This is a genomic window from Sphingomonas zeae, assembly GCF_014197135.1.
Taxonomy (GTDB): Bacteria; Pseudomonadota; Alphaproteobacteria; order Sphingomonadales; family Sphingomonadaceae; genus Sphingomonas; species Sphingomonas zeae.
Genome location: NZ_JACIFA010000001.1, coordinates 170968 through 225908 on the forward strand (window position 1 = coordinate 170968; position 54941 = coordinate 225908).

Consider the following 54941-nt stretch of genomic DNA (forward strand, 5'->3'; position numbering starts at 1 on the left):
CATCCTTTAGCGCGACCTTTCCCAAAGCTCAAAACACGCGAGAAAAGCCCCATGTCGCGCGCCACCCTGATCCTTCTTTGCCTGGCCGCCGGTCTGCTGATCGGTGTGGGGGCGGCCGCCCTGATCCCCTGGGCGACGGCAGGCGCGGTCTTCGCCGCGCGGCCGGTCGGGACCTTGTGGCTCAACGGGTTGCAGATGACGGTCATTCCGCTGGTCGTCACGCTGCTGATCACCGGCGTCGCCTCGACCGCGCAGGCGGCGCAGGCGGGGCGGATCGCGGGCCGGGCGATTATGACCTTCCTGGCGCTCGTCACGCTGACCGCGACCATGGCGGCGCTGGTCACGCCGGGGCTGCTGCACCTGCTGCCCATCCCGCGCGAGGCCGCCGCGGCGCTCAAGGCGGCGCTGGGCCATGCCGAGCCGGTCGCGCCGCCGCCGCCGATCGCCGAGTTCGTCACCGGCATCGTGCCGACCAATATCTTTGCGGCGGCGACCAACAATGCGCTGCTGTCGCTGATCCTGTTCACGCTGGCTTTCGCCTTTGCGATCACCCGGATCGAGGGCGAGGGGCGGGGGCTGTTGCTGCGTTTCTTCACCGCGATCCGCGACGCGATGCTGGTCCTGATCGGATGGGTGTTGTGGCTGGCCCCGCTGGGCGTCTTTGCGCTCGCCTTTGTCGTCGGCGCGACGGCGGGGGGCGGGGCGTTCGGGGCGCTGGCGCATTACATCACGATCATCGCCAGCGTCGGAGTCCTGGTGATGCTGATGGCGTACGGCGTCGCCGGGCTGGCCGCGCGGGTGCCGTTGCCGCGCTTTGCCCGCGCACTGGCCCCGGCGCAGGCGGTCGCCATTTCGACGCAAAGCTCGCTTGCCAGCCTGCCCGCGATGATCGAGGGGACGAAGACATTGCGCATCGCCCCCGCGACCGCCGGGCTGGTCCTGCCGATGGCGGTCGCGATGTTCCGGGCCACCCAGCCTGCGATGAACGTCGCGGTCGCGCTCTACATTGCCGACTGGTTCGGGATCGTGCCCGGCATGGCGTCGATCGCCGCCGCCGTGGTGGTCGCGATCCTGTGTTCGCTGGGCTCCGCCAGCCTGCCGTCGCAGATCACCTTCTTCGCCTCGATCGCGCCGGTCTGCGTCGCGCTGGGGGTGCCCGCTGCGCCCTTGGGGCTGCTGATCGCGGTCGAGACCATCCCCGACATCTTCCGCACGCTGGGCAATGTCAGCATGGACCTTGCCGCCACCGCAACCGTTTCCCGATTGAGCGGCACGATCGACGAGGACACCCCATGAAATATCGCACGCTAGGCCCCGAATTCGAGGTTTCCGCACTGGGCCTGGGCTGTATGCCGATGGCCGGTGTCGGCAAGAATATGTACGGCGAGGCCGACGAGGCGGAGAGCATCGCCACCATCCACCGCGCGATCGAGCTGGGCGTGACCCTGTTCGACACCGCCGAAATCTATGGCCCGCTGGTCAATGAGGAACTGGTCGGCCGCGCCATTCGCGGCAAGCGCGACGCGGTGGTGATCGCGACCAAGTTCGGCTTCCGCTATGACGAGAACGGCATGACCGGGGTGGATTCCACCCCCGCCAACGTCCAGCGCGCGTGCGAAGGCTCGCTCCGGCGGCTGGGCGTCGAGACGATCGACCTGTTCTACCAGCACCGCGTCGACCCCAACGTCCCCATCGAGGAGACGGTCGGCGCGATGGGCCGCCTGGTCGAGCAGGGCAAGGTGCGTCGCCTGGGTCTTTCCGAGGCGAGCGCCGAGACGATCCGCCGTGCCGCCGCTGTTCACCCGATCGCGGCGGTCCAGTCCGAATATTCGCTATGGGAACGCGATGTCGAAGCCGACATCCTGCCGGTCGTGCGCGAGCTGGGCATCGGCTTCGTGCCGTATAGCCCCTTGGGACGCGGCTTCCTGACCGGGCAGATCACCCGGCGCGAGGATTTGCCCGAGGGCGATTATCGCCGCAACGACCCGCGCTATTCGGAGGAGAATTTCGACCGCAACATGAAGGTAGTAGAGGTGGTGAAGTCCATCGCCGCCGCGCATGACGCCAGTGCGGCGCAGGTGGCGCTGGCGTGGTTGCTAGCGCAAGGCGACGACATCGTGCCGATCCCCGGCTCCAAGCGTCGCGTAACGCTGGAGGATTCGATGAAGGCGGCGGAATTGACGCTGTCGCCGGACGAACTGGCGACGCTGGACGCAGCCTCTCCGCGTGGTGCTACGGCGGGGCCGCGCTATGGCGAGAGGGCGATGGCGATGACGCGGCTCTGAGCCGCCTGTCCTCAACCTCCGTTCCGGCTGAGCGAAGTCGAAGCCTACGCTCCGGACTTTCCCGTGCACTTCGATTTCGCTCAGAGCGAACGGAAGTGAGGTGTTTGGCGCGGAGACGCGAAGGGGCGTATCCAGCCGCCAGGCTGGTCTAACACGGCCACGGTGCGGCAAAGCGGAACGCTGAACTGCGCGAGTGCGCCGAAGCGAATCCGAACCTCTCTGCGCCTCCGCGCCTCCGCGCGAACAAAAATCTTCGCGTCTTCGCGGCTTCGCGTGATCGAATCCAATCCGTGCAAAGTCACGCGGATAGGGCTGGGCGTGGGCTTCGACTTCGCTCAGCCTGAACGGCGGTTGGGGTAGGAGAAAGGGGCGGTCAGGCACGCGACCCAACCGCCCCGGCCCATCAATGCGGCTTCTGCTCCAGCCGCGTATCCACACCCGCCGCTGCCGGTTCGGCCAGTTCCTTGTCCCCAGCCAGCGCGCCCTCGGTCTTGAGGAGGTCGAGGTGCATTAGCTTGGCAATGAAGGGCGACACCACCAGCACGACCACGCCGATCCCCATCGAGAACCAGCCGATCCGGCTATAGACGTCGAGCACCTTGTCCGGCCCCGCGCCCTCGCCGCCGGTCGCCTGCGCGATGAGGCCAGCGATGAAGTTGCCTGCCGCCGTCGCCAGGAACCAGGTGCCCATCATCAACCCGGTCATGTTGGGCAGCGACAGCCGCGTCATCGCCGCCAGACCGACGGGCGAGAAGCACAGCTCGGCCATGGTGTGGATCAGATAGACCAGGATCACGAAGATCACCGGCGTCGGCATCCCCGCATAGGCCGCCGCGCCCGCGACGAGCACCATGAAGCCCGCGCCCACGCCGACCAGGCCGATGCCGAACTTGAACGGCGCGCTCGGCTCCCACCCGCGCTTGCCCAGGATCGTCCACAAAGCGGCGAAGAGGGGGGCGAGCAGGATGATGAAGATCGAGTTGACCGACTGGAAGGCGGAGGCCGGAATGGTCCAGCCCAGCAGCGTCCGGTCGACCGAGCGGTCGGTATAGAGGTTCAGCGACGACCCCGCCTGCTCGAACAGCGCCCAGAAAAGCGGGCACAAAGCGATCAGGAACAGCGCGGCGAAGATGCGGTCGCGGTCGACCTTGGGCAGCTGGAACACCGCGCGCCACAGGATGAAGAGGACGGTGGCGGCGGCGAACACGACCAGCAGCGTGCCGACCGCATCCTGATGCTGGATCAACTGCCACACGCCCAGCGTCGCCAGAATCGCGCCCAGATAGATCAGCCATTCGCGCGAGAGGCCTGCGACGACCGGCGCGCGCAGCACCGGCAGCGAGGGCGCTTCGCCCGCGCCGTGCAGTTCGCGCTTCAGCGCGATGAAGGCGATCAGGCCCAGCACCATGCCGACACCTGCCGCGCCGAAACCATAAGCCCAACCCACCGTCTCGCCCAGCACGCCACACACGATCGGACCCAGCGCGCCGCCGGTGTTGATACCCATGTAGAAGATGGAGAAGGCGGGATCGCGTCGCATGTCGTCGCGCGCATAAAGCTGTCCCACCAGCACCGAGATATTGGCTTTCAGAAAGCCCGTGCCGATGACGATCGCGGCGAGCGCGAGATAGAAGCCCTCCAGATAGGCCCCGGTCGCGCCCTTCGGTCCCTCCATGACGGCGATCAGGATATGGCCGAAGGCGATGAATAACCCGCCGACCAGCACCGCGCGTCTGGCCCCCAGATAGCGATCGGCCAGATAGCCGCCGATCACCGGCGTGACATAGACCAGCGAGGTATAGGCGGCGTAGATGCCGAAGGCCGGTTCATCGGTGAACAGGAAATGCTTGGTCAGGTAGAAGACCAGGATGGCGCGCATTCCGTAATAGGAAAAACGCTCCCACATCTCGGTGAAGAACAACAGGAACAGGCCTCGGGGATGCCCCAAAACCGTCTTGCCGCGCGCGGCGGCCTCATACGCAGTCGCCATGCCGGCGTTCACTCCATCGGGATCGCCCCCGGCGCAACCCGGAGGGCGCACGCAGGGGCGTAATGGTTCAGTAACCTAACGCCAAAGCCGCGACTGTAAATATCATGCGCGACGACGTAAGGATCGAAGCCATGACCGACATCGCTTTCAACGACCGCTCGACGCCCCTCACGCTGCTGGCGACCCGCCGTTCGGGCAAGCCGCGCGACCTGATCGCGCCGGGGCCGCGGCCGGAAGAATTGATGCAGATGCTGACGATCGCGGCGCGTACCCCGGACCATGGCAAGCTGGCCCCCTGGCGCTTCGTCATCGTGCCCAGCGAAGCCCGCGCCAAGCTCGCTGAGGTCATCACTTCCGCCTACCGCGCCGAACGGCCACAGGCGGGTGCGACCGAGATCGCCGCGCTGGAGCAGTTCGGACATCAGGCCCCCGATCTGGTCGTCGTCCTGTCCTCCCCCCGTACCGACAGCCATATTCCGCTATGGGAACAGGAATTGTCGGCCGGCGCGGCGTGCATGAACCTGCTCCATGCGGCGCACGCCATGGGCTATGCCGGGGGCTGGCTGACCGGCTGGCCCGCCTTTTCCGACGCAGTGCGCGATGCGTTCGGCGCCGCGCCCGAGCGGATCGTGGGCTTCGTGTTCATCGGAACGCCGGGGCGCCCGCTCGATGAGCGTCCACGTCCCGACATGGCGCGAATCGTTTCGATCTGGAACGGGTAAACCGGGCTTGGGGCGGGACGGATGTGCAAACGTTCTCATCCTTCCCGCTCGACATTCTTTCTCCCATGCTGTATTAACTCGGCATGACAGCTCTTAGCAGCGACGACAGCCCGGTCTATATCCGCCTGCGCGGCACGATCGCGGCTGGCATTCTTAACGGTACCTATCGTACCGGCGACCAGCTTCCGTCGGTGCGCGCGCTCGCCGCCGAACAGGGGGCCAACCCGCTGACCGTCGCCAAGGCCTATCAGAGCTTTCAGGACGACGGCTATGTCGAAGTGCGGCGCGGGGTCGGCATGTTCGTGATGCCCGGCGCGGTCGATCGCCTGCGCGCGGCAGAGCGGCAGAGCTTCCTGGCGGTGCAATGGCCTCGCATCCGCGACCATATCGAGCTGCTGGGCCTCGACGCTGCGGACCTGCTCAACGCCGAGCGCGTCTGACCTTCGGCCGGGTCGCCCAAGCGGCCAGCCCGGTCACGGCGACCCAGGCGGCCACCAGGCCCGTCAGCGCGGCGAGCGGCCGCCAGATCCAGGGCATGGCCTGTCCGGTATGGATTTGACGGATCCCGGACAGCATCGCCGGCACCGCATGAGCGGGCGCGGCCAGCGCCTGGGCGCTGTCGTCGGCGACCTTGATGACGCTCGGTTCGCCGCCCTCGAAATACACTGTCCAGTCTGGCGAGCGCTCGGTCGGCCAGGCGATCGAGCGCAGCGTGCCGTGCGTCCAGCGGCTCGCGCTGGCGACAACCCGGTCGACGGGCAGGGCGGGGCGGTTGACCGGCGGCGCGGCGGGGGCGGTTGTCGCAGCCGGGGAGGGTAGCAGCCACAGGCCGGTCGCGGTCATCGCCAGAACCGGGATTGCTGACCATATTCCGACGCGGCGGTGCATGATCGTCCACCGTGATTCTTGCCGCGCGCGTTTGGCGGGTTTCGTCGATCGCTCGCGGCGGGCTTGCGCCCAGGGGCCGGTGAGACTGGCGAGCATCAGCCCTACGCCGCCCAAGCCGATGATCCACCGGCCGAGGCCCGACAGGAACAGCCCGTCATGCACCCGCCGCGCCGCGCCGATGACGCCGCCGTCCCGCCATGCGCTCGCCAGCACCCGACCGGTCGGCGGGTCGAGAAACAACAGCCGCTGCGCGCGGTCGCTACGTCGGTCGAGCGTCACGACGACCGGCGACGATCCCTGCGCCAGCGTAAGTGCGGCGATCCGCTCACCGGGGCGCAGGCGGCGATAGGCGATGTCGACATAGCGGGAGGCGACCAATCGCTGCTCGCCGCTCACCCGGAAGCGGGCGGGGTCGGCGATCCGCTCGAGGAGCGGCGCGCTGGCGAGGATCGCGCCGGATACGGCCAAGGCGATCGCAATCAGCCCCACCACCAGCCCCAGCCAGCGATGGACCCGTACTCCCGTATCGCGAACGGTAATTCCGGCCACACAAACCCCGAAACAGACGGCGCGCCCTGCTATAGCCGAGGGGCGGCGTCAATCAGGGAGAGCCATGCTGTTCCATCCCCGCCCCTCCGTTCGGGCTGAACGGAGGGGTGGGAAGCGAGGAGGGTTTTTGTTCGCGCGGAGGCGCGGAGGACGCAGAGAGAAGGTTTAAGAGATAGGGGACCGGCCTTGCGGCATTCCCACCTCCGCGCCTTCGCGCGAACCCCATCACCGCCTGAGGAACAACCAGGACCGGATCGCGCTCGCCAGGTTCGGCGGGTCGTCCGCCACGATCCGCAGCGCGTCGATCTCCGCCACCAGCGCCGACAGCGGCAGGCGATGCGCCACCGCCGCCTCTTCCAACGCGGTCCAGAACACGGGCTCCAGGCTGATCGAGGTCTGGTGCCCGGCGATGGTGATCGACCGCTTCACCGGGCCAACGAACCCGTGTGCCGGGGCCGCGATCCGGCTCATTCGGTGTCGAACAGGGCGGCCAGCTGCTCGATGATCGTACCGCCCAGCTGTTCGGCGTCCATGATCGTCACCGCGCGCGCATAATAGCGGGTCACGTCATGGCCGATGCCGATCGCGATCAGCTCGACCGGGCTCTTGCTCTCGATCCAGCCGATGACCTGGCGCAGGTGCCGTTCCAGATAGCTGCCCGAATTGACCGACAGGGTGGAGTCGTCGACCGGCGCGCCGTCGGAAATGACCATCAGGATGCGCCGCTCCTCGGGCCGCGCGATCAACCGGCTGTGCGCCCACATCAGCGCCTCGCCGTCGATATTCTCCTTGAGCAGCCCTTCGCGCATCATCAGGCCCAGATTGTTGCGCGCACGCCGCCACGGCTCGTCGGCCTGTTTGTAGACGATGTGGCGAATGTCGTTCAGCCGCCCCGGCTGCGGCGGACGCCCGGCGGCCAGCCACGTCTCACGGCTCTGCCCCCCCTTCCACGCGCGGGTGGTGAAGCCCAGAATCTCGGTCTTCACCCCGCACCGCTCCAGCGTGCGTGCGAGAATGTCGGCGGAGATGGCGGCGATACCGATCGGCCGTCCCCGCATCGAGCCCGAATTGTCGATCAGCAGGGTGACGACGGTATCGCGGAAATCGGTATCCCGCTCGATCTTGTAGGACAGCGACTGGCCGGGATTGACGACCACACGGGCGAGCCGCGCCGCGTCGAGGATGCCCTCTTCCTGATCGAAGTCCCAGGATCGCGACTGTTGCGCCATCAACCGGCGTTGCAGTCGGTTGGCCAGCTTCGACACCGCCGATTGCAGATGCGCCAGCTGCTGGTCGAGATAGCCGCGAAGCCGCGCCAGTTCGTCCGCGTCGCACAGCTCTCCGGCGGCGATCACCTCGTCATATTGGGTGGTCCAGGGCTTGTAATCGAACTGCGACGCCAGATCGTTGAGCGGGCGATTGGGGCGGGTCGGCTGGCTGCCCTCGTCGCCATCCTCGCCGGGTTCGCCGTCGAGATCGTCGAGCGAATCCTGGCTCTGCTCCTGCGACTCGCCGTCCTCGCTGTCGGAATCGCGCTTTTCCGCGCGCGCCTCGACCTCGCCTTCGCCCTGGCCCTGTTCGTCGTTATCCTCGTCGCTCTCGTCTTGCTGCTGCTCGTCCTCGCCCTCTTCCTCATTGCCGCCTTCATCGGCCTGCTCGGGCTCGGCGGGCGGCTCGGCGAGTTCGAGGTCGGCGAGCATCTTGGCGGTCAGCGACTGGAACGCCTTCTGGTCGTCCATCGCGCCCGCCAGCGCGTCGAGATCGGTCGCCCCCTCCAGCCAGTCGCGGACCAGCGCCAGCGCCGGTGCGGTTTCGGCAGGCGAGGGACGCCCGGTCATCCGCTCGCGCAGCAGCAGTCCCAAGGCGGTCGACAGCGGCACCTCGTCCCGATTGCGCGCCCGCGTCATCGGATCGGAGCGCAACCGCACGTCGAGCGCATGGGCCAGATTGTCGCCGATCCCGGCATAGCCCCGCGCGCCCAGCGCCTCGACCCGCGCCGTCTCGACCGCGTCATAGACCGCGCGCGCCACCGCTTCGACCGGCGCAGCCTTGGCGTGGAGCGCGGTGTCGTGCAGCTTCAGCCGGAGTGCAAAGGCATCGGCGAACCCGCGCGCCTCCGCCACCTGCTCGGGCGGCAGCGCGCGGCCGGGCATGGGTACGCGGATATGCTTGCCCGATTGGGTCGGCGCGTCGGCGGTGAAGGCGAGCTCCACCTCCGGCTCCTGCGCGAGTGCACGCGCCGTGCCGCCGAGGACCGCCTTGAACCGGTCGAGAGGGGTTTCGTTCGCCAACGGAGATCAGGCCCGGCCGACGACGCTTTCGGGCAGGTCCTTGCCGAAGACGCGCTGATAATATTCCGCCACCAGCGCGCGCTCATTCTCGTCGCACTTGTTGAGGAACGACAGGCGGAAGGCGAAGCCCGGATCGCCGAAGATCAGCGTGTTCTGCGCCCAGGTGATGACGGTGCGCGGGCTCATCACGGTCGAGATGTCGCCGTTGACGAAGCCCTTGCGGGTCATGTCGGCGACGCGGACCATGTTCTCGACCAGCTGCTTGCCGTCGGGCTTGTCATATTCGCCGGATTTGGCGAGCACGATCTGCGCCTCGGTCGCGGCGGGCAGATAATTGAGCGTGACCACGATGTTCCAGCGGTCCATCTGGCCCTGGTTGATCTGCTGCGTGCCATGATACAGCCCGCTGGTATCGCCCAGACCCACCGTGTTGGCGGTCGCAAACAGGCGGAACCACTTGTTGGGGCGGATCACCCGGTTCTGGTCGAGCAGGGTCAGCTTGCCTTCGGTTTCCAGCACGCGCTGGATCACGAACATCACATCGGGGCGGCCCGCATCATATTCGTCGAAGACGAGCGCGGTCGGCGTCTGCAGCGCCCAGGGGAGCAGGCCCTCGCGGAACTCGGTAACCTGCTGCCCGTCCTTGAGCACGATCGCGTCGCGGCCGATCAGGTCGATCCGGCTGATATGCGCGTCCAGGTTGATGCGGATGCACGGCCAGTTGAGGCGCGCGGCGACCTGTTCGATATGGCTCGACTTGCCGGTGCCGTGATAGCCCTGCACCATCACACGGCGGTTGTGCGCGAAACCGGCCAGGATCGCCAGCGTCGTGTCGGGATCGAACACATAGGCGGGATCGAGATCGGGAACGCGCTCGTCCGACACCGAAAAGGCCGGAACCTCCATATCGGTATCGATGCCGAACAGGTCGCGCACCGACACCATCTTGTCGGGTGCATCGAGAATCGTCGTATCGCGGCTGTCGGGAAGCGTATTCGGGATATCGGTCATCAGGCCCTCGTCTCGTCGCTCAACGCCTTAAGCCAAGCGCGGCTCCCTACTCAATGGCGCTGATCGCATGAAGTCTGTCTTGTGGCGATTGCAGGTCGATGGCTTCGCGGTCATCCTTCGCGTGTCGAATCGAGTCGAGGCGAAGAGCGAACGGCTTGTCCGTCGGGCAAAGTAGTGGGTGGGGCGATCATGGCGAATTTCATCTGGTACGAATTGCTGGCCGACGACATTGGGGCGGCACAGGATTTCTACGCCCGCGTCATCGGGTGGCAGATCGGCGACAGCGGCATCACGGGAATCGACTATCGCATCTTCGCGACATCCGAGGGCGAGGCGATCGGCGGCCTGATGCAGCGGCCCGAAGGCTCGCCGGGCGGGCCTGTCTGGTTCGGATACCTGCCGGTGGTCGATGTCGACGAATCGCTGGGCGCCATCGTCGAGGATGGCGGAAAGGTGCTGATTCCCGCCTGGACGATGGACGGGGTGGGGCGGATGGCGCTGGTCACCGATCCGCTGGGCGCGCCCTTCTACATCATGGCGCCGCAGGACCCGCAACCGTCGCGCGCGTTCGTCGAACACGGCACTAGCCCGGCCACCGGCCATGTCGTGTGGAACGAACGGATCGCCAGCGATCCCGACCGGGCGCTGGACTTTTTCGCCCGGCATTTCGGCTGGAGCCATCAGGGCGGAATGCCGATGGGGGAGCTGGGCGAATATCGTTTCCTGGCTGATGGACCAGTGATGCTGGGCGCGCTGATGGGCGTGCCGCCCGGCGGTGAGCCAGGCTGGCATTTTTACTTCGCGGTGGACGACATCGACGCGGCGGCTGCACGGGTGCGGGACGCCGGTGGTCGGATCGAGATGGAGCCGATGGAAATTCCCGGCGGGGAGTATTCGCTGTCGGCGCGTGATCCGCAGGGCGCACGATTCGGGCTGGTCGGGCCACGCAAATAATCCTCCCCGGAACGGGGAGGGGGACCGCCGCGTAGCGGTGGTGGAGGGGGCTGGCCGCATAGGACGTCCTCTGTGGAAGCCCCCCTCCGTCAGCGCTTCGCGCCGCCACCTCCCCGTGCCGGGGAGGATCAGGCAAACGCGGGCGCCTGTCGGAGCTGCTGGTACGCCGCGATCACCTTTTGCAGCCGTGCCTCCTGGCTGCGGTCCCCGCCATTGCGGTCGGGATGATAGCGCCGCACCAGCTCGCTATAGCGCCGCCGCAGCGCGCTCCGATCAGCATTCGCCTCGAGCCCCAAGATCTTCAGGCTTTCGCGATCCTGCCCCGATAGCGGCTTTCCGTCCGAGCGTTCGGGCGCGGCTTCACGGCGATAGCGGGCGGCGATGGCATCGAGCGGATCGGAGAAATCGGCCCAGCGCGGCCCCGGATCGGTTCCCCCTTGCGCAAAGGCCCGCGTCTCGCGCTCCCAGCCTGCATAGGGACGCTGCGCCCGGTGAATCTCGTCCGCGCTCATGCCGTCGAAGAAATTGTAGCGGCTGTTGAAAGCGCGCACATGCTCCAGGCAGAACCAGCGAAACTGGCCCGGCCCGTCGCCACTGCGCGCACCTTCGGCGGGAGGCGCACGGAACTCGCCCGCCTCCGCGCAACCGGCGTGATCGCACGCACGGTCGCTATTTTCGACCCGCCCATGAAAGCGCGCGCCGGGTTTGTCCTTTGGGGTATCGCTGCTCGACCGACGCGCCACTGCTATCCGCTTGTCCCGAAAAACGGTCTATATAGGGGCCATGACCGATATCACCACCGCCCCCATTTCCGATCAGATCACCGCCCGCCTGACGGATGCTTTGGCCCCCACCCATCTGGAGGTCATCAACGAAAGCGCGATGCATCGCGGCCATCTGGGCGATGACGGCACCGGCGAAAGCCATTTCCGCGTCATCGTCGAATCGCCCCTGTTCGCCGGAGAATCGCGCGTGGCCCGTCAGCGCCGGGTGAACCACGCGCTGGCCGATCTGTTGTCGGAGCGTATCCATGCGCTGGCGATCAGCGCGAAAGCGCCCGGAGAGTAAGCAAATGCCCTATGACCTGTGGTACTGGCCCGGCCTGCCGGGACGCGGCGAGTTCGTCCGGCTGACGCTGGAGGCCGCAGGTCTGCCCTATCGCGACCGGGGCGTGGAAGCGGGCGCCGAGGCGCTGCTCGCCGATATGGGAAAGGGCGAGCGCCAGCCCTTCGCGCCGCCTTATTTGCGCGCCGAAGGACAGGCGATCGCGCAGGTCGCCAATATCCTCCATTGGCTGACCGAGCGGCATGATCTTGCCCCGGAGGCCGACCGTGTCTGGCTGAACCAATTACAGCTTACGATCAGCGACATGGTGGCCGAGGTGCATAACGTCCATCACCCGGTCGCGATGATGGCCTATTATCACGAGCAGAAAGCCGAAGCGGCCCGCGCCGCCGCGCAGTTCCGTAAGGAGCGTATCCCCAAATTCCTCGATTATTTCGAGCAGGCCTTGGGGAGCCGCGACTGGATGGGGGGCGGGCGCTGGTCGCCCGTCGATACCTCGCTGTTCCAACTCGTCGCGGGGCTTCGCTACATGTTTCCGAAGCGCATGGCGGCGGTCGCGGGCGACTATCCCGCGCTCTTCGGTCTGCACGACCGCGTAAAGACGCTGCCCGGGATTGCGGCCTATCTGGACAGCGATCGGCGACAGGCGTTCAACGAGGACGGAATTTTTCGCCATTACCCGGAGCTCGACGCCGAATGACCCGCTTGCCCCGTCCCGCCGCGCGCATCCTGCTGGTCGATGCGGCCGGGCGGACGTTGATGTTCCGCTTCACGCCGGATGACCGCCCACCCTTCTGGTGCACGCCCGGCGGCGCGGTCGACCCGGGCGAGAGTTATGAGGACGCGGCACGCCGTGAATTGCGGGAGGAAACCGGGCTCGACTGCGACTGCGGACCGCAGGTCGCACGGCGGCAGGTGGAGTTCCGCACCATCGAAGGTGTCGAGGTCGAGGCTGACGAGCGCTATTTCCGGGTCGACATCGATGCGCATGAGGTCACGGCCGCGGGCCACACCGTCCTCGAACAGCGTGTCATGCAGGGTTGGCGCTGGTTTGCCCGCGAGGAACTGGCCGCGCATACCGAACCCTATTTCCCGACCGACCTGATCGCGCTGCTCGACGCCACGGAGCCGACCCCCACGGAGCAAAGCCATGTTTGACGATTTCCTGCTGCGCACCCTGCAACCCTCCAGCCATGACCTGGGCGGGTTCAAGGTCCACCGGACGCTACCCAACAAGGAGCGGACGATGGTCGGCCCCTTCATCTTCTTCGACCAGATGGGGCCGGCGCAGCTGCTGCCCGGTTCGGGGATCGACGTGCGGCCGCATCCGCATATCAACCTGTCGACCGTCACCTATCTGTTCGACGGCGCGATCGGACACCGCGATTCGCTGGGCAGCGATCTGGTCATCGAGCCGGGGGCGGTGAATCTGATGACGGCGGGCCATGGCATCGTCCATTCCGAGCGCTCGCCCGAAGACACGCGGCCGCAGGGGCCGAGGCTGTCGGGCATTCAGACCTGGCTGGCGATGCCCGAGGCGGTGGAGGAAATCGACCCGGCCTTCGAGCATATTCCCGCTGATGCCCTGCCGGAAATCCAGGGGCAGGGCGCCACCGCGCGGGTCATCATGGGCGAGCTTTGGGGCCAGCGCGCGCCGACGACCACCTATGCAGGCACCATCTATGCCGACATCGCGCTGGAGCCGGGCGGGAGCATCCCCATCGATCCTTCCGCCGAGGAGCGCGCCGTCTATTGCGCGCTGGGCGAGGCGAGCCTGGAGGGGATGAAGCTGGAGCCGCAGCGTCTCTACATCCTGAAGCCGGGAATTGCCGCGACCCTGCGCTCGAAGGACGGTGGCCGGGTGATGCTGTGCGGCGGCGATGCGTTCACCACGCCGCGCCATGTCTGGTGGAATTTCGTGTCCTCACGCCGCGAGCGGATCGAGGAAGCCAAGCGAGCCTGGAAGGCGCGCGAGTTTCCGGCGGTGCCGGGGGATGATCTGGAGCGGATCGAGATTCCGGAGATTCCGAAGACGGTGAGTTATCCGTGAGAGGAATGCCTGAGCTTGGGTCTCGGTGAGACCCCTTGCCCTCCCCCAGCCCCTCCCGCCTGCGGGAGGGAGTGAGTAGGGGCGGCTTATCCAACGATCCGTTCAGCCTGAGCAAAGTCGAAGGCCACGGACAGACGTCAGCCACGCAAAAACGGCCGCCAAACAGCGAACCGCTAAAACACCATCAATGTAGGAAAATGGTGCCCAAGGGCGGGATCGAACCACCGACACTGCGATTTTCAGTCGCATGCTCTACCAACTGAGCTACTTGGGCCCACACCGCGATTGCGATTGGAGGCGTGCCTTTAGGGGTGGTTTTCGCCGGTGTCCAGCCCTTCTTCGTCACTTTCTTTGACGGGCAAGCGATAACCGTCGCCCAGCCATTGCAGAAGGTCGCGATCCTTGCACCCGCGCGAACAGAAAGGGGCATGGTCGGCGGCGCTGGGTTTGTCGCAGATCGGGCAGGTGGTCATGAGCGTTCCAGTTGCAGGGGGCGGCCGGTGCGGCGGCTGAGCGCCTCGCGCCAGTCGGGGTTCGCCATCAGGCGATCATGGACAGACGCGGAGACGCGGTAGATGGGCGCGGCACCGGGGGGCTCACGCTCCCATTGGCGCAGCAAGGCGCGGGCGCGGGCGCCCGCCGGGTCGATCCCCAGCCGTTCGGGAATCGACGCTCGCGGCCGTGGGCGCACGATCTGGAGAAAGCCGAAGCCGTTGACCGCCGTCCGCTCGAAGGGGAGGGGAAGGGTGGCGTCCAGCGCCTCCGCCACCGCCTGGCGCGGGCCTTTGCCCTCCAGCGTGGGGAAGTCGATGCCGATCGACCCGCCGATGCCGTGGCGCAGGATCGCTTCCGCGACCGCGCGGGCGGCGGCGATCGACAGCGGCTCGTGCGGGGGCGATCCGTCGACGTCGAACAGCGTCATCGCCGGGGTAGGCGTCATGCGCAGCACGCCCGCGCCGAAACCGATCTCGCCTGTTACCGCTTCATTAAGCAATTCGGACCAGCCCGCCGCTTCCAGATCGTCGGGCTGATGCGGCAGCAACTCCCGGACGGGAATGCCCGTGGCGGCGATTCGCGCGCGCAGATCGGGACCGGGGGCCGGGGTGGTGCCTTCGGGGGCGACCTGCGCCTTGGGCAGCTTGGAGCGACCGCGTTCGGGAATCGCCTCGCGCGTGACGATGACCGTCAGCGCCGAACCTTGCGTCATCCCCTTGGGGACCGGCGCCAGTAGCACGTCGCCACCTCGCGCCAACGTCACCCGGCCCTGCCGACCGGGAAGCAACTCGATCAACCGCCCCTCCGCCACCGTTCCCACGGTCAGCGTATCGGTCAGCTCGATGGCGGCCTGGACGATGCGGCCGTCCTCGACCAGCGCGGCCCGCGCCTCGCCGATCCCGGCCTCATAGAGCCATTCAGACAAGCGGCAGCCCGGCCGCTTTCAGCAGGGCGCGGGTCTCGAACAGGGGCAGGCCGACGACGCCCGAATGGCTGCCTTGCAGGAAGCGCACGAACGCCTCGGCGCGGCCTTGGATGGCATAGCCCCCGGCTTTGCCCAGCCCTTCGCCGCACGCGATATAGGCGTCGATCTCGTCATCGGAGAGCGGCTTGAACGCGACGATCGTGTCGGCCAGCCGGGTGCGGACCTTGCCGGTCGCGTCGATGACGCACACCGCCGACAGCGCATGGTGCCGCCGCCCGGACATCAGGCGCAGCAGCTTGCGCTGGACGTCCTCGGTCTCGGCGGGGGGCAGGATGCGGCGACCGAGCGCGATGGTGGTGTCGCCTGCGACGACGATCTCACCCTCTGCACGGTCCACAGCTTGCGCCTTTTCGACCGCCAGCCGCAGTGCGTACACACGCGGCAGTTCCGCGGAGCGCGGCGTTTCGTCGATATCGGGCGAGGCCACGCGGCCGGGCACGACTCCGAGCCGCGCCAGCAGATCGCGGCGGCGCGGGGAGGAGGATGCAAGGACGAGCGGCATGTTGGGCCGGTCGCTCACTTGAAGCGGTAGGTGATCCGGCCCTTGGTCAGGTCGTACGGCGTCAGCTCGACGAGCACTTCGTCGCCGACCAGCACGCGGATGCGGTTCTTGCGCATCTTGCCCGCCGTGTGCCCCAGGATCTCGTGATCATTCTCGAGCTGGACGCGGAACATCGCGTTGGGGAGGAGTTCCACCACGCGGCCGCGCATCTCGAGCAGTTCTTCCTTGGCCAAAAAATACCTCGGTTCGTCGTGTTATAGGGTATGTCGAAGAGGCGCCGCCATAGCCGCAAAGCCGCCAAAAGGAAAGGCGCGCCGAATGACCTACGGATATGGGGTCGGGATGGGGTTTTGCAATCCTCCCCGGCACGGGGAGGGGGACCGCCGCGAAGCGGTGGTGGAGGGGGAGTGCCGCAAAGGACTCGCTTCGTGGAACCCCCCCTCCACCAGCCTGCGGCTGGTCCCCCTCCCCGTGCCGGGGAGGACCTTTACGCCGGATTATGCTGCGCCAGGAACGCCGCCATCGCCTTCAGGAATTCCAGCCGGTCCTCGGCGCGGGTGAAATGGTGGTCGGCGAGCGGCTGTTCGATGTAATTCACCGACTTGCCCGCGGCCTTCAGCGCGGCGACCATCATCCGGGACTGGTTTACCGGCACGCGCTTGTCCGCCTTGCCATGGACGATCAGCAGCGGGATCGCCATGTCGGCCGCGCCAAAGCGCGGCGAGACGGCGCGATAGTCGGGCGCCTGCTTCTTCAACCAGTCGGAGCGCGTCTTGCCGAACAGGAACTGCGAGTCGTACCGCTTCATTGCGGCAAGATCCGACACGCCCGCATAGGACACCGCGCAGCGATACAGCGCGCTGTTGCGCTGGGCCGCGCGCATCGCAGCATAGCCGCCATAGGAGGCACCGACCATGCAGGCGCGCTTGGGGTCGGCAATGCCTTCCTTGGCCGCCCAGGCGACTGCATCGTCCAGATCGTCCTGCATCTTCAGGCCCCATTCGCCCTCGCCCTTCTTGGCAAAGGCGGTGCCGTACCCGGAGGAGCCGCGATAATTGGGCTGGATCACCACATAGCCCAGCTCGGCCAGATATTGGCTCCACCAGTCCCAGCTCTCGGCATCGCGCGCGAAGGGGCCGCCATGCGGCATGACGATCAGCGGCAGGTTCTTGGTCCCATGTCCACGCGGCAGGGTCAGGACCGCCTCGATCACGGTGCCGTCGCGCGCGGGGTAGCGCACCGTACGCACCGGCGACAGCCGCTGCCCCTTCAACTGGGGATTGGTCCAGGACAGGAACTGCATGTTCCCATAGTCCGTATCCCAGTAATAAAGCGCGCCCGCCGAGGACGGGCTGCCGACCGTCACCAGGAAGCGGGTGCGCGCGGTGTTCCACGACACGATCTCGGCCCGGCGCGGGGCGACCGACTTGTCGAGCGCTTCCTGTATTTCCTTGATGTGCGGGTCGGTCCAGGCGTCGTGATAAGATTGGTCGGTATAGCGGATCGCCGAGATGTCGTTACCCGCCGGATTCCGGATGATACCGTCAATGTCATAGCCGGTGACGGTGCTGAGCTTGCGGCCCAGCTTCAGGTCGGGCAGCGAAACTTCGTACAACGCGTCATATCCGTCGCTGTCGTCGATCGCAAGCGCGGTGCCATCGGCGCGAAAGACGCTGGGGATCAGCACCGACTCGGCTTTGCGGCCATCGGCGCGCGCGATGGTGCGGAAGGATTCGGCGTTGGACTGGCGATAGAGGATGCTCTGCTTGCGGGTCTCGTCGCTGTAGCGCACCCCCATGCGCAGCTGGCCCTGGCCATCGGCATACCAGTCCCACACATCGGTCTGGCCGTTGGCGATCCGCTTGACCCGCCCGGTCGAGACATCCGCCTCGAAGACGGACGGATAGACATCGGCCATCGAATAGATGCCGGTCTGTTTGGCGAACAGGATGCGCGGGGTGCCGTCCTGCGCGGTCCACAGCACCTCGTCGGCGCGGAAGCCCGAATTGTCCCAGTCGATCTTCACCATCTTCTGCATGTCGGCGCGGATGCCGATCAGCCGGGTGACGTAATAATCCTCGCCCTGGATCGTGTCCTGGCTGCCCAGCCCGACGATCAGCCATTCGTCATTGACCCAGCGCCACCAGTTGACGTCGACCTTGTCGCTCAGCGCGGCCAGTGCTGGCTTGCCGTGATCCTTCAGGAGCGGCGCGACCATCAGATATTGCTTGCCGTTCAGCGCCCGCTTGCCCGCGATCCGGGTGCCGTCGGGCGACAGGGCGGGGCGCTCGAACTCGGGTAGCGCGGCAAAGGCCTCGACCGGCTGGGGGCCGACTTTTGCGGCGGCGGGTGCCGGAGTGGGGGGCGTCTTGGCCGCCTCCTGGGTCATGCCTGTCAACGTCATCAGGCCAAGCGCCGCCAACGATGCGCCCAGCATTCTTGCCCCACCCATGTCTTCACTCCCCCCCGTCGGCGACACTCCCCAGTGGCCGACTGATGCAGATTAGCAGCGCGGGAGCAGGAGGAAAGGGGATTCAGCCTTCGGACTGGTGTTCATAACCCCAGCGCGACGGCAGCGCGACTGGCTGACCCCCATCGGTCAGTGTCAGACCCTCACCGGGGGAGAAGGTGCCGACCCGCGTTGCGGCGACCGGCGGCTTCGTGTCGGGGGGCAGCGCGAAGAGCAGTTCGTAATCGTCCCCGGCAGTCGCGGCGGCCAGCCGGGCGGCGTGGTCCGTGCCTCCGAACGCCTGCGCCTCGACCGAAAGCGGGATGGTATCGAGCGTGATCTCCACCGCCAGCGCGCTTGCCCGTGCCATGCGAGCAGCGTCGATCAGCAAGCCGTCGGATACGTCCATCATCGCATGGACCACTGGCCCCAGCATGCGCCCCTCGACCAGTCGGGGCATGGGGCGCCGATAGGCGTCGCGCAGGACGAGGGGGCCGTGACCCTCCCTTGCGATACGCAGGCCGAGTCCCGCATCACCGATCCTGCCCGTGACCCACAGGCCATCGCCCGCCTTCGCCCCGTCACGCGACGGCGCGGCGGCGTCGCGGCCAAAGGCGGTCAGGGTCAGCGTGCGGGGGCCGCGCTTCGACACGGTGTCGCCCCCAATGAGGCGAGCCCCGAAGCGGGTGAGCACCGCCGCCAGCCCGTCAAGAAAGGCACGGTCCCAAGCCGAATCGCCCAGTGGGTAGTTGAGCAACACCCCCTCGACCAGCGCGCCCTTGGCGGCGAGGTCGGACAGGTTGGTGGCGACCAGCTTCCACGCGACATCGCCGGGCGGGTCGTCGGGCAGGAAATGCACGCCTTCGGCCAGCGTGTCGGTGGTGACGACCAGCGGTCCGGCATCGATCACCGCGCTGTCGTCGACCAAGTGCCGCGCGCCGGGATGCAGCGGCATCCGGCGCAACGCGGCGATGAACTCCGCCTCGGTCATCGGTTGATGTCGGGGGGCGGTTGGGGCGTCAGGTCCGCGCGACCTTGGCGATCGCGTCGAGCAGGCCGTTGACGAAGCCCGATTCGCGCTTCTCGTAAAAGGCGTGGGCGACATCGACATATTCGCTGATGACCGCGCCGACCGGCACGTCATGGCGCGCGATCAGCTCATAGGTCCCGGCGCGCAGGATCGCCTTCATCGGCTTGTCGAGCCGGTTCAACGTCCAGCCCTTGGCCAGCTTGTCCTCGATCATCACGTCGATCTCGCCCAGCCGCGCCTGCACGCCCTTTACGATATCGTCGAAGAAATCGATATCGGCCTCGGCATATTCGACATCCTCGATGGTCGCGCCGATGCGGTGATTGTGGAATTCGTGGAGCAGCGCCGCCAGCGGGGTCTGTTCCATGTCATGCTGATAAAGCGCCTGGACGGCGGCAAGGCGCGCGGCGGCGCGCGCCTGGGTACGGGCGTTGGGACGAGTCATTGGCGGGCCTTTACCGGGCTGTCGTCAATTCGTCACGTATTTTGGGAGAGGGGTGGGGCGTGGCCTTCGACTTCGCTCAGGCTGAAAGGCTGTTGGGTAATGGGGCCGATACTCCTTCACTCCGTTCAGTCTGAGCGAAATCGAAGGCCAAGGGCCGAACCCAGGCCGTCCAATAGGCCCCACCCCGGCGCAGGCCGGGGTCCAGTTGCGCGCTGATGGCGTGACTTACTGGCCTCTGCCAAACTGGATCCCGGCCTCCGCCGGGATGGTATATTACGAGGTTTTTTATCCATCCGCTGGCCACGGAAGCAAACGAATCACCGGTTGAGTCGCAACCGCAGCGCCACCGACTTGGCATGCGCGGGCAGCCCCTCGGCATGGGCCAGCGCCACTGTCGCGGGGCCGAGTTCGTTGAGCGCGGTTTCGGTCAGTCCCAGAAAGCTCGTCCGCTTCATGAAGTCGAGTACCGACAGCCCGCTCGCGAAGCGCGCGCGGCGTCCTGTCGGCAGGACGTGGTTCGGCCCCGCGACATAATCGCCGATCGCCTCGGGCGTGTGGCGGCCTAGAAACACAGAACCCGCATGGCGCACGCGATCGAACAGACCCTGCGGATCATCGACCGCGAGTTCGAGATGTTCGGGCGCCAGCCGGTCGACCAGCGGCATCGCCGCCTCCAGCGAATCGACCACGATGATCGCGCCGTTCGCGTCCCATGCGGTGCGCGCGACGCTGGCGGTGGCGAGTTCGGGGATCTGGCGATCGACCGCTTCGGCGACCCGTTCGGCAAAGTCGGCGTCGTCGGTGAACAGGATCGACTGGGTGACGGTGTCATGCTCGGCCTGGCTCAGCAGGTCGGCGGCGATCCAGTCGGGGTCGTTCCGGCCGTCGGCGACCACCACGATCTCGGAGGGGCCGGCGACCATGTCGATGCCGACCATGCCATAGACCTGGCGCTTGGCCTCCGCGACCCAGGCATTGCCGGGGCCGGTGACGACATCGACCCGCTGAATTCTCCCTGCGCCGTACGCCAGCGCGCCGATCGCTTGCGCGCCGCCGACCCGCCACACCTCGTCCACGCCCGCCAGATGCGCGGCAGCGAGGACCAGATGGTTGATCTCGCCCTTGGGAGTCGGCGTGACCATCACCAGCCGCTCGACGCCCGCCACCTTGGCCGGAATCGCATTCATTAACAGCGAGGAGGGATAGGCCGCGCGCCCGCCGGGCACGTAGATCCCGGCCGCATCCACCGCCGTCCAGCGCGCGCCCAGCCGGACCCCCTGCCCATCGAAATAGTCGCTGTCGGTGGGTTTTTGCTTTTCGTGATAGGCGCGGATGCGCGCGGCGGCGAGGTCGAGCGCGGCACGCAGTTCAGGCTCCAGCGCTTCGTATGCGGCGCGGCAGTCGGCCGGTTCGATCCGCCAGCCGGTTTCGCTCAGGTCATGCCCGTCGAACTGCTTGGTGAAGGCCGCCACCGCCGCCTCGCCATCGTCGCGGACCGCGCGCAGGATCACCTGCACGTCGCGTGCGACATCGGCATCGCTCTCGCGCCGCGCATCGACCAGTTCGCCGAAGGCGGCGGCGAAACCCGCGTCTTGCGTGTCGAGGCGGATCATGCGGCTTCCCTTTCGGCCACGGCGCGGCGGAACGCCTCGACCAGCGGCACGACCTGCGCGCGCGTCTTCATCGCGGCGCGGTTGACGACGAGGCGCGAGGTGACCTCCTCGATCACCTCCACTTCGACCAGTCCGTTTTCCTTGAGCGTGCGGCCCGAGGAGACGAGGTCGACGATGCGCGGCGCCAGGCCCAAGGTCGGAGCCAGCTCCATAGCGCCGTTCAGCTTGACGCACTCGGCCTGCACGCCGCGCGCGGCGAAGTGGCGGCTGGTGATATGCGGATATTTGGTCGCGACGCGGACATGGCTCCACCCGCGCGGATCGTCGCTTTCCGCCATGGCGGCGGGCTCGGCGACTGAGATGCGGCAATGGCCGATCTTCAGGTCGACCGGCGCGTACAGCTCGGAATAGCCGAATTCGGACAGCACGTCCGACCCGACGATCCCCAGCTGCGCCGCGCCGTGCGCGACGAAGGTGGCGACGTCGAAGGCGCGGACGCGGATCAGCTCAATGCCGGGGACATCGGTGGCGAAGCGCAGCGCGCGGCTGTCCTTGTCGGTGAAGGCGGCTTCGGGCCGGATGCCGGCGGCGGCGAGCAACGGCAGCGCCTCGGCCAGGATGCGTCCCTTGGGGACGGCGATGATGAGCGGCTGGACCATGAGGATCGGGGGCTTACCGGCGCGCAACCGGGATCGCAATTCTTATCCTCCCCGCATCGGGGAGGGGGACCATCCGCAGGATGGTGGAGGGGGAGTGCCGCAAAGGACGTCCCTTGTGGAAATCCCCCTCCGTCAGGCCTGGCGGCCTGCCACCTCCCCGTGCCGGGGAGGATTTGAGATCACACCTTCGCGGCGTAGATCATCCGGCCAGGGCCGAGATTGGCGAACACGCGGTCCAACTCGTTCTCGCCGACCGCGAAGCAGCCCTGGCTGCGGCCCAGCATCCCGTGGCTGCGGATCATGTCGCGATTGGCGTACCAGGCCGAGTGAATCACGATCGCACGGCCCAGCGCATTGTCGTTGGTGGGGTCGAGCCCAACCAGGCGCTGCGACCGGCCATGTTTGCCGACATAATAATTGTCGGTCAGGAAGGCCCCCTCGCTGCTGGCGTTCGAGTTGAACGCGTTGGAGAAGCGCTGGACATAGCCGCTATGCGACGGGTCCGATCCGCTGCCGTGCGAGACGAGCAGCGACGTGCTTTTACCGCTGATGAGGTCGACCAGGTGAAGGCGCGGTTCCGACGAGCCGACCGCGAAATCGACGATCGCCATCCGGTCGCGCTGCTTCACCTGCGAGCCGTGCTTCTGCAGCGAGGCCATCGCCTGGCGCAGCAACGCCGGGCGAACGACCCGCGACGAGGCCAGGATCGCCTGCGGCACCGCCGGAACGGTCGGACGGCTCGGGATCGGAGGCTGGCGCATCGGGCGAAGGTCGCCCGCCGTCAGCCGCTCCCGAGCGCTCACCGCCCCCGGAACCGCCAATGCCCCGGCCAGCACCAGCGCGTTCTTCAACAGCGCGCGCCGACCCGGCGTCGCGTCCAGATTATCGTGCATTTTGGTCCTTCAACCCCAGAAATCCCGCGACTCCTAGATAGCAAAGGTTGGGCCATTTTTCTGCCCGCCCCAGGATCCGTTGATCGCTTGGTTCCATCGACTCGGCGTAAGTTCCATTCCACCGCAAAAATTTTCGCTTGGCACCAATAGTCGCTTGACGGGTTTAAGAATTTGTGAACTCGCCAAGGAAAAGGGATATGAAGGCTTTCGCTTTTGCCGCCCTGCTGGGTGCAACGACGCTGGGTTTGGCCATGCCGGCGCTTGCCGAGGAGGGGCCGGGCACCGTCGCGGTGGCACAGGCCGCCGCCGCTCTTGCCCCCAACCGGTTCGTTTGGGCCGACCCTCAAATGACTGCGGTCGATCCGGTCGTCCAGCCGGTGACGGTCGTGGTAAGCCTGCCGATGCAGCGTGCCTATGTCTATCGCGGCGACGCGATGATCGCGGCGGCGTCGGTGTCGACCGGCAAGGACGGCAAGGACACGCCCGTCGGCATCTTCCCGATCCTGCAGAAGCGCGAGATGCATCGCAGCAACCTGTACAATGATGCGCCGATGCCGTTCATGCAGCGGCTGACTTGGGACGGCGTTGCGCTCCATGCGGGCAATAATCCGGGATTTCCCGACTCGCATGGCTGCATCCGGCTGCCCGCCGCCTTCGCCAAAAAGCTGTTCTCGGTCACCTCGGTGGGGACCAATGTGATCGTCACCGACCAGATGGTTGGCGATCATTTCGATCCGATGCTGCTGGAAACCGAGTCCTCCCAGGCCAATCAGGCGCAGTTGGCATCATTGGCCCGGTAAGCGTTCAGCCTGCGACCAGTCCCAGTTCGCGCAACTGCGGCCGCAGCGTTGCCTCATCGGTAAAGTGCAGCGCGTGGATCCCCAGCGCGGCCGCTGCGTCGATATTGGCGCGGTTGTCGTCGATGAATACGGCCTGCGCGGGCTCCAGTCCGAATCGGGCGAGCGCGAGCTGGTAGATGGCGGGGTCGGGCTTCACCAGCTTTTCGTCGCCCGACACCACGATGTCGCGAAAGCGATCGAACAACGCCGATTCGCGCGCGCGGAAGGGCGGCCAGAATTCATGGCTGAAATTCGTGATCGCGAACAGCGGCACGCCGCCCGCATCCAGTTCGGCGACAAGTTCGTGCATCCCGGCGATCGGATCGCCGATACTTTCGCTGAAGCGCGGACCCCATGCGGCGATCAGCTCGGCATGGTGCGGATGCAACGCGATCAGCTCCGCCGAAGTGTCGGCGAAGTCGCGTCCCGCATCATGCTGGAAATGCCATTCGGTCGTGACGACATCACGCACAAATGCATCGAGCGCCCGATCGTCTGCGATCAGGCGCCGATACAGGATCCGGGGATCCCAGTCGTACAATACGCGACCGACGTCGAAGATGACGGCGGTCGGCCGATCGATTCGGGTCGCGGGCAGGTCGTCCGCCACGATCGTCTCGATCAACCCCAAGGGTGATTAGCCCTGGCGCGCCTTGAAACGACGGTTGGTCTTGTTGATGACATAGGTGCGGCCGCGACGGCGGATCACGCGGTTGTCCCGGTGACGATCCTTGAGCGACTTCAGGGAATTGCGGATCTTCATGATCGATTCGCTTCTTTTGAACTGGAGGGTGATCTGGAAAGCGTCGCCGCCTAGTGGCAACGGGCGCCCAAGTCAAGGTTGCGGCATGACGGATGGGTCATCAATGCCGTGCCCTCTTCCGCCGCCGGATCATCCCCCATATGTCATGCGTTGCCCATCCGTAACATCCTTGAAGGTGTCGTCGACTCATGAAAGCCCGCTCGCTCCTGATCCTCGCGGCCGCCGCCGGTGCGCTGGCCGCCTGTTCCACCACGGGCGGGCGCCTGCCGCCGACCGAGGTGATCCGCTATCACCTGGGCGAGCCGATTGCGCGCGGGACGGTTCGCGTCGAGCCGCTGTCGAACACCGGCCCGGCCAGCATCGAGTTCAAGACCTATGCCGCCGCGGTCGAGACCGCGCTGCTGCGCAACGGCTACACGCTGCCGCAGGGCGATGCGCAGCCCGATTACGTGGCCACCGTGTCCTTCACCCGTGCGAACCGGCTGGGTCCGCCGCGTCCCTCGCCCTTCTCGATCGGGCTGGGCGGCGGCAGCTTCTCCGGCGGTCGCGGCGGTGGTGTCGGCCTGGGCGGGGGCGTGAGCTTCCCGATCGGCAAGAGCCGCCCGCAGGAGATCATCGGCACCGAGCTGTCGGTCCAGATCAAGCGCCGCATGGACCAGTCGCCCATCTGGGAAGGCAGCGCGCGCAACATCGCACCGGTCGAGGCGCTGGCCAAGATCGATGTCCAGGCTCAGGCGGCCAAGCTTGCCGATGCGCTGTTCACCAAGTTCCCCGGCGAATCGGGCCGCACGATCGAGGTGAAGTAAGGCGATGACGCTGACCATCAATGCCGCGTTCGACGGCGGCAATATCCGCGTCGTGCGTATCGAGGGGGACCGGGTCGATCTGGAGATCGCCCAGGACCGCGACTCGGACTTTTATCAGTGGTTTTATTTCCGCGCCGGCGGGGTGAAGGGGCGGACGCTGACCTTCCGTATCCTGAACGCCGCGGGCTCGGCCTATCCCTTCGGCTGGCCGGGCTATCATGTCCGGGCCTCGACCGACCGGCAGGACTGGCGGATGACGCCGACCGCCTACGCCGACGGCGTCCTCGAATGGCAGTGGACGAGCGAGACCGACCTGGCCTGGTTCGCCTATTTCGAGCCCTATACGATGGAGCGGCACAATGACCTGATCGCGCGGGTCGCCGCGCGGGGCGTTCATCACGAGGAGATCGGCCAGACGCTCGACGGTCAGCCGATCGACTATTTGCGCATCGGCACGGGGGCGAAGCAGGTGTGGCTCTATGCCCGTCAGCATCCGGGCGAGTCGATGGCCGAATGGTGGATGGAGGGCGCGCTCGACTGGTTGACCAGTCCGGCGGCCCAATCACTGCTGGCCGCGGCCACCGTCCATGTCGTGCCCAACATGAACCCCGATGGCACGCGGCGCGGGCATCTGCGCACCAATGCCGCGGGCGTGAACCTGAATCGCGAATGGCATGATCCGACGCCCGAGCGCAGCCCGGAAGTGCTGTGCGTGCGCGGTCGGATGGACCAGACCGGCGTCGATTTCGCGATCGACGTGCATGGCGACGAGGCGATCCCGGCCAATTTCATCGCCGGCTATGAGGGCATTCCGAGCTGGACCGAGGATCACGGCGCCAAATTCTATGAATTCGGCCGCCGCCTCGCTGCGCATACGCCCGATTTCCAGACCCAGATGGGCTATGAAAAGGCGAGCGCGGGCAATGCCAATCTGTCGATGTCGACCAACCAGCTCGCCGAGCGGTTCGGCGCGGTGTCGGTGACGCTGGAAATGCCGTTCAAGGATCATGATCCCAACCCGGACGCTGTGCATGGCTGGTCGGGGGAACGGTCGGCGAAACTGGGCGTGTCATGCCTGGAGGTGCTGTCGGAGATGATCGGGGAGATTTGATTCGCTAAGGGCGGGGGCTTCGGTCCCCGTCCCTGTGCCTTCCCAAGCCCCGGCTACCTGCGCACCCCCACCGCCGCCAGATAACGGTCCAGTTCCGCCAACACCCGTTCCATTCCGGTGCTATCCTCCGCCTCGGCGCGCACGGTCAGTGCGGCCTGCGTGTTCGACGCCCGCAACAGCCACCAGCCATCGGCCGTTCGCACCCGCACCCCGTCGGTATCGTTGACCTCCGCCCCGTCGCGGGTCAGCGCCGCCGCGACCCGGTCGACCATCGCGAACTTGTCCGCCTCTGCCACCGCGATCCGCGTCTCGGGAATGTCGACCATGGCGGGCATGGCACCGCGCAATTCGGTCATCGAGCGGCCTGACAGATAGACCGCGCGGATCAGGCGGATCGCGGCGTAATGCGCATCGTCGAATCCGTACCATTCGCCCGCAAAGAACATATGGCCCGACATCTCGCCGCCCAAGGGCGCTGCGGTTTCGAGCATCTTGGTCTTCATCAGGCTGTGGCCGGTCTTCCACATCACCGGCTGGCCACCCAAGGCTTCGATATGGTCGAACAGCGCCTGGCTGGCCTTCACGTCCGCGACGATCGGCGCGCCGGGATGCTCGGCCAGCGCCGGCCCGGCAAGCAGCATCAGGATCTGATCGCCCCAGATGACGCGGCCCTGTCCGTCGATCGCGCCGATCCGGTCGCCATCGCCGTCAAAAGCGAATCCGAAATCGAGGCGTCTCTCGGCCACAAGCCGTTTGAGCGCCTCTAGATTGGCCTCGACCGTCGGATCGGGGTGATGATGCGGAAAATGACCGTCCACATCGGTGAACAGCGTATGGTGCTCACCCGGCAGGCGCTGGACCAGCTTCTCGATGACCGGGCCGGCCGCGCCGCTGCCGCAGTCCCAGCCGATGCGATAGGCACCCCCGGCATGGCCCGCGACCAGCCGATCGACATAGCTATCCAGAATGTCGACATCCTCGACCTGGCCCGCCCCCTCGGTCCAGTCGCGGGCGGCCGCCATGCGCGCCAGATCCTGCACATCCTCGCCGAAAAAGGGGCGGTGGCGCAGCACCATCTTGAAGCCGTTATCATCGCGGGGGTTGTGGCTGCCCGTTACCTGTACGGCGCCTTCCACCCCTAGGGTCGCTTCGGCGAAATAGACCATCGGCGTAGGGCCGACCCCTAAGCGCACGACATCGACGCCGCTGTCGGTCAGCCCCTCGACCAGCGCGGCCTCCAGCATGGGCGAGCTCAGCCGCCCGTCGCGCCCGACCACGACGCGGCTTCCCCCTGCGCGCCGCACCCGCGTGGCGAAACCGCGCCCGACCGCATAGGCCGCGCCTTCGTCCAGCGTCTCGGGCACCGTGCCGCGGACATCATATTCGCGGCAGGCGCTGGGGTGGATCGCGGCCGCCCGCTCAACCATCACGGCGTGCCAGCAACAAGTCGCGCGCGGCATTGACCCGCCGGGTCAGATCGGCCGATCCGCCGCGATCGGGATGGACCTGCCCGATCAGGCGGCGATGCGCCTGGCGGATCGAATCGGCATCCGCGCCCGGCGGCAGGTCCAGGATCGCCAGCGCGTCCGCCTCGTCACGGGGCAGGCGGGGTGCGAGTTTCGGCTTGGCGGGGCGCGGCAGATAGCGCCACACCAGCCAGATGACCGCCAGCGCGATCAGCCATTTCATGCGGCGGCGTCTGCCTCGTTCACACCGGTCGCCAGGGCTTCGGCCCCCGCTTCGGGAAGCTGCAGCGCCGCCATCATTTCGCGCAGTTCCTGCCGCGCGGCGACATGGCCCAGACCCATAGCGCCGAATTCCTTGGCGTCGATCATGGTCAGGCCGTTGGGGAACATCTCACGATAGATGACACGCTCGCCCAGACCCGGAATGACGCGAAAGCCGACCCGGCGCGACAAATCGACCAAGGCGTCGGACACGCGGCGCATGTTACGCGCCTCGATATGCTGCAGCCTGTTGCGCAGCACGACCCAGTCGATGGTGGTGCCGTCGGCGCGCGCCCGCTGCTTGCGCGCGTCCCAGATCAGCTCCGAATAGAAGCTGGGGCGCGTGACCTGGAACGTTTCGGGATCCACTTGGCCGATCAGGTCGAAGTCGACGAAACTGTCGTTCATCGGCGTCACCAGCGTGTTGGACAGCGCCGCCGCCGTCCGTGCGAAATGATCGTCGCGCCCCGGCGTGTCGACGATCAGGAAGTCGGCATCCTGGGAAAGGCCGAACCAGAGATCCTCGAACCCCTCCTCGGTTTGGCTGGTGTGAGTCGCATGGACCGGCATGGGCAGCTTGTGCCCGGTGCGTTTGATCGTCTCGGCGCGATTGTCGAGATAGCGGCCCACCGTCCGCTGGCGATGATCCAGATCGAGACACGCGACGCGCGCGCCCTTCGCAGCCAGCGCAATGGCCACATGAACCGCCGTCGTCGATTTGCCCGTGCCACCTTTTTCATTGGCAAAGACAATCACGTGCGTTGAAGATAGCCGCTCCGGCAACTCGTCGCTTCCTTATTGATCCCCGTTGCCACCCTACATAGAAGCCCTCGGCGTGGGGAACGAGGGGTAAAATCAGTGCAAGTCATTCGGGATCGCGAAGCCCTGGTCGAGGCGCTCGCCGCTCTGCGTGCCGAGGGCGTGCGCGTGGCGCTGGTGCCGACCATGGGCGCGCTCCATGCCGGGCACATCGCGCTTGTCGAGGCGGCGAAGCGGCCGGGGACGAAGGTGGTCGCGTCGATCTTCGTAAACCCCAAGCAGTTCGGCGCGGGCGAGGATCTGGGCCGTTATCCCCGGCGCGAACAGTCCGACATCCGGATGCTGACCGAAGCGGGATGCGATCTGCTGTGGATGCCCGGCGTCGAGGTCATGTATCCCGAGGGTCATGCGACATCGATCCGGGTGGAGGGCGTCAGCGACGGGCTGGAGGGCGCATCGCGGCCCGGCCATTTCGACGGGGTCGCCACCGTGGTCGCCAAGCTGTTCAACCAGGTCGGCCCCGATGCCGCCTATTTCGGCGAGAAGGATTTCCAGCAACTGGCGGTCATCCGCCGCATGGTCGCCGATCTCGACTTTCCGATCGATGTGGTCGGGGTGCCGACCCAGCGTGACGATGACGGCTTGGCCCTGTCGTCGCGCAACATCTATCTCGACGAGGAACAGCGGGCCAAGGCAGTCGCCCTGCCGCGGGCGCTGGGTGTCGCGGCGCGGGCGATCGGACGCGGCGAGGATGTCGCAACCGTTCTGGCCGATGCACGCGCCACGCTGGCGGCGGCCGGGTTCGAGGTCGATTATGTCGAACTCGTCGATGCCGAGACGCTGTCCCGCGATGCCGATGCGGACCGCCCCCGTCGCCTGGTCGCAGCCGCGCGAATGGGATCGACCCGACTGATCGATAATATCGTTGTCATCGATCCGTCATGAGTTAACGAATTTGTGACCGTTGTGGCCATAGACCGATGATCGGACGAAAAAAGTCCGAACAGAGGGGTGGGATATGGCCAATAGCAGCAAGTCCGCGCAATTCCTGAGGGAAAGTCGGTTCGCCGATCAGGTCGCGAGCGATGACGGCGCGACGATGTATGATCTGGGGGTCGCCTATTCGACCGGGTCGGCGGGCAAACGCCTGGACCTGATCGAGGCGCATAAGTGGTTCAATCTGGCTGCGGTCGCGGGTTTCCTGCCGGCGCAGATCGCGCGGGCCGAAGTGGCCAGCGACATGACCGCGCGCGAGATCGCGGAAGCCCAGCGTCAGGCGCGGGCCTTTCTCTATGGCGATACGCCTCAGATGCGCGCGGCCTGAACGCCCTGACCACCGTGCGCTGACCCACCCGAACGGGGCGGGCCGGGATCAGCACACGGGATCAGCCTGACGTCAGGCGTCGCTCGTCTTCTTGGCCGCGGCTTTCCTTGGCCGGAGCCTTTTTGGCTGGCGCTTTCTTCTCCGCCGTCTTCTTGTCGGCCGCCGCCTTTGCAGGCGCCTTTTTGGCTGCCGCCTTCTTCGCCGGTTTCTTGCGCGCCGGGGCCGCCGCCGCGCGCGCGTCGATCAGTTGCGCGGCTTCCTCCAGCGTCAGCTGATCCTTGTCGACCGTCTTGGGGATGGTCGCATTCGTCTCGCCATCGGTGACGTAGGGGCCGTAGCGCCCTTCCATCAGCTTGATCTCCGCCTCGGTGCGCGGATGCTTGCCCAGCACCTTCAGCGGCTCGCGCGACGCCGTGCCGCGCGCAGCCCGCCCACCGCCCGCCGCCGCTTCGGCCAGCTTGACCACAGCGGCGTTCATGCCGGTTTCGAACACCTCTGCGGTCGAGGTCAGCCGCGCATATTTGCCGCTATGCGCCAGATAGGGGCCATAGCGCCCGATCGACGCGGTGATCGGCTCGCCCGTTTCCGGATGGTTGCCGATGGTGCGCGGCAGGCTGAGCAGCTTGAGCGCCCATTCCAGATCGAGATCGACATCCTTGGGGATCGAGGCGCGCTTGGCGTCCTTGCCCTCGCCCAGTTGGATATAGGGGCCGAAGCGCCCCGACTTGCGCTCGACGGGCAGGCCGGTTTCGGGGTCCTGGCCCAAGGTCTCGGGGCCACTATCCTCGCCAGCCCCTTCGCCGCCTTGGGCGAATCGGCGGGTATATTTGCATTCGGGATAGTTGGAGCAGGCGATGAACGCGCCGAATCGACCGCCGCGAAGGGCGAGCTTGCCCTCGCCGCAATTGGGGCAGAGGCGCGGGTCCGCCCCGTCCGCCCGCTCGGGGAAGAGATAGGGCGCGAGGAACTGATCCAGTTCGGCGGTGATCGCCGAAGGCTGCTGCTCCATGACTTCGGACGTGCGCGGCTTGAAATCGCGCCAGAAGGCGTCGAGCACCGCCTGCCACTGGGCGCGGCCGCCGGACACGTCGTCCAGCTCCTCCTCCAGCTCGGCGGTATAGTCATAGCCGACATATTTCTCGAAAAAGCGTTCCAGGAACGCCGTCACCAGCCGCCCGCTCTCCTCGGCGAAGAAGCGGTTCTTCTCGACGCGAACGTACGCGCGGTCCTTCAGAGTCTTGATGATCGAGGCATAGGTGGACGGACGCCCGATGCCCAGTTCCTCCATCCGCTTGACCAGCGACGCCTCGGAGAAGCGCGGCGGCGGCTGGGTGAAGTGCTGTTCGGCCTTCACCTCCTTCTTGGCGGGCGCATCGCCCTCGCGCAGGCGGGGGAGGCGGCGCGCCTCTTCGTCCTGGCTATCGTCCTGGCCTTCTTCGTAGAGCGCCAGATAGCCGGGGAAGAGCACGACCTGGCCGGTCGCGCGCAACACATGGCGGCCGGTGCCGTCGGCCATGTCGATGGTGGTGCGCTCCATCCGCGCCGAGGCCATTTGCGACGCCAGCGCGCGCTTCCAGATCAGGTCGTACAGGCGGCCATGATCGCCCGAGCCAGCGCGATCGCGGCTGAAGTCGGTCGGGCGGATCGCCTCGTGCGCTTCCTGGGCGTTCTTCGCCTTGGACTGGTACATGCGCGGCTTGTCGGGGACATAAGATCCGTCATAGCGCTCGGCCACCGCCTTGCGCGCCGCCGAAATGGCCGATCCGTCCATCTGGACGCCGTCCGTACGCATATAGGTGATCGCGCCGTCCTCATAGAGCTGCTGCGCGATCCGCATCGTGTGATCGGCCGAGAAGCCCAGCTTGCGCGCGGCCTCCTGTTGCAGGGTCGAGGTGGTGAAGGGCGGCGGCGGGTTGCGCGTCGCGGGCTTGGTCTCGACCGACTGGACCTGGAAACGGCCCGCCTCGACATCCGCCTTGGCCCGCGTGGCGTCGCCTTCATTGCCGATCGACAGGCGGTCGAGCTTCTTGCCGTCCCACTGGACCAGACGCGCGACGAAGGGGGTGCCGTCCTGCTCCATATCGGCGGTGACCGACCAATATTCCTGGGGCTTGAAGGCTTCGATCTCGCGCTCGCGGCTGACGATCAGGCGGAGTGCCACCGACTGGACGCGGCCCGCCGACTTGGCGCCGGGCAGCTTGCGCCACAGCACGGGCGAGAGGGTGAAGCCCACCAGATAGTCGAGCGCGCGGCGCGCGCGGTAGGCGTCGATCAGGTCGGTATCCAGCTCACGTGGATTCTGCATCGCGTGCAGGATGGCGGGCTTGGTGATCGCGTTGAACGTCACCCGCTCCACCTTGTCGGGCAGCGCCTTGCGGTTCTTCAGCACCTCCTGGACATGCCACGAAATCGCCTCGCCCTCGCGATCGGGGTCGGTGGCCAGGATCAATCGGTCGGCCTTCTTGGCCTCGTCGGCGATCGCCTTCAGCTGGCGCGCCTTGTCCGCGTAGTTTTCCCACTCCATTGAGAAGTTCTGGTCCGGATCGACCGAACCGTCCTTGGGCGGCAGGTCGCGGACATGGCCGTAGCTCGCCAGGACGCGGTAGTCCGAACCCAGATATTTCTCGATGGTCTTCGCCTTGGCGGGCGATTCGACGATGACAAGCTGCATGAGTGGTAAAACTACGTCCCTTACGTGTGTACGCGAGGATGGGGAGGGGGCGGAGGGAGGTCAAGCGGGGTTGGTTCGGGCGTGGCGGGGGTCGGGGCGTGGCCTTCGACTTCGCTCCAGCGGAACGGCTAAAGGGATATGTCGCTTTCACCCAAACCCATTCAGCCTGAGCGAAGTCGAAGGCCACGCCCACAGCTCACCCCAGCGCCACCCGGCCGCCCGCGTGGCGCTCCAGCCGTCCGGCGAGTTCCAGTTCCAGCAGGATCGTCTGGACGATGGCGGAGGGACGTCCGCTCTGGCGGATGAGTTCGTCGACCGTCACCGCCACCGGGCCGAGCAGGTCGCTCACCCGTCGCCGGTCGGCGTCGCTGGCGTCCTGCGGTGGCGGGGGCGTATAGCGGCTTTCGGGGGCGCGGACCATGCGGGCGTCGATCGGGCGGATTTGTTCGAGAATGTCGGCCGCCGACTGGATCAGCGTCGCGCCCTCGCGGATCAGCATGTTGCAGCCTTGTGCGCGCGGGTCGGCGGGGTGGCCGGGGACGGCCATGACTTCGCGCCCCGCCTCGCCCGCCAGCCGCGCGGTGATGAGCGAGCCCGAGCGCGGCGCGGCCTCGACCACCACCGTGCCTTGTGCGAGCCCGGCGATGATCCGGTTGCGCGAGGGGAAGTGGCGGGCGAGCGGCTGGGTGCCCGGCGGCTGTTCGGCGATCAGCAGGCCGCGGGTCGCGACATCCTCCTGCAGCCGCGCGTTTTCGGGCGGGAAGGCGATGTCGATGCCGCTGGCGATGACGCCGATCGTGCCGCCGTGGAGCGCGCCGATATGCGCCGCCGTGTCGATGCCGCGCGCCAGCCCCGAGGTGACGGGGACGTTCTGCGCCGCCAGATCCTGCGCCAGCCCGCGCGCGAACCGGCACGATGCGGCAGAAGCATTGCGCGCCCCGACCAGCGCCACGCCGCCGCACTGGGCGAGGCCGATGTCGCCGCGCACGATCAGCGCGGGCGGGGCGGTATCGAGTTCGGCGAGCAGCGCGGGATAGTCTGCGTCGCCCAGCAGGACATGGCGCGCACCCAGCCGCGCCACCGTCTCGATCTCCCGCGCGATCACCGCCGGATCGGCGGCCTTGGGGGCTTCGCCGCCACCACGGCGGGCGAGGTGGGGCAGGGCGTCGAGCGCGACTTCCGCCTCGCCGAATCGCGCCATCAGCTGTCGCCAGGTGACGGGGCCGATGCCATGCGTCCGCAGCAGCCGCAGCTGCGCGAACCGGGCGTCAGTCACGCTTCTTGCCGATGCGCGGCTCGGTGCCCGCCAGCAGCCGCTCGATGTTCGAGCCATGCTTCCAGATGACGATCAGCGCGAGCGCGATCAGCAGCAGGACCAGGTCGAACCGCCCCATCACCGCCGCCGTCAGCGGCGCGCTGACCGCCGCCGCCATGCCCGCCACCGCCGAGATGCGGATGGTCGCCAGCAGCCCCAGCCAGACCACGGCATAGACCAGCCCCAGCGGCCAATGGAGCGCGACCACCACGCCCATCAGCGTGGCCACGCCCTTGCCGCCGCGGAACTTCAGCCAGACGGGATAGCAATGACCGATGAATGCCGCTGCCGCTGCCAGCGCTTCCTCGCCGGGCAGCCAGTGGCGGACGACCAGGACGGCGGCGACGCCCTTCAGCATGTCGAGAATCAAGGTCGCGGCGGCAAGGCCCTTGCGCCCCGTGCGCAACACATTGGTCGCGCCGATATTGCCCGATCCGATACTGCGCAGATCGCCGGCGCCCGCGGCGCGCGTCAGGATGATGCCGAAGGGGATGGACCCCAGCAGATAGCCGATCAGCAAGGCCCAGGTCGGCGGCCCCCAGATGATTTCGGTCGGCAATAGTCTTCCCCTGTGCTCCGCGACAGACATAGAATGTCGCTCCTCGGCTGTCCAATCCGCGCAGCTCTGGTTTCGAACGCGCGCGGCGCTTATGACGCGGCGATGAGCGATGCGCGTCCCATCCTGTTCTTCGATTCCGGCGTGGGCGGGCTGTCGATTGCCGGGCCTGCGCGCGACGCCCTGCCGACCGCGCCCTTCGTCTATGTCGCCGACAGCGCGGGCTTTCCCTATGGCGAGAAGACCGAGGCGGAGATTGCCGGGCGCGTGCCTGCGCTCCTCGGGCGGCTGGCGGAGCGCTACCGGCCGCGACTGATCGTGATCGCGTGCAACACCGCCTCGACCATCGCGCTGCCTGCGGTGCGCGCGGCGCTGGACCTGCCGGTGGTCGGCACGGTGCCGGCGATCAAGCCGGCGGCGGCGATGAGTGAGACGCGGACCATCGGCGTGCTCGGCACCCGCGCGACGGTGCGACAGGCCTATGTTGACGATCTGGCGGCGCGCTTTGCCGGGGATTGCCGGGTGATCCGACATGGCTCGGCGGAGCTGGTCGAACTGGCCGAGGCGAAGCTGCGCGGCGAGGCACTGTCGGCCGAATCCTTCGGAGCGGTGCTGGAGGGGCTGTTCGGGCAGGAGGGGGGAGCGGCGATCGACGTCATCGTCAATGCCTGCACTCATTTTCCGCTGGTGGAGGCGGAACTGAGCGCGGTGGCGCCTCGGCCGATCCGTTTTGTCGATGGCGGGCCGGGCATCGCGCGGCGAATCGCGTTCCTGACGGAAGGGCAGAACTGGCCCGACTCACCCGGGGACGGGGTGGCGGTGTTCACCCGGCTTGGCGCGCGCGAACACGCGCTCACGCCGGGGCTGGCGGCGCGGGGCTTCTCGCGAATCGAGGCCCTCTAACTTCGCTCAGCCCGAATGGCGACGGGATATGGTCCCATAACCGCCCTCATCAGGAACCGATCGGCCCTTGGGACAATTTGTCCACCATGATCGATCACAGTAAGTACAGTTCCCTACTCGATTCATTCACGGCTTCGCCCTACATTCGCTTCCCATGAGCATCGAGGGCACGGACGCGCGCGTGGATTATTCCCGCGTCTTCACCCAGGCGATCGACCGCCTGCACGCCGAGGGACGTTACCGCGTCTTCATCGACATCCTGCGCAACAAGGGCATGTTCCCCAATGCGCGGTGTTTCGCGGGGCATAACGGCCCCAAGCCGATCACCGTCTGGTGCTCCAACGACTATCTGGCGATGGGGCAGCACCCCAAGGTCATCGCCGCGATGGAGGAAGCGCTCCACGATGTCGGCGCGGGTTCGGGCGGCACGCGCAACATCGGCGGCAACACTCATTATCATGTCGACCTGGAAGGCGAACTGGCCGACCTGCACGGCAAGGAGGCGGCGCTGCTCTTCACCAGCGGCTATGTCTCCAACGAGGCGACGCTGGCGACCCTGGCCAAGATCCTGCCGGGTTGTGTCATTTTCTCCGACGAACTTAATCACGCTTCGATGATCGCGGGCATCCGCAATTCGGGCTGCGAGAAGCAGGTCTTCCGCCACAACGACCTGGCGCATCTGGAGGAGCTGCTGGCGGCGGCCGATCCGGCGGTGCCCAAGCTGATCGCGTTCGAGAGTGTCTATTCGATGGAGGGCGATGTCGCGCCGATTGCGGCGATCTGCGACCTGGCCGACAAGTATAACGCGCTGACCTATCTCGACGAAGTCCACGCCGTGGGCATGTACGGCGCGCGCGGCGGCGGCATCTCCGAGCGCGACAACGTCGCCCACCGGCTGACCGTGATCGAGGGCACGCTGGGCAAGGCGTTCGGCGTGATGGGCGGCTATATCACGGCCGATCGGATGATCGTCGACGTGATCCGTTCCTATGCGCCGGGGTTCATCTTCACGACGTCGCTGTCGCCGGTGCTGGTCGCGGGCGTGCTGGCGAGCGTGCGCCACCTGAAGCAGAGCTCGGTCGAGCGCGAGGGGCAACAGGCCGCTGCCGCCAAGCTGAAGGCAATGATGCGCGAGGCGGGCCTGCCCGTCATGCTGGGCGAGACGCATATCGTGCCGGTGATGGTCGGCGATCCGGTCAAGGCCAAGAAGATCAGCGACATCCTGCTCGCCGAGTATGGCGTGTACGTCCAGCCGATCAATTACCCGACGGTACCGCGCGGCACCGAACGGCTGCGCTTCACGCCCGGCCCGGCGCATAACGAGGCGATGATGACGGAACTGGTCGCCGCGCTGGTGGAGATCTGGGAACGGCTGGAGCTGAAGATGGCGGCGTAAAGCCGCGCCGTCTTTTGTGCCTTGGCGAATGTCGGGCCTGGGTGATGCCCAGTATCTCGTTCGCGCGAAGCCGCGATGGCGCGAAGAATAAAGGTTCGCGCAGAGGCGCGGAGGGCGCAGAGAATTATCCGGCATTGAGCGTATCGCTTTGATCGCCGGCCGGTTGAAAAATGTCACGCAGGTTGCGATCAGGCGTGACAGCTCTGCGTCCTCCGCGCCTCCGCGCGAACGAACAATCTTTGCGACTTCGCGGCTTCGCGCGAATCAATCAATCCAGCGTAATCGCTGCCTCGCATCCCGGCACCGACAGGGCTTCGCCGAACCGCACCGTATGGACGCTGCTATAGTCGCCCTCCACCGGATCGGCATAAACATGAACGACGCGGCGCACGCCGTCGATCACCCAATAGGTCGGGATACCCGCCTGGGCGTAGAGCATCCGCTTCAATCCCATGTCGCGGCTTTGCGTTGTCTGCGCGATCTCGACAACGAGCAGCACGTCGTCCGGCGTCAGGAAGCGATTCTCGGCGATCGGCTGGCGCAGCAGCGCGGCATCGCAAGCGACCACCGTCGAGTCGTTCAGAACAACGCCGCTCTCACCCCAGACCAGCGCTAGGCCCATTTTTTGGGCGAGGTAAAATACGACACTGGCCTGCGCGGCGGCATGGCCACCCATTGGCGGGTTCATCCGTTCCAGTTCCCCGTCGATGAGTTCGACCTTCATACCCTCGAACGCGCCGCTTTCGACCATGTGCAGGAATTCGGCGCTGGTGAAGCGGGCGCGGGTGTCGGGGGAAAGGCGGGCCAGTTGGTTCACGGTCGCGATCCTATCATGGCGGCGCAGAGGCGCCTAGCCGCACCTCATTTCCGACAATAGCCCTCGCCCGGCTTCACCGTCAGGCACTGGGTCTTGCCCGCCAGATACTTCAGGCCCGTGGCATCGCCATTCGTCGGGCGCAGCGTTTCGCGCACGCCTCCCCGCTCGAACACGATGGTGTCGCCCACCGCCTCGCCCCGGAATTCGCCCTTGTGATCCAGGTCCCACTGCATTTCCAGGCGATAGCGGCCCGGCGTCGCGGCGTGCCTGATATTAAGGTACATGCCCTCCACGCCGACCCAGCGGCCGACATAATCGGGCGCCTTTTGCTTGGGTACGCCGTTGAACGTCGCGCCATCGCCCGCCGGGCCAGCGGTCGTCGCGGCGCTGGGGCCGCCGACCGAGTCGGCGGCGGTGTTGTTGAGCGCTTCGGGCGTCTCGCGCGAGCACGCGGTCAGGGTAGCAAGGGCGGCGAGGATCAGGATACGCGTCATGCCGCGCAGAACCCCTCAATGCTGGCACACGTTCCGTTACGCCAAGGGGTAGCCATTCGCCCCGCGCGCGCGTAAAGGCGCACGCATTCCATCACCATCCGTCTGGAGCGCCCGTCTCATGCGCATCGCGATCGCATCCGATCATGCCGCCGTCTCGTTGAAGACCGTGCTGGCGGACTGGCTGCGCGAACAGGGCCATGAGGTGCTGGACCTGGGCACGGACGGTTCGGCCAGCGTCGACTATCCCGATTTCGGCCGTGCGATCGGCGACGCGCTGGCCGATGGTCGCGCCGAGCGCGGCGTGGCGCTGTGCGGTTCGGGCATCGGCATCTCGATCGCTGCCAACCGCAACCCCGCCTGCCGCTGCGCGCTCGTGTCCGAGCCGTTGTCGGCCATGCTCGCCCGCCAGCATAACGACGCCAACGCCATCGCCATGGGCGCGCGCGTCATCGGTGAGGAAATGGCCAAGGCCTGCCTCATAGCCTTCCTGTCCACCCCGTTCGAGGGCGGACGTCATCAGCGTCGTGTCGACATGCTGTCCACCGCCGCGCCCGCCCAGAACTGAACGCCCGAGGATTTGCCTTCATGAGCCCGCTTAACGACGTCCAGCCCGCCGGTTTCTTCACCCGTACGCTCGCCGATGCCGACCCCGCCGTCTTTGCCGGTGTCGCGCACGAGCTGGAGCGCGAGCAGACCCAGATCGAGCTGATCGCGTCCGAGAACATCGTCTCCAAGGCGGTGATGGAAGCGCAGGGCTCGGTTTTCACCAACAAGTACGCCGAGGGCTATCCCGGCAAGCGCTATTACCAGGGCTGCGCGCCGTCGGACGAAGTCGAGCAGCTGGCGATCGACCGCGCCAAGCAGATTTTCGGCTGCGACTTCGTCAACGTCCAGCCGCACTCGGGCGCGCAGGCGAACGGTGCGGTAATGCTGGCGCTGGCCAAGCCCGGCGACACGATCATGGGCCTGTCGCTCGACGCTGGTGGCCATCTGACGCACGGTGCCAAGGCGGCGCTGTCGGGCAAGTGGTTCAATGCGGTCCAGTATGGCGTCGATCCCGAGACGCACCTGATCGACTATGATGAGGTCGCCCGGATCGCGCGCGAGAGCCAGCCCAAGATCATCATTGCGGGCGGATCGGCCTATCCGCGCGTCATCGACTTCGCCAAGTTTCGCGCCATCGCGGACGAGGTAGGCGCCTATTTCATGGTCGACATGGCGCATTTCGCCGGGATCGTCGCGGGTGGTTTGCACCCCACCCCGTTCGGCCATGCCCATGTCGTGACGACCACCACGCACAAGACGCTGCGTGGCCCGCGTGGCGGCATGATCATGACCGATGACGCAGCGATCGCGAAGAAGATCAACTCGGCGGTCTTCCCCGGCCTGCAGGGCGGTCCGTTGATGCACGTCATCGCCGCCAAGGCGGTCGCGTTCGGTGAGGCACTGCAGCCCGAATTCAAGACCTATATCGCCGCGGTCGTCGAGAATGCCCGCACGCTGGCGAACACGCTGAAGTCGCGCGGCGCGAACCTGGTCGCGGGCGGTACCGACACGCATCTGGCGCTGGTCGACCTGACCCCGCTGGGCATCACCGGCAAGGATGCCGACGAGGCGTTGGAGCGGGCGGGTATCACCTGCAACAAGAACGGCATCCCCAACGATCCGCTGCCCCCGATGAAGACCAGCGGCATCCGCGTCGGCTCGCCCGCCGGGACCACGCGCGGTTTCGGCACGGCGGAGTTCGAACAGATCGGCCATATGGTCGCCGATGTGCTCGACGGGCTGAAGGCCAAGGGCGAACATGGGGACCCGGAGGTCGAGGCAAACGTTCGGACCCGTGTGCGTGAGCTTTGCGCACGCTTTCCGATCTATCAGGGATAAGGACGTAATCGCATGGCCAAGTTCGACCAGAAGTTTTCCGAGGTGCAGAACGAAATCAAGTCGACGCCCGGCCTCGGCAAGAGCATGGCGAAATGGGGCGCGCTCGGTGCTGTCGTCGCGATCCCGGTGCCGTTCGTTGGCCCGGTCCTGGGCGCGGCGGCGGGTGCCGGTTACGCCTATTTCAAGGCAAAGAAGAAGGCCTGAATGCGCTGCCCCTTTTGTGGCCATGAAGACAGTCAGGTAAAGGACAGCCGCCCCACCGAAGATGGGGCGGCGATCCGCCGTCGTCGCCAATGCGAGGGCTGCGGCGCACGCTTCACCACCTTTGAGCGCATCCAGTTGCGCGAACTGTTCGTGCTGAAGAGCGAGGATCGGCGCGAGCCGTTCGACCGCGAAAAGCTGCTCCGGTCCATCGCCATCGCGACGCGCAAGCGGCCGATCGATCCGGTGCGGGTGGAGAAACTCGTCTCGGGCATCCAGCGCCAGTTGGAAACCAGTGGCGAGGGCGAGGTCTCGTCCAAGCGGATCGGCGAGATGGTGATGGAAGGGCTCAAGGGCCTCGACTCGGTCGCCTATATCCGCTTCGCCAGCGTGTACCGCGAGTTCGGCGAGGCCAAGGATTTCGAGGCGTTTGCCGGGACGGTCGAAGAAGTGGCGCCTCGCGGGGAATGAGATTGCTGGCGGGGATCAGGGACCCCGCCCCAAACGCGAGGGTCAGGAATTCTGTGCGGAGGCCGTTATCGTCATCAGATGACGACCGCTCACCGAAGATGATGGCGAACTGCGTCCTTGCCTCGGACCACTGACGGGGCGGGCGCTGTCACTCCCGAGCGGCGGTTTCGAGCACGAGGTATAGCAGCGTCATTGCGGCGTCGTCACCGGGGAGTAGCCGCGGGTCCGCGCGGCCTGGCGCGGTTTCGAGGTCTAGCGTCATCCGGCCAGCGGCCTGTCGTTCAAGGCCGAATATCGCCACTCCAACTATGAAGGCAGCTATGCCGCCATCAGGCCGTGCTGCGCCTGCCCTTCCTGTTACGCGAGAGCGGGAAGGGCTCCTGCCGGCGTTGGTCAGGACCGGGCGAGCAGGCGCAGGATCTGCGGCCCTTCTACGAGATAGCGGCGCCATAGCCGCCTGGGATTGCTTGCCAGTCGGTGCAGCCACTCCATGTGAAGCGTGCGAACCCATTGCGGCGCGCGGGTCTGGCGGCCGGTCAGGAAGTCGATCGAGGCCCCCACGCACCAGGCGACGCCCGGCTCGGAGCGTAGCGCGCCGACGGCTTGCGCGAACCGTTCCTGCTTGGGCGAACCCAGGCAGATGAGCAATATGTCCCAATGCGCGCCCGCCGCCTCGGCCACGCAACGCTGCCAATTGGGCGAACCCGGCGTCATGATCGGCGGGGAGGGGATCAGGGTCAGCGGCACCTGCGGATAGCGCGCGACCAGCGCCTGCCAGTCCTGTGCGTCCGGGCCAACAACCGCGATGCGCTGTCCCGCGCCGCCCCGTCCCAGCAGATCGGCGACCAGATCCGAACCCGGATAGCAGTCGAGCGCGATCTTCTTGGTCTTCGCCATGACGGTCAGGATCTTGCTGTCGCACAGATGCACGGCGGCACCGTCATATAATGCGCGTATCTCGGCATCGCGCGCCGCCCGGTTAACCAGGTCGACATTGGGGGTGACGACATAGCCAAAGGGGGCGGAACTCATCGCGACGAGGCGCGCGAACAGGTCTTCGCGCGAGCCCTTCTCGAATCGAAAACCCAGAAATTCGGTGGTGGCCGCCATCATTCTCGCCCCTTCATTTCGTCACCGCGCGCGGTGCGCACCCATCCCCGCTGCGGTGCGCGCAGCAGGCGGCGGTAAAAGCCGAGCTTGGCCAGCACGCTGAGCGGCAGCCGCGCCACCTCACCGGGGCTCAGCAGGTCGCGGCCATAACGGAGCCAGGCCATCCCGACCGCCGCGACCAGCAGCACGGTCTGGACGACGCCCAGCACCAGCGGTGCGACCTCACCCGACCCCAGCGCCCAGAGCGCGGCCAGCAGCACCAGCGCGCCTTGCCCTGCGACCAGCAGGCTGAGCGGCGGAATCGCCAGGTCGAGCGCCAGCCCCAGGATCTTCGCATCCCTCCGCATCAGCCCGGTGCCGAACAGGCGCAGCACATAGCGGCGCATGATCGACATATAACCGCCCTCCCAGCGCGCGCGCTGCGTCTCGGCGGCTTCGCGGGTGGCGGGCAGGGGGCTGGTGATCCGTGCCTCGGGACAGAAAAGCGGGGCTGCGCCCTGCAGCGTCAGGTCGACGCCGAGCAGCAGGTCCTCGACGATCTCGCCCGATCCCAGATCGACGCGCGACAGCAAAGCGGTCGGAAAGGCCATGCCGCTGCCGGTCAGCAGACAGGGTATGCCCAGCCGCGAGCCGCCAAGCAGCCGCGCATAATTCTTGACGCGGATGGCAAAGGCGCTGAACCGGCTGGCTCGCGATCCGTTGGCGGCGGCCTCCAGCCGGTAATCGCCCTGCACCGGGCGCCCGCTGCGTGCCGCTCGGTCGGCCAACTGATGAAGCGCGTTCGGCGAGAGCAGGCAGTCGGCATCGACGATGATCGTGACCGGATGCGCCCAGCGCGCGGCATGGGCCAGGCCATGCGCCAACGCATAGCCCTTGCCCCGACGGACGGCGTCCTGGCGTTCGGTCACTTCGGCGCCTTGTGCAGCGGCGATCGCGGCAGTCGCGTCCGAGCAATTGTCGGCAACGACGAGCATCCGGTCCTGCCCGCGCAATTGCGCGGCGATGGCGCGAAGTGTCGGGGTGATGACCGCCGCCTCGTCATGCGCGGGGATCAGGACGGTGAAGGGGGGCGCGTCCGCACCGTCCCGCGGCGCCGGGCGGCGAAGCCCCAGGGCGATCTCGGCCGCGAACAGAAGAACGGCCGGCATCAGCAGCAAAAGCGCGACCAGCAGCAACCCGTTGCCCAATATCGTCATGCATTTGTCCCCCGGCCGATCCCACCCCGGCCGTGGTGCCATCCCGGCACCCGGCTCGCCGAAAAGCGGGGCGCGACGAGCGGAATCGCGTTAGCGCAGGGGTGTTCCTCCGAACAGGCACGACGATCGTGGCGACCGTCCCAAAGTCTGACGCTGCAGTGCGACAAAGCCGTTCAATTGTAGGATGGTGAGCGATAGGGATGCGCTTGGCCGCCCTGGTGCAGGTGCTTGGCCGGGGGGCTCGATGGCAACAGGATCGCAACGACAGGGATGGGGCATGCCTTTTGCGGGCTTCGTGCTCCCGGCGCTGATCCTGCGTCCGGGGCTCGAGACGGCGCTGGGTCTGGTTCATATGAACCTGGGGCCGATTTCGGTCACGCTCGGCTTTCTGTTCAACATCATGATGGTCGCTATTGCGGCGGCGCTGGCGGGCTATGCGTTGCTGGTGGATCGCCGTTATCAGGCGCCGCTCGCCACCGTCGCGATGGTCTGGTCGCCGTTTCTAATCGGCAACTTGATCGCGGCGCTGCACTCTCCGCAACCCGCCTTGGCGATGCAGGTGCTGTTCAATAGCCTTACCTATGCCTCGGTTTCCTATCTGGCCATCAGCTATGCGCCTTCGATTGATCGCGCGACGTTGACCAAGGGTGTTGCCCTGACAGCGGTCCTACCGCTCCTGACCGGTCTTGCGCAGATCGCCACCGGGACTGCCGGGCCTCGACTACAGGCGTCTTTCGCTCACCCCAATATTCTGGCCTTCTTCCTGCTGATCGTCATCACCTTTCTGGTCCATGCTTTGGTCCAGGGGTATGTCCGCAGTCGCCCATGGGTTTTGGCGATCGCCGCCGTTCTGGTGGTGGGAGGGCTGGAACTGCTTCTGACCGGAACGCGGTCCGCCTATATCGCCACTTATATCGCGATCTTTCTGTATCTCTTGTGGCAGAAGCCGGTGTTCATCCTGCCGATGTTCATCCTGCCGTTTGCAGCGCTGATGATACCGGCGGTATCGGATCGGATGCAGGATGTGCTCAACGGCTCTTCCCCGGTATCCTATGACTACATCGTCAGTGCGATGCGTGGCGATGTCGCTGACTCGGGCGAAATCCTGCTCGATTCGGGGACATGGCGAAAATACCTCTGGAAGGCGGCTTGGCCCTGGATTGAGCACCGGCTTCTATTGGGGCATGGGCTTTCGTCCTTCCAATTCTATTCTCGTGATTTCTTCCCTCTGGCGGTGGGTGAAGGAAGTGGTGCCCACAACATTTATGTCCAGATGATGTTCGAGGGCGGCTTGCTTCTTCTGCTCGGATATTTGGTGACCTATGTCGGCGTCATCGCTATGCATTTCCGTAGAATGACGACGGGCGCAGCGGACTCTTATTACGCCATCTTGCTGATGATGGTGTTCGCCGTCGCGTCGTTCTCGGACAATATGCTGTATTACCTTTCGGTTAATATCATGATGTGGGGTGTCGTGTTCGTTCTGCTGGCATCAAAGCGAAGCGAATCCCTAGCCTCTTCTTTGCGGACAGACAGACCCAGACCGTTTGCGTTGGCGGGCGGCTTGAACAGGCGGCCGTGAATTCGGAAGTGTTTGGGGGGACACGGAAGCGACCATGACCACGATCGACATCGGCATTTTCGCGCATAACGAAGAAGCGGGCATCGGGGCGATGCTGCGCGATCTCGCGGGGCAGAGTATCTTGCGCGACGACCGCTTTTCGGTGCGGGTCGTCGTGCTGGCCAATGGTTGCCGCGACAAGACGGCGGCGGCGGCGCGGGACGCGGTCCTGGCCTTTCCCGATCCCGCCATGGTCGAGGTGCTCGACCTGGCCGAGGGGGGCAAGTCGCGGACCTGGAACCGCTTCGTCCATGAATTCGCCCGGCCGGATGCGGATCTGCTCGCCTTTCTGGACGCCGATATCGGTCTGCCGCAACAGGACGTTCTCGCCCGGCTCGCCGCTTTCCTGGACGAGCATCCGGGGGTGGACGCGACGTCGAGCCAGCCGGTCAAGGACATCGACTATCACCCCGTTCCGCTCGGCTTTGTCGAGCGGCTGATCTCCGCGGGCGGGGGCAGCATGGGCAATTTGCGCACCTCGATCTGCGGGCAGCTCTATGTGATGCGGGGGGGCGTCGCACGGTCGCTCCGGGTGCCGATCGGCCTGCCGGTCGAGGACGGCTTCATTCGCCACGCGCTCATTACGAACCGGTTCGCCGACCCCATCCGCTATGACCGGATCGACCAGCCCGAGGGGGCGATCCACCTTTACGAATCGGAACGCAGGCTGGGATCGCTGATCCGGCACCAAATCCGGATCGTGGTCGGGGGGGCGATCAATGCCGCCGTTTTCGGCTATATCATTCCGCTGCGCGCGCGCGATGGAGAGGCGGCGTTGGTCGCGCAACTCGATCAGGCGGCGCGCGATCCGAACTGGCTGTCTGCGCTGCTCCGTCGCGAACTGCCGCGCGCGCGCTTTGGCTGGGTGCCGTGGCCGTTCCTGACCGATCGTACCACCTATTTCCTGAAGAACGGCCCCTATACGCCGCGCAAGACGCTGATGGCGGTGATCGGCTTCGGCTTCGACAGCCTTGCCTTTATGGCCGCGCAAATTCGACTGGCGCGCGGCAAGGGCGCGGGCTTCTGGTGAGCCCGCGCCGTTAAGCGGCGGCTCTCAGTGCAGGAGCCGCTTTTTCTGCTGTGACAGGACATGACGCAACGTCGCCATCTCGTCGGTGTCGACGCTGTGCGTCAGGCGGAACCGGGCAAAGCGGGCCAGCATGACCGGCAGCGATCGGTTGGCCAGCACGTCGCGAAAGGCCAGCTCGCGCCGCACGCCCGGCGTGTCGCCGAAGATACGCAGCAACTGCGCGCGTAAGGAGCGCCATGCCTGGGGCAGCGTTCCCGGCTTTTCCACCGCGCCCAGTTGCGCGCCGTGATTGCAGAAGGGGCGCACCGTCTGCCACGTCTCGTCGTGCCAGGTGGCCAGCAGACGCATCAGATGGTCCGAAATTTGCTCGGAAATCGCCATCTGTGCCTGAAACTTGCTGACGCCGATGCTCATGTCGTGGCGCCGATAGCGGATGAGCGTGTCCGGCAGATTCGCGCACAGCCCCTTCATCGCCAGCTGGGCGAACAGCCAATAATCCTCGGCAAGCGTGCCGACTTCGGGAGACTTCAGGCCCGGTGCGGTCAGAAAGCCATGGTCGTAGCGTGCGCCCAGTGCCTCCAGGACCGACCGGCGCAGCATGACGGTCGGTTGGGCGATGGGATTGTTGAACAGGCATGCGATCGCCAGGCGATCGGCCGCATGGGGCAGGCGACGCGTGCCGAACGACCGCGTCGCCGTCGAGTCGACGACCTCATATTGCCCGCCGACCAGCGCCAGCGATGGGTGTGCCTCCAGGAAGCCCCGCTGCCGTGCCAGCCGTTCGGGCAGCGACATGTCGTCGGCATCATGCAGCGCGATCAACGGCGCGTCCGACTGGTCTAAGCCCAGGTTGCGGACATCCGACAGGCTGAGCGTCGCATCGCATAATGTCTGGACGATGCGCGGATCACGCGCGGCGAAGTCGTCGACGATCTCGGCCGTCCGATCGGTCGAGGCGTGATTGAAAACCAGCAGTCGCCAGTCGCGCTCGCTCTGTGCCTGGATAGAATCGATGGCGTCGGCAATGAACGCGTCGCCATTGCGGACGGGCAGAATGATATCGATCAACGCCAAGATTCGCCCCACTGGAAGTTGCCGGCCGTCGATCCCCTTCGGCGCCGAAACCTGTCTCAATCTGACATTTTTGCGCCATGGCGCAGCGCCGGGGCCAAGGCTAGACCGGATTTCGGTACCGCCGGGGGAACAGCGTGCAAAAGCAGGACGGTTATCGTCGCAAGGTCATGGGTGGCGCGATTACGACATTGATCGCGCAGCTTTTTCGCGTGGGGTCGAGTGTCGGCGCGATTATTGTCGCTTCGCGTATTTTGTCGCCGACCGATTATGGCATCTACGCCATGGCGGCGCCGGTGACCGGATTTGCGATGTTGTTCCAGAATATCGGCTTCGACCATGCCGTCGTCCAGTCGGACGAGGTGTCCGAGGTGCAGCTTTCTTCGCTGTTCTGGCTGAACATCGCCTTGTGCCTGGGGCTGGCCGTGCTGCTGGTGGCGGTAGGCCCGCTGGTCGGCATGTTTTATGGCAGTGCCCAAGCGGGCGTGCTGGTCGCTGTCTCCGGCCTGCTGATTTTGGCGACGGCGCCTAATCCGCTCTACAGCGCGTTGCTCAACCGCCAGATGCGCTTCCATGCCCAAAGTGTCGTGGACATCATCAGCAGCATTACGATGTTCGTCGCGACGGTTATCGCCGCATTGCTGATCCGCTCCTACTGGGCCTTGCTGATCGGCGCGATCGCGGCAACCTTGGTCAATACCGTCTCCTTCATGGTGATCGAGCGGTGGCGCCCGCGCTTTACCTTCCAATGGGGCAGCATTGCGCCGATGGTGGGCTTCGGCGGCGGCGTCTCGGTCTATGGTTTTGCGCTGTTCGTGACGCGCAACATCGACAAGGTGCTGCTGGCGCGCGTTTGGGGACCGGCGACGCTGGGTCTCTATGACCGTGCGTTCAAGCTGATGCTCTCTCCGCTCCAGAATTTCAGCACGCCGTTGTCGCGCACCTTGTTGCCGGTGCTGGCGCGCACCCGCACCGAGCCGGAGCGGTATCGCCGCGCCTATCTGATGTTCATGCAGGGGATCGTCACGGGCGCCGTACCCGCAATCATGGCAGCCTCGGTCGGTTCGGATGCGGCAGTACGCCTGCTGCTGGGCGACGCATGGCAGGCCACCGGCCCGATTTTCGGCTGGTTGTCGGCGACCGCGGCGATGCTGCTGATCAACGAATCCGCGCCTTGGCTATTCATGTCGACCAACCGGTCGCGGTTGATGATGCACTGGGGGCTGTTCGCTTCCGCGACCGTCGTGATCGGCTTCATGATCGGCCTGCCCTGGGGCGCGATCGGCATGGCCAAGGCCTATTTCTTCGGCGAGGCTCTGCGCACGCCGATCCTGTTCTGGCTGGCTGCGCGGGGTACGCCGATTCGCATGTCGGACATCGCGCGCTTACACCTGATCACGGTGGCGGCGGCGGCTGCGACGGCCGGAGTGCAACTGCTGCTGCCAACCGGTCTGCCGCCGGTGCCACACCTGGCCGTTCTGGTGATCGCCGCCTATGCGGTCGCGTTGCCGGTCCAGTTTCTTTCCTCGCCGGGACGCGAGGGCTTGGCGATGCTGTGGACATGGGCTGGCAAGGCGGTGCCTCGCCGGCCGCTGCGACGCGGCCGCGCCTGAAGGATCACGCGCGGGTCAGCCCCCAGCTCGTCGCAAGTAGATGGATCGCCGAACGCCGGGTCGTACGCGGATGGGGGCGGACCGGGTTACGGATCGCCGCGCGGAACGTGCCTTTTCGTACACCCGTGAAATAGGCAAGCGTCTGGGCCAGGTGAAAGGGTTGGAACCGGCGAATGTCCGCTACCCGTTCGGCGGGGGCATAGTCGGACAGGATACGGGCATAGAGCACTTCATGCCCCTCCACGACGGATCGGGGGTTGCGCGAAATTCGGTCCCCTGCGTCGAAATAATATTGGGTCAGCGGCTCGTGACACAGCGCGATGCGCCCGGCCTGTTGGAGTTTCAGCCACATGTCCCAGTCCTGACAGCTGGGCAGCGTGATGTCGAAGCCACCGATATCCACGAAGGTCTGGCGCCGGATCATCGCCGCCGAGCAGCCGCCCAGCGTATTCTCGTAGAGCAGTTCCTCGGGGTTTTCGGCCGTGGGGCCGAACTTACGCGTGCTGCCGCCCAGGCCATCGAGAAACACCGTGTCGCTGAACACCGCGACGACATCGTCGTCGATCAGCGGGATCAGCGACGCGAGCTTGGTTTCGTCCCAGCCATCGTCGGAATCGAGCAGCGCGATCCATTCGCCCGTCGCCGCCGCCGCGCCGACGTTGCGCGCATTGGGTGCCCCCGCCCGCGTGTCGAGCGGAATGACGCGGATGGGTACGGCATCACCTTGGGCGGCCTGCGCCGCGGCGACGGTCGCACCGTTATCATCGGACCCGTCATCGACCACGATGATCTCGATCGGCAAAAACGTCTGGTTATTGGCGCAGGCGATCGCGCGCCCGATCACGGCGGCGCGATTGCGAGCCGGAATAACGACCGATATCGTCGTTGTCATGATACTCGTATCTCCCTCCCCCCTGAACAGTCATCGGTATAGGGTGGACATGCGTTTCAATACGAGGGTTGAAAAGGGACATCGATGATCCATAGTCGTACAGTCGGCCGGGATGATCGCTGCGGCCGCCTGTCCTTTCGTTTCGCCCCATGCCTGGCACTGGCGTTGACGGTTGCGCTGATCGGCGCTCCGTTGCCCGCGCAGCAATACCGTGATCCCGGCGATCAACCTTTTTCGGCCCGAAGCGTCTGGAATACCCCGATCGGGCGCGGAGCGGTTTATGACGCGCCCGATTCACCCGAAAGCCGACTTCTCCATACCGACGATGCGGGCGGGCGGGCGGGATCCTACCCTTGGATCGGCCACGACGCGATCGGTCTGTACACGGCGAAGTCCTCGGATCCGGTGCGGCGCTGGTCCTATGACGTGCGGGCGACGAGTGCGCCGATGTGGCGCGGTGGCCCGCCCATACTCAAGGGCTCGGTCGACCTGCACACGCCCGTTGACATCCGCTTCCTGGGCGGCACCGACAAACATGCTGTCCTGATCGATCCCGAGCATCGCTTTGCCTATGAGGTCTGGCTCGGCGAGGCCAAGGGCGAGGGCTATCACGCTGCCTATCTCGTCCGCACTGACCTGCGCGGATCGGGAATATCGCTGGTCGACGGCCAGTCGCAGGGCATCCGCGCCTTTGGCGGTTCGCTGGCCGGGGGGCTGATCCGTTGCCGCGAGTTGGCGAACGGCGATATTCCTCATGCGCTGGCAGTGCTGTTGTCCAACGATCAACTGCGCAAGGGCTCGACCATGTTCCAGCAGAAGGTCTGGCCAGCCAGCTTCACCGACGAAGGCGGCCGTAACGGCTATGCGGGACGGGTGCCGATGGGCGGGCTGCTCGCCATTCCCGCGGATGTCGACATCGATGCGCTGCCGCTGACCCGCGAGGGCAAGGTGCTGGCGCGCGCCTATCAGCGTTTCGGCGGGTATGTCGTTGATCGGACGTCGAAGACGATGACGCTCGCGACGCTGGAGCAGGGCTGCGACAAGACCGCCATCGATCACCTGTTCGCGGATCGGCGGACGATTCGTGACCGCCTGGTCCGGGTGCTCAACAATAGTCCGCGCCATGTCGGCGGGCCGGGCGAGCGCATCGCCAAGGCACCTCCGCCCCTGGCCCCCGAGCGATCGGGGGAATAGGCCTTACAGCCGTGCGCTCTGCCAGCGCATGCCGTTTTCGGGCGACTGGACGCTGATCCAGCTATAGTCGGTCTGATCGACCCGGCGGACCCAGGGCGTGTCGCTGTCCAGCACCATGTCACCCTCGGCGGTGCGAGCGATCAGGACGGTGTGCAGCTTGGTCTGGCGGCTATAGACCACCGCGAAGCTCAGCCGTTTGCTGTCGAACCCTTGCGCGATCAGCTGATAGCGCTTTTCGATCGCCAGGTCTTCGCAATCCCCCTGCGCACCGTTGCCCAGGCCGCTGCGCGTCCAATGTTCGGCGGTGGCATAGATTTGCATGTCCGGGCGCTGGCGGACACGGCCATTGACCAGCTTGTTGACCGAATCGAGCAGCTTGTCGGCGTTCCGGTCAGGCTCGGTCGGTGCGGGGCCGCGGGCCGGTGCGGTCACGGTCACGTCGGGAGCCACGACGGTCTCGCCGACCAGCAGGGGCATCTGTTGGGTCATCACCGGCCGCACTCGCCAAGGCCGCAGCGCGGTCGCGGGCTCGGGCATGGCGGGGGAAGTGGCGATCCCGCCCGGCGTGTCCGGCATCGTCACGGTCACGAGATTGGCGGGTATTGCAAGGGCGCCGACCGCTCCGGGACGAGGCATCGCCGGATCATCCAAGGAAATGGGCGACAGGCTCGGCACGACCGACAGGTTGGCGCCCCGCGTCACCGCACGAACCCGAAAGGAAACCGCACCGGGCTTTTCCAGGCGGGTGAGGATGTCGGGCATGACCGCCGCGATCATGTTCGTCACCGTCATGGCGAAGGCGGGCAGACCGGTGGCACCGCGTCCGTCGCGGAATGCGGGCGGCGGGCTGGGCGGCGTATCCGCCTGAACCCGGCAGAAGGTCGAGTCGGTCCGGCACATGTCCACGAAGCCCGTGGGTGGGGCCATGACGTCGCCTCGAAGAAGGAAGCGTGATCCGCTGGAATGGGCATGGGCCGGGCTCGCGGCGGCGAAAGCCACCGTGATCGCAGCAATGGTCAAGCCTGCTTGATATCGCATCTTTACCTCCTGTTCGGGAGGCAGGGATGCGGCACTGACGTTTACGCCAGAGTTCAGTGGAAAGGTTTAGGCGTTGTTAACCCATTTATCCGGGCACGTGCCCGCCCGAAGCAAAATCAGCGCAGCGCGATGATGCAGACCGCGATCACGACCCAGCAGAAGGAAGCCGCCGCGCCGATCGTCACCAGATTGACCAGCGAGATCGACTTGGCCGCAACCGGCCGCCCGCGCATGGGCAAACCGCTCGCCGCGATGTCCTCATCTGCGGGATCGTAATGGTCCGTGGCGACGTCGAACTCGTGGTTGTGGATCATGCATCGTCCCTTCCCGAATACTGTAGGGGATGGAGCTTTAAGAACGCTTAAGATTGGGGTTAACGGCGCAGATACCAGCGCAAGGCGCAAAAATCCGGGTTTCCCGAGCCGTATTTCAGGCGTTCGATCCGGTCCTTCTTGATCAGAAGGCAACTGCCCCGCAATGGGATTTTCGCGTCACGGCTGGTCGTGGACGCCCCGAAGCCCAGCCCGGTATATGGCGGCTCAGGGGGTGCTCGGTGCAGATCGTCAGCTTTTCACGAGTCGGAGAAGACGCAGAGGAGGGCGACGCCCGGAGCACGACGCGTGCTCTGCGTCTGCAATATTATGTGGCGATGCTGATCGCCGATGCGATCGCCGTCATGCTGGCGCTGACCCTGGGCAGCCTGTTGCGCTTCGATACGCCCTTCTCGCCGGAAGCGGCGACGCTGATCCTGGGACTGGTGCCGTTCTTCTGCTTCTTCGATCTCGCCAATATGCGACCCGATTATCTGAACGATTGGCGCCGCTCGATCGTGTCGATGCTGATCGCGCTGGGCAAGGCGGTGCTGGTCCTGCTGTTCTTCGGCTTTCTGCTCCATGCGATCGGCGACGCCTCGCGCCTGCTGGTCGGCTATGGCGTGGCGCTGGCTGTGGTCATCGCGCTCGTCCTGCGCACGCTGATCGTCACCCTGTCGTCGCGCGCGTTCCAGGGGGGGGCGGTCAATCATGTCCTGCTGATCGACGGTGTCACGATGGACATCCCGGCGGGGCAGAGCGCGCTCCAGATCGAACGGATCGACGGCAGCGACTTCAACAACCCCTATCTGCTCGACCAATTCGCGCGGCGCTTTGCCGATGTCGATCATCTCACCGTCGCCTGCCATACCGACCGGCGGCGCGACTGGGCGATGGCGCTGAAGGGGATCGGGGTGCGCGCCGACATCATTATCCCCGAACTCGACGACCTGGGCAGCGTCGGCCATGCGATGGTCGCGGGATCGTCGACCATATTGATCTCGACCGATCCGCTCGGCCCCTATGACCGGATCGTGAAGCGCGCCGTCGACCTGGCGCTGGCGATCTCGGCCTTGGCCTTCCTGCTGCCGCTGCTGGTCATCATCGCGATCGCGGTCAAGCTGGACAGCCGGGGTCCGATCTTCTTCCGCCAGCAGCGCGTCGGTTACGGCAACCGCCTGTTCATGATGTACAAATTCCGCAGCATGAAGGTGGAAACCAGCGACGCCAAGGGCGGTCGCTCGGCGAGCCGTGACGATGACCGCATCACGCGCATCGGTCGCATCATCCGCGCGACCAGCGTCGACGAACTCCCGCAGTTGCTCAACGTCCTGCGCGGCGAAATGAGCGTCGTCGGACCGCGCCCCCATGCGCTGGGTTCCTTGGCCGGGGACCAGCTCTTCTGGCATGTCGATGCGCGTTATCATCACCGGCACGCCTGCAAGCCCGGCCTGACCGGCCTGGCGCAGGTGCGGGGGCTTCGCGGCGCGACCCATAGCCGCGAGGATCTGGTCAGCCGTCTTCAGGCCGATCTGGAATATCTTAACAACTGGAGCCTGTGGCGCGACATCATGATCCTGCTGTCCACGGTCAGGGTCATCGTTCATCGCAATGCGTATTGACGGTTCGGTCCGTCCCCACCCGCTGCGTCTGTTGTGGGAGGATCGGCGCGGCGACATGCTGCTGGCCTTTGGTGCGCTGCTATGCGTGATGGTCGCCGGACTGGCGTGGCTGGGCTGGTCACCCTGGCAGGCGGACGGCTATCACCGTACGCGTATGGCCACCGATCCGGCAGGCTATGCCGCCCGCGTCGCGCGGGAGGTCAATGCACTGCCCATCGTGACCGGCATCCCGACGGTAGCGCCGGTCACCAATCTCCAGCTGCCGCCCGATATCGCGCGGCGCATCAACGCGCTGACCCCCTTCGCACGCGGTGCCAACCCGCCCGCGCATCCCTTTTCGCTGGGTGAGGGCCTGGCCGATCGCCAGGCGGCCGAGGCATGCCTGGCGGCCGCCGTCTATTATGAGGCGGGCAGCGATCCGATGGGACAGGCGGCGGTGGCGCAGGTCGTGCTCAACCGCGTCCGTCACCCCGCTTTCCCCAAGACCGTCTGCGGCGTCGTGACGCAAGGGGCGGAGCGCAGCACGGGTTGCCAGTTCAGCTTCATGTGCGACGGATCGCTGCACCGCCGGACCCCGTCGCCCTCCGCGCTGATCCTGGCGCAGTCGACCGCGCGCTGGGCGCTGGGCGGCGGCGTGTTCCGTGCGGTCGGCAGCGCGACCCATTATCATGCGGACTATGTCGTGCCCCGCTGGAGCGGCGCGATGGACAAGGTGCTGGCCTTCCACACCCATCTCTTCTTCCGCTGGCGCGGGCCGGCGGGGGCGGCGAGCCTGTTGCGCGGCGTGGCGCAGCCGGGCGAGCGTCCCGGTGCGCTGGCGGCCTTCCTGTCTACCCGCCAGGTCGGCGAAGGAGCGGGCGGGGCGACGACCGATCCCGCTGCCACCGCCAATGTTCCGGCGACCGGCGGTGGCGATCCGGCCGCCGCCGCCGCCGTTGCGCCCGGCGGCGTGCTGCGCTCGGACGAATGGCGCGGCATCTATTATCTGGTGCTCAGCCCCGATGATTATCCCGGCAGCTATGCGATCAAGGCGCTGCAAGCCTGTGGCAAGCGGCCCAATTGCCTGGTCTATGGCTGGGATTCGGCGCGGCGCGTGCCGCTGGCGGTGACCGAGGCGCGCCCGGCAGGGGTGGTCTTCATGTGGTCGCGGCATGGCAACGAGCAGAGAGCGATGTGGGATTGCGGTCGAACTCCGCGCGACAAGCTCGAACAATGCCTGCCCGGTACGACACCCCGTCCCGCCGCACCGGCGGCCCCCTCGCAGAGCGCTGATCGGGGCTGACGAAAATTTCGCTGTCCTACAGGCAGTGAAACGGAACATAGAGTGAAC

General features: G+C 66.3%; 58 protein-coding genes, 1 tRNA gene and 1 pseudogene. 26 read left to right on the forward strand and 34 right to left on the reverse strand.

Features of this window, described 5'->3' with window-relative positions:
* The first annotated feature begins 51 nt into the window (after positions 1 to 51).
* Both GGR45_RS00775 and GGR45_RS00780 read left to right on the forward strand, forming a co-directional pair.
* The gene (locus GGR45_RS00775) at positions 52 to 1296 is read left to right on the forward strand and encodes a dicarboxylate/amino acid:cation symporter (RefSeq protein WP_175313403.1); all 1245 of its coding nucleotides are present in this window, start codon (positions 52 to 54) and stop codon (positions 1294 to 1296) included.
* On the forward strand, positions 1293 to 2285 hold the full coding sequence (locus GGR45_RS00780; RefSeq protein ID WP_175313405.1) for an aldo/keto reductase: 993 nt from the start codon (positions 1293 to 1295) through the stop codon (positions 2283 to 2285). Before GGR45_RS00775 ends, GGR45_RS00780 begins: the two co-directional genes overlap by 4 nt.
* Positions 2286 to 2688: 403 nt before the next feature.
* On the opposite strand, the gene GGR45_RS00785 is transcribed toward GGR45_RS00780, so the two are convergent.
* Entirely contained in the window at positions 2689 to 4275 is a 1587-nt protein-coding gene (locus GGR45_RS00785) for a peptide MFS transporter (RefSeq protein WP_175313408.1), read from the reverse strand.
* A gap of 131 nt (positions 4276 to 4406) precedes the next feature.
* Between GGR45_RS00785 and GGR45_RS00790 the strand changes: the two genes are divergently transcribed.
* Both GGR45_RS00790 and GGR45_RS00795 read left to right on the forward strand, forming a co-directional pair.
* On the forward strand, positions 4407 to 4997 hold the full coding sequence (locus GGR45_RS00790) for a nitroreductase family protein (RefSeq protein WP_175313409.1): 591 nt from the start codon (positions 4407 to 4409) through the stop codon (positions 4995 to 4997).
* An 83-nt stretch (positions 4998 to 5080) separates the two neighbouring features.
* On the forward strand, positions 5081 to 5437 hold the full coding sequence (locus tag GGR45_RS00795; protein ID WP_175313411.1) for a GntR family transcriptional regulator: 357 nt from the start codon (positions 5081 to 5083) through the stop codon (positions 5435 to 5437).
* Here GGR45_RS00795 and GGR45_RS00800 read toward each other — a convergent pair.
* The 4 genes from GGR45_RS00800 to cobS form a co-directional block, all read right to left on the reverse strand.
* Entirely contained in the window at positions 5418 to 6434 is a 1017-nt protein-coding gene (locus tag GGR45_RS00800) for a PepSY-associated TM helix domain-containing protein (protein ID WP_175313413.1), read from the reverse strand. The genes GGR45_RS00795 and GGR45_RS00800 overlap by 20 nt on opposite strands.
* Positions 6435 to 6659: 225 nt before the next feature.
* Positions 6660 to 6905, reverse strand: a complete 246-nt coding sequence (locus tag GGR45_RS00805) for a ribbon-helix-helix domain-containing protein (RefSeq protein ID WP_175313415.1) — start codon at positions 6903 to 6905, stop codon at positions 6660 to 6662.
* Positions 6902 to 8725 (reverse strand): cobaltochelatase subunit CobT, encoded by a 1824-nt coding sequence (gene cobT, locus GGR45_RS00810; protein WP_175313426.1) that lies wholly within the window; start codon positions 8723 to 8725, stop codon positions 6902 to 6904. Before cobT ends, GGR45_RS00805 begins: the two co-directional genes overlap by 4 nt.
* Before the next feature lie 6 nt (positions 8726 to 8731).
* Positions 8732 to 9736: a cobaltochelatase subunit CobS gene (cobS, locus tag GGR45_RS00815; protein WP_175313435.1), complete on the reverse strand. Its 1005-nt coding sequence runs from the start codon at positions 9734 to 9736 to the stop codon at positions 8732 to 8734.
* A 189-nt stretch (positions 9737 to 9925) separates the two neighbouring features.
* On the opposite strand from cobS, the gene GGR45_RS00820 reads away from it, so the two are divergent.
* On the forward strand, positions 9926 to 10690 hold the full coding sequence (locus GGR45_RS00820; RefSeq protein ID WP_175313437.1) for a VOC family protein: 765 nt from the start codon (positions 9926 to 9928) through the stop codon (positions 10688 to 10690).
* A gap of 128 nt (positions 10691 to 10818) precedes the next feature.
* Here the strand turns inward: GGR45_RS00820 and GGR45_RS00825 are convergent, their stop codons facing one another.
* Entirely contained in the window at positions 10819 to 11433 is a 615-nt protein-coding gene (locus GGR45_RS00825; RefSeq protein WP_175313439.1) for a J domain-containing protein, read from the reverse strand.
* Between the two features lie 40 nt (positions 11434 to 11473).
* On the opposite strand from GGR45_RS00825, the gene GGR45_RS00830 reads away from it, so the two are divergent.
* The 4 genes from GGR45_RS00830 to GGR45_RS00845 are packed head-to-tail and all read left to right on the forward strand — an operon-like array spanning position 11474 to position 13805.
* Positions 11474 to 11758: a BolA family protein gene (locus GGR45_RS00830; protein WP_175313441.1), complete on the forward strand. Its 285-nt coding sequence runs from the start codon at positions 11474 to 11476 to the stop codon at positions 11756 to 11758.
* Between the two features lie 4 nt (positions 11759 to 11762).
* Positions 11763 to 12455 (forward strand): glutathione S-transferase, encoded by a 693-nt coding sequence (locus GGR45_RS00835; protein WP_175313442.1) that lies wholly within the window; start codon positions 11763 to 11765, stop codon positions 12453 to 12455.
* Positions 12452 to 12913 carry an NUDIX hydrolase gene (locus tag GGR45_RS00840; protein WP_175313444.1) on the forward strand — a complete coding sequence of 154 codons (462 nt, stop codon included), beginning with the start codon at positions 12452 to 12454 and terminating at the stop codon, positions 12911 to 12913. The genes GGR45_RS00835 and GGR45_RS00840 overlap by 4 nt, the downstream gene beginning before the upstream one ends.
* Positions 12906 to 13805 (forward strand): pirin family protein, encoded by a 900-nt coding sequence (locus tag GGR45_RS00845; protein ID WP_175313446.1) that lies wholly within the window; start codon positions 12906 to 12908, stop codon positions 13803 to 13805. The genes GGR45_RS00840 and GGR45_RS00845 overlap by 8 nt, the downstream gene beginning before the upstream one ends.
* 198 nt (positions 13806 to 14003) lie before the next feature.
* Here GGR45_RS00845 and GGR45_RS00850 read toward each other — a convergent pair.
* The 11 genes from GGR45_RS00850 to GGR45_RS00900 form a co-directional block, all read right to left on the reverse strand.
* Positions 14004 to 14079, reverse strand: a tRNA-Phe gene (locus tag GGR45_RS00850).
* Between the two features lie 31 nt (positions 14080 to 14110).
* Positions 14111 to 14278 carry a DNA gyrase inhibitor YacG gene (locus GGR45_RS00855; protein WP_175313448.1) on the reverse strand — a complete coding sequence of 56 codons (168 nt, stop codon included), beginning with the start codon at positions 14276 to 14278 and terminating at the stop codon, positions 14111 to 14113.
* Positions 14275 to 15225 (reverse strand): ribonuclease, encoded by a 951-nt coding sequence (locus GGR45_RS00860; RefSeq protein ID WP_175313450.1) that lies wholly within the window; start codon positions 15223 to 15225, stop codon positions 14275 to 14277. Before GGR45_RS00860 ends, GGR45_RS00855 begins: the two co-directional genes overlap by 4 nt.
* Entirely contained in the window at positions 15218 to 15787 is a 570-nt protein-coding gene (locus GGR45_RS00865) for a Maf family protein (RefSeq protein WP_175314134.1), read from the reverse strand. The genes GGR45_RS00860 and GGR45_RS00865 overlap by 8 nt, the downstream gene beginning before the upstream one ends.
* A 14-nt stretch (positions 15788 to 15801) precedes the next feature.
* Complete coding sequence (infA, locus tag GGR45_RS00870; protein ID WP_007403889.1) at positions 15802 to 16020, reverse strand: translation initiation factor IF-1; 219 nt, start codon at positions 16018 to 16020, stop codon at positions 15802 to 15804.
* A 254-nt stretch (positions 16021 to 16274) separates the two neighbouring features.
* Positions 16275 to 18239 (reverse strand): alpha/beta hydrolase family protein, encoded by a 1965-nt coding sequence (locus tag GGR45_RS00875; protein WP_246357973.1) that lies wholly within the window; start codon positions 18237 to 18239, stop codon positions 16275 to 16277.
* A gap of 82 nt (positions 18240 to 18321) precedes the next feature.
* A complete protein-coding gene (thiL, locus tag GGR45_RS00880; RefSeq protein ID WP_175313452.1) occupies positions 18322 to 19227 on the reverse strand; it encodes a thiamine-phosphate kinase in 906 nt (301 codons plus the stop codon).
* 28 nt (positions 19228 to 19255) lie between these two features.
* The gene (gene nusB / locus GGR45_RS00885) at positions 19256 to 19711 is read right to left on the reverse strand and encodes a transcription antitermination factor NusB (RefSeq protein ID WP_175313454.1); all 456 of its coding nucleotides are present in this window, start codon (positions 19709 to 19711) and stop codon (positions 19256 to 19258) included.
* Between the two features lie 317 nt (positions 19712 to 20028).
* Positions 20029 to 21324 carry a histidinol dehydrogenase gene (gene hisD / locus GGR45_RS00890; protein WP_175313456.1) on the reverse strand — a complete coding sequence of 432 codons (1296 nt, stop codon included), beginning with the start codon at positions 21322 to 21324 and terminating at the stop codon, positions 20029 to 20031.
* The gene (gene hisG, locus GGR45_RS00895; protein ID WP_175314136.1) at positions 21321 to 21983 is read right to left on the reverse strand and encodes an ATP phosphoribosyltransferase; all 663 of its coding nucleotides are present in this window, start codon (positions 21981 to 21983) and stop codon (positions 21321 to 21323) included. The genes hisD and hisG overlap by 4 nt, the downstream gene beginning before the upstream one ends.
* A gap of 179 nt (positions 21984 to 22162) precedes the next feature.
* Complete coding sequence (locus GGR45_RS00900) at positions 22163 to 22876, reverse strand: murein L,D-transpeptidase catalytic domain family protein (RefSeq protein WP_175313458.1); 714 nt, start codon at positions 22874 to 22876, stop codon at positions 22163 to 22165.
* 197 nt (positions 22877 to 23073) lie between these two features.
* Here GGR45_RS00900 and GGR45_RS00905 point away from each other — a divergent pair, with 197 nt between their 5' ends.
* A complete protein-coding gene (locus tag GGR45_RS00905) occupies positions 23074 to 23676 on the forward strand; it encodes a L,D-transpeptidase family protein (RefSeq protein ID WP_175313460.1) in 603 nt (200 codons plus the stop codon).
* A gap of 4 nt (positions 23677 to 23680) precedes the next feature.
* Here GGR45_RS00905 and GGR45_RS00910 read toward each other — a convergent pair whose 3' ends face one another.
* Both GGR45_RS00910 and ykgO read right to left on the reverse strand, forming a co-directional pair.
* The gene (locus GGR45_RS00910; RefSeq protein WP_246358006.1) at positions 23681 to 24340 is read right to left on the reverse strand and encodes an HAD family hydrolase; all 660 of its coding nucleotides are present in this window, start codon (positions 24338 to 24340) and stop codon (positions 23681 to 23683) included.
* Between the two features lie 12 nt (positions 24341 to 24352).
* The gene (gene ykgO / locus GGR45_RS00915; RefSeq protein WP_003046794.1) at positions 24353 to 24478 is read right to left on the reverse strand and encodes a type B 50S ribosomal protein L36; all 126 of its coding nucleotides are present in this window, start codon (positions 24476 to 24478) and stop codon (positions 24353 to 24355) included.
* A 188-nt stretch (positions 24479 to 24666) separates the two neighbouring features.
* Between ykgO and GGR45_RS00920 the strand changes: the two genes are divergently transcribed.
* Together GGR45_RS00920 and GGR45_RS00925 are read left to right on the forward strand one after the other, a co-directional pair.
* Entirely contained in the window at positions 24667 to 25284 is a 618-nt protein-coding gene (locus GGR45_RS00920) for a DUF4136 domain-containing protein (RefSeq protein ID WP_175313461.1), read from the forward strand.
* A gap of 4 nt (positions 25285 to 25288) precedes the next feature.
* On the forward strand, positions 25289 to 26395 hold the full coding sequence (locus GGR45_RS00925; RefSeq protein WP_175313463.1) for a M14 family metallopeptidase: 1107 nt from the start codon (positions 25289 to 25291) through the stop codon (positions 26393 to 26395).
* Between the two features lie 53 nt (positions 26396 to 26448).
* Here GGR45_RS00925 and pgmG read toward each other — a convergent pair whose 3' ends face one another.
* From pgmG to GGR45_RS00940, 3 genes are read right to left on the reverse strand one after another with little or no spacing between them, the layout of a single operon-like run.
* Complete coding sequence (gene pgmG / locus GGR45_RS00930) at positions 26449 to 27822, reverse strand: phosphoglucomutase/phosphomannomutase PgmG (RefSeq protein WP_175313465.1); 1374 nt, start codon at positions 27820 to 27822, stop codon at positions 26449 to 26451.
* Positions 27815 to 28084: a J domain-containing protein gene (locus tag GGR45_RS00935; protein WP_175313467.1), complete on the reverse strand. Its 270-nt coding sequence runs from the start codon at positions 28082 to 28084 to the stop codon at positions 27815 to 27817. Before GGR45_RS00935 ends, pgmG begins: the two co-directional genes overlap by 8 nt.
* Complete coding sequence (locus GGR45_RS00940) at positions 28081 to 28905, reverse strand: division plane positioning ATPase MipZ (protein ID WP_175313469.1); 825 nt, start codon at positions 28903 to 28905, stop codon at positions 28081 to 28083. The genes GGR45_RS00935 and GGR45_RS00940 overlap by 4 nt, the downstream gene beginning before the upstream one ends.
* Before the next feature lie 75 nt (positions 28906 to 28980).
* On the opposite strand from GGR45_RS00940, the gene panC reads away from it, so the two are divergent.
* Complete coding sequence (gene panC / locus GGR45_RS00945) at positions 28981 to 29826, forward strand: pantoate--beta-alanine ligase (protein WP_175313471.1); 846 nt, start codon at positions 28981 to 28983, stop codon at positions 29824 to 29826.
* A 73-nt stretch (positions 29827 to 29899) separates the two neighbouring features.
* Complete coding sequence (locus GGR45_RS00950; protein WP_175313473.1) at positions 29900 to 30205, forward strand: hypothetical protein; 306 nt, start codon at positions 29900 to 29902, stop codon at positions 30203 to 30205.
* A gap of 61 nt (positions 30206 to 30266) precedes the next feature.
* Here GGR45_RS00950 and topA read toward each other — a convergent pair whose 3' ends face one another.
* The 3 genes from topA to plsY all read right to left on the reverse strand — a co-directional run bounded on the left by topA (position 30267) and on the right by plsY (position 34750).
* A complete protein-coding gene (topA, locus tag GGR45_RS00955; RefSeq protein WP_175313475.1) occupies positions 30267 to 32876 on the reverse strand; it encodes a type I DNA topoisomerase in 2610 nt (869 codons plus the stop codon).
* 196 nt (positions 32877 to 33072) lie between these two features.
* Positions 33073 to 34152, reverse strand: a complete 1080-nt coding sequence (dprA, locus tag GGR45_RS00960) for a DNA-processing protein DprA (RefSeq protein WP_175313481.1) — start codon at positions 34150 to 34152, stop codon at positions 33073 to 33075.
* Positions 34145 to 34750, reverse strand: coding sequence for a glycerol-3-phosphate 1-O-acyltransferase PlsY (gene plsY / locus GGR45_RS00965; RefSeq protein WP_175313490.1), 606 nt, complete (start codon positions 34748 to 34750; stop codon positions 34145 to 34147). Before plsY ends, dprA begins: the two co-directional genes overlap by 8 nt.
* A gap of 102 nt (positions 34751 to 34852) precedes the next feature.
* On the opposite strand from plsY, the gene murI reads away from it, so the two are divergent.
* Both murI and hemA read left to right on the forward strand, forming a co-directional pair.
* Positions 34853 to 35650, forward strand: a complete 798-nt coding sequence (murI, locus tag GGR45_RS00970; protein WP_175313492.1) for a glutamate racemase — start codon at positions 34853 to 34855, stop codon at positions 35648 to 35650.
* A 154-nt stretch (positions 35651 to 35804) separates the two neighbouring features.
* Positions 35805 to 37046, forward strand: coding sequence for a 5-aminolevulinate synthase (hemA, locus tag GGR45_RS00975; protein WP_217498118.1), 1242 nt, complete (start codon positions 35805 to 35807; stop codon positions 37044 to 37046).
* A 268-nt stretch (positions 37047 to 37314) separates the two neighbouring features.
* Here hemA and GGR45_RS00980 read toward each other — a convergent pair whose 3' ends face one another.
* Positions 37315 to 37863 carry a Uma2 family endonuclease gene (locus GGR45_RS00980; protein WP_175313496.1) on the reverse strand — a complete coding sequence of 183 codons (549 nt, stop codon included), beginning with the start codon at positions 37861 to 37863 and terminating at the stop codon, positions 37315 to 37317.
* Positions 37864 to 37907: 44 nt separating this feature from the next.
* The gene (locus tag GGR45_RS00985) at positions 37908 to 38357 is read right to left on the reverse strand and encodes a hypothetical protein (protein ID WP_175313498.1); all 450 of its coding nucleotides are present in this window, start codon (positions 38355 to 38357) and stop codon (positions 37908 to 37910) included.
* A gap of 118 nt (positions 38358 to 38475) precedes the next feature.
* On the opposite strand from GGR45_RS00985, the gene rpiB reads away from it, so the two are divergent.
* From rpiB to nrdR, 4 genes are read left to right on the forward strand one after another with little or no spacing between them, the layout of a single operon-like run.
* Entirely contained in the window at positions 38476 to 38922 is a 447-nt protein-coding gene (gene rpiB, locus GGR45_RS00990; protein WP_175313500.1) for a ribose 5-phosphate isomerase B, read from the forward strand.
* 20 nt (positions 38923 to 38942) lie between these two features.
* On the forward strand, positions 38943 to 40241 hold the full coding sequence (gene glyA / locus GGR45_RS00995; protein ID WP_175313502.1) for a serine hydroxymethyltransferase: 1299 nt from the start codon (positions 38943 to 38945) through the stop codon (positions 40239 to 40241).
* A 12-nt stretch (positions 40242 to 40253) separates the two neighbouring features.
* Entirely contained in the window at positions 40254 to 40445 is a 192-nt protein-coding gene (locus GGR45_RS01000; protein ID WP_175313503.1) for a hypothetical protein, read from the forward strand.
* On the forward strand, positions 40446 to 40913 hold the full coding sequence (gene nrdR / locus GGR45_RS01005; protein WP_058744766.1) for a transcriptional regulator NrdR: 468 nt from the start codon (positions 40446 to 40448) through the stop codon (positions 40911 to 40913).
* Positions 40914 to 40998: 85 nt separating this feature from the next.
* Here nrdR and GGR45_RS19600 read toward each other — a convergent pair.
* From GGR45_RS19600 to GGR45_RS01015, 3 genes and pseudogenes are all read right to left on the reverse strand, one after another.
* A pseudogene (locus GGR45_RS19600) lies at positions 40999 to 41162 on the reverse strand (IS256 family transposase); the annotation flags it as partial.
* A gap of 144 nt (positions 41163 to 41306) precedes the next feature.
* Positions 41307 to 42026 carry a WecB/TagA/CpsF family glycosyltransferase gene (locus tag GGR45_RS01010; RefSeq protein ID WP_183988934.1) on the reverse strand — a complete coding sequence of 240 codons (720 nt, stop codon included), beginning with the start codon at positions 42024 to 42026 and terminating at the stop codon, positions 41307 to 41309.
* Positions 42023 to 43219, reverse strand: a complete 1197-nt coding sequence (locus GGR45_RS01015; protein WP_175313507.1) for a glycosyltransferase family 2 protein — start codon at positions 43217 to 43219, stop codon at positions 42023 to 42025. The genes GGR45_RS01010 and GGR45_RS01015 overlap by 4 nt, the downstream gene beginning before the upstream one ends.
* Positions 43220 to 43496: 277 nt before the next feature.
* On the opposite strand from GGR45_RS01015, the gene GGR45_RS01020 reads away from it, so the two are divergent.
* Positions 43497 to 44801 carry an O-antigen ligase family protein gene (locus tag GGR45_RS01020; RefSeq protein WP_175313509.1) on the forward strand — a complete coding sequence of 435 codons (1305 nt, stop codon included), beginning with the start codon at positions 43497 to 43499 and terminating at the stop codon, positions 44799 to 44801.
* Between the two features lie 34 nt (positions 44802 to 44835).
* Positions 44836 to 45870 carry a glycosyltransferase gene (locus GGR45_RS01025; protein ID WP_175313511.1) on the forward strand — a complete coding sequence of 345 codons (1035 nt, stop codon included), beginning with the start codon at positions 44836 to 44838 and terminating at the stop codon, positions 45868 to 45870.
* A 24-nt stretch (positions 45871 to 45894) separates the two neighbouring features.
* Here GGR45_RS01025 and GGR45_RS01030 read toward each other — a convergent pair whose 3' ends face one another.
* Positions 45895 to 46944 (reverse strand): glycosyltransferase family 2 protein, encoded by a 1050-nt coding sequence (locus GGR45_RS01030; protein WP_175313512.1) that lies wholly within the window; start codon positions 46942 to 46944, stop codon positions 45895 to 45897.
* A 134-nt stretch (positions 46945 to 47078) separates the two neighbouring features.
* Between GGR45_RS01030 and GGR45_RS01035 the strand changes: the two genes are divergently transcribed.
* The gene (locus GGR45_RS01035; RefSeq protein WP_285138705.1) at positions 47079 to 48554 is read left to right on the forward strand and encodes a lipopolysaccharide biosynthesis protein; all 1476 of its coding nucleotides are present in this window, start codon (positions 47079 to 47081) and stop codon (positions 48552 to 48554) included.
* 4 nt (positions 48555 to 48558) lie between these two features.
* Here GGR45_RS01035 and GGR45_RS01040 read toward each other — a convergent pair whose 3' ends face one another.
* Positions 48559 to 49446: a glycosyltransferase family 2 protein gene (locus GGR45_RS01040; protein ID WP_175313514.1), complete on the reverse strand. Its 888-nt coding sequence runs from the start codon at positions 49444 to 49446 to the stop codon at positions 48559 to 48561.
* An 84-nt stretch (positions 49447 to 49530) separates the two neighbouring features.
* On the opposite strand from GGR45_RS01040, the gene GGR45_RS01045 reads away from it, so the two are divergent.
* Complete coding sequence (locus GGR45_RS01045; protein WP_175313516.1) at positions 49531 to 50640, forward strand: hypothetical protein; 1110 nt, start codon at positions 49531 to 49533, stop codon at positions 50638 to 50640.
* 3 nt (positions 50641 to 50643) lie between these two features.
* Here the strand turns inward: GGR45_RS01045 and GGR45_RS01050 are convergent, their stop codons facing one another.
* Both GGR45_RS01050 and GGR45_RS01055 read right to left on the reverse strand, forming a co-directional pair.
* A complete protein-coding gene (locus GGR45_RS01050; RefSeq protein WP_175313517.1) occupies positions 50644 to 51678 on the reverse strand; it encodes a transglutaminase-like cysteine peptidase in 1035 nt (344 codons plus the stop codon).
* A gap of 116 nt (positions 51679 to 51794) precedes the next feature.
* Complete coding sequence (locus GGR45_RS01055; RefSeq protein ID WP_175313519.1) at positions 51795 to 51992, reverse strand: hypothetical protein; 198 nt, start codon at positions 51990 to 51992, stop codon at positions 51795 to 51797.
* Between the two features lie 239 nt (positions 51993 to 52231).
* Here GGR45_RS01055 and GGR45_RS01060 point away from each other — a divergent pair, with 239 nt between their 5' ends.
* Both GGR45_RS01060 and GGR45_RS01065 read left to right on the forward strand, forming a co-directional pair.
* Positions 52232 to 53611: an exopolysaccharide biosynthesis polyprenyl glycosylphosphotransferase gene (locus GGR45_RS01060; RefSeq protein ID WP_175313530.1), complete on the forward strand. Its 1380-nt coding sequence runs from the start codon at positions 52232 to 52234 to the stop codon at positions 53609 to 53611.
* Positions 53601 to 54893, forward strand: a complete 1293-nt coding sequence (locus tag GGR45_RS01065; RefSeq protein ID WP_246357974.1) for a cell wall hydrolase — start codon at positions 53601 to 53603, stop codon at positions 54891 to 54893. The genes GGR45_RS01060 and GGR45_RS01065 overlap by 11 nt, the downstream gene beginning before the upstream one ends.
* Positions 54894 to 54941: the final 48 nt, after the last annotated feature.

Bases quoted from the DNA above. Each gene is read 5' to 3' on its own strand.
- GGR45_RS00775 (WP_175313403.1), top strand. From the start codon at position 52: ATGTCGCGCGCCACCCTGATCCTTCTTTGCCTGGCCGCCGGTCTGCTG.
- GGR45_RS00780 (WP_175313405.1), top strand. From the start codon at position 1,293: ATGAAATATCGCACGCTAGGCCCCGAATTCGAGGTTTCCGCACTGGGC.
- GGR45_RS00785 (WP_175313408.1), bottom strand. From the start codon at position 4,275: ATGGCGACTGCGTATGAGGCCGCCGCGCGCGGCAAGACGGTTTTGGGG.
- GGR45_RS00790 (WP_175313409.1), top strand. From the start codon at position 4,407: ATGACCGACATCGCTTTCAACGACCGCTCGACGCCCCTCACGCTGCTG.
- GGR45_RS00795 (WP_175313411.1), top strand. From the start codon at position 5,081: ATGACAGCTCTTAGCAGCGACGACAGCCCGGTCTATATCCGCCTGCGC.
- GGR45_RS00805 (WP_175313415.1), bottom strand. From the start codon at position 6,905: ATGAGCCGGATCGCGGCCCCGGCACACGGGTTCGTTGGCCCGGTGAAG.
- cobS (WP_175313435.1), bottom strand. From the start codon at position 9,736: ATGACCGATATCCCGAATACGCTTCCCGACAGCCGCGATACGACGATT.
- GGR45_RS00820 (WP_175313437.1), top strand. From the start codon at position 9,926: ATGGCGAATTTCATCTGGTACGAATTGCTGGCCGACGACATTGGGGCG.
- GGR45_RS00830 (WP_175313441.1), top strand. From the start codon at position 11,474: ATGACCGATATCACCACCGCCCCCATTTCCGATCAGATCACCGCCCGC.
- GGR45_RS00835 (WP_175313442.1), top strand. From the start codon at position 11,763: ATGCCCTATGACCTGTGGTACTGGCCCGGCCTGCCGGGACGCGGCGAG.
- GGR45_RS00840 (WP_175313444.1), top strand. From the start codon at position 12,452: ATGACCCGCTTGCCCCGTCCCGCCGCGCGCATCCTGCTGGTCGATGCG.
- GGR45_RS00845 (WP_175313446.1), top strand. From the start codon at position 12,906: ATGTTTGACGATTTCCTGCTGCGCACCCTGCAACCCTCCAGCCATGAC.
- GGR45_RS00855 (WP_175313448.1), bottom strand. From the start codon at position 14,278: ATGACCACCTGCCCGATCTGCGACAAACCCAGCGCCGCCGACCATGCC.
- GGR45_RS00865 (WP_175314134.1), bottom strand. From the start codon at position 15,787: ATGCCGCTCGTCCTTGCATCCTCCTCCCCGCGCCGCCGCGATCTGCTG.
- GGR45_RS00875 (WP_246357973.1), bottom strand. From the start codon at position 18,239: ATGGGTGGGGCAAGAATGCTGGGCGCATCGTTGGCGGCGCTTGGCCTG.
- thiL (WP_175313452.1), bottom strand. From the start codon at position 19,227: ATGACCGAGGCGGAGTTCATCGCCGCGTTGCGCCGGATGCCGCTGCAT.
- nusB (WP_175313454.1), bottom strand. From the start codon at position 19,711: ATGACTCGTCCCAACGCCCGTACCCAGGCGCGCGCCGCCGCGCGCCTT.
- hisD (WP_175313456.1), bottom strand. From the start codon at position 21,324: ATGATCCGCCTCGACACGCAAGACGCGGGTTTCGCCGCCGCCTTCGGC.
- hisG (WP_175314136.1), bottom strand. From the start codon at position 21,983: ATGGTCCAGCCGCTCATCATCGCCGTCCCCAAGGGACGCATCCTGGCC.
- GGR45_RS00900 (WP_175313458.1), bottom strand. From the start codon at position 22,876: ATGCACGATAATCTGGACGCGACGCCGGGTCGGCGCGCGCTGTTGAAG.
- GGR45_RS00905 (WP_175313460.1), top strand. From the start codon at position 23,074: ATGAAGGCTTTCGCTTTTGCCGCCCTGCTGGGTGCAACGACGCTGGGT.
- ykgO (WP_003046794.1), bottom strand. From the start codon at position 24,478: ATGAAGATCCGCAATTCCCTGAAGTCGCTCAAGGATCGTCACCGGGAC.
- GGR45_RS00920 (WP_175313461.1), top strand. From the start codon at position 24,667: ATGAAAGCCCGCTCGCTCCTGATCCTCGCGGCCGCCGCCGGTGCGCTG.
- GGR45_RS00925 (WP_175313463.1), top strand. From the start codon at position 25,289: ATGACGCTGACCATCAATGCCGCGTTCGACGGCGGCAATATCCGCGTC.
- pgmG (WP_175313465.1), bottom strand. From the start codon at position 27,822: ATGGTTGAGCGGGCGGCCGCGATCCACCCCAGCGCCTGCCGCGAATAT.
- GGR45_RS00935 (WP_175313467.1), bottom strand. From the start codon at position 28,084: ATGAAATGGCTGATCGCGCTGGCGGTCATCTGGCTGGTGTGGCGCTAT.
- GGR45_RS00950 (WP_175313473.1), top strand. From the start codon at position 29,900: ATGGCCAATAGCAGCAAGTCCGCGCAATTCCTGAGGGAAAGTCGGTTC.
- topA (WP_175313475.1), bottom strand. From the start codon at position 32,876: ATGCAGCTTGTCATCGTCGAATCGCCCGCCAAGGCGAAGACCATCGAG.
- murI (WP_175313492.1), top strand. From the start codon at position 34,853: ATGAGCGATGCGCGTCCCATCCTGTTCTTCGATTCCGGCGTGGGCGGG.
- hemA (WP_217498118.1), top strand. From the start codon at position 35,805: ATGAGCATCGAGGGCACGGACGCGCGCGTGGATTATTCCCGCGTCTTC.
- GGR45_RS00985 (WP_175313498.1), bottom strand. From the start codon at position 38,357: ATGACGCGTATCCTGATCCTCGCCGCCCTTGCTACCCTGACCGCGTGC.
- rpiB (WP_175313500.1), top strand. From the start codon at position 38,476: ATGCGCATCGCGATCGCATCCGATCATGCCGCCGTCTCGTTGAAGACC.
- glyA (WP_175313502.1), top strand. From the start codon at position 38,943: ATGAGCCCGCTTAACGACGTCCAGCCCGCCGGTTTCTTCACCCGTACG.
- GGR45_RS01000 (WP_175313503.1), top strand. From the start codon at position 40,254: ATGGCCAAGTTCGACCAGAAGTTTTCCGAGGTGCAGAACGAAATCAAG.
- nrdR (WP_058744766.1), top strand. From the start codon at position 40,446: ATGCGCTGCCCCTTTTGTGGCCATGAAGACAGTCAGGTAAAGGACAGC.
- GGR45_RS01010 (WP_183988934.1), bottom strand. From the start codon at position 42,026: ATGATGGCGGCCACCACCGAATTTCTGGGTTTTCGATTCGAGAAGGGC.
- GGR45_RS01015 (WP_175313507.1), bottom strand. From the start codon at position 43,219: ATGACGATATTGGGCAACGGGTTGCTGCTGGTCGCGCTTTTGCTGCTG.
- GGR45_RS01020 (WP_175313509.1), top strand. From the start codon at position 43,497: ATGCCTTTTGCGGGCTTCGTGCTCCCGGCGCTGATCCTGCGTCCGGGG.
- GGR45_RS01025 (WP_175313511.1), top strand. From the start codon at position 44,836: ATGACCACGATCGACATCGGCATTTTCGCGCATAACGAAGAAGCGGGC.
- GGR45_RS01040 (WP_175313514.1), bottom strand. From the start codon at position 49,446: ATGACAACGACGATATCGGTCGTTATTCCGGCTCGCAATCGCGCCGCC.
- GGR45_RS01045 (WP_175313516.1), top strand. From the start codon at position 49,531: ATGATCCATAGTCGTACAGTCGGCCGGGATGATCGCTGCGGCCGCCTG.
- GGR45_RS01050 (WP_175313517.1), bottom strand. From the start codon at position 51,678: ATGCGATATCAAGCAGGCTTGACCATTGCTGCGATCACGGTGGCTTTC.
- GGR45_RS01055 (WP_175313519.1), bottom strand. From the start codon at position 51,992: ATGATCCACAACCACGAGTTCGACGTCGCCACGGACCATTACGATCCC.
- GGR45_RS01065 (WP_246357974.1), top strand. From the start codon at position 53,601: ATGCGTATTGACGGTTCGGTCCGTCCCCACCCGCTGCGTCTGTTGTGG.